49 protein-coding genes and 2 rRNA genes (1 of these 51 only partly in view) are annotated in these 54,590 nt (G+C 59.7%); 10 read left to right on the top strand and 41 right to left on the bottom strand.

Translation table 11 applies throughout. From position 1 onward, the window contains the following. The 4 genes in view from HYX42_RS15150 to HYX42_RS15165 are tightly spaced (at most 39 nt apart) and all read right to left on the bottom strand, a layout consistent with a single transcriptional unit that may run on beyond the window. Positions 1-397, bottom strand: the 5' portion of a protein-coding gene (locus HYX42_RS15150; protein ID WP_293404454.1) for a DUF4126 domain-containing protein. 275 nt of this gene lie to the left of the window's left edge; the window shows 397 of its 672 coding nt (coding positions 1-397); its start codon is at positions 395-397; its stop codon lies off the left edge, out of view. 6 nt (positions 398-403) lie between these two features. Continuing rightward, a complete protein-coding gene (locus HYX42_RS15155) occupies positions 404-1,189 on the bottom strand; it encodes an enoyl-CoA hydratase/isomerase family protein (protein WP_293404456.1) in 786 nt (261 codons plus the stop codon). Between the two features lie 17 nt (positions 1,190-1,206). Next, positions 1,207-2,340 (bottom strand): acyl-CoA dehydrogenase family protein, encoded by a 1,134-nt coding sequence (locus tag HYX42_RS15160; protein WP_293404458.1) that lies wholly within the window; start codon positions 2,338-2,340, stop codon positions 1,207-1,209. A 39-nt stretch (positions 2,341-2,379) separates the two neighbouring features. Next, positions 2,380-4,002, bottom strand: coding sequence for a carboxyl transferase domain-containing protein (locus HYX42_RS15165; RefSeq protein WP_293404460.1), 1,623 nt, complete (start codon positions 4,000-4,002; stop codon positions 2,380-2,382). 260 nt (positions 4,003-4,262) lie between these two features. On the opposite strand from HYX42_RS15165, the gene HYX42_RS15170 reads away from it, so the two are divergent. Both HYX42_RS15170 and HYX42_RS15175 read left to right on the top strand, forming a co-directional pair. Then, positions 4,263-5,294: an AraC family transcriptional regulator gene (locus HYX42_RS15170; RefSeq protein ID WP_293404462.1), complete on the top strand. Its 1,032-nt coding sequence runs from the start codon at positions 4,263-4,265 to the stop codon at positions 5,292-5,294. A 189-nt stretch (positions 5,295-5,483) separates the two neighbouring features. Then, a complete protein-coding gene (locus HYX42_RS15175; protein WP_293404464.1) occupies positions 5,484-5,942 on the top strand; it encodes a PA2169 family four-helix-bundle protein in 459 nt (152 codons plus the stop codon). A gap of 257 nt (positions 5,943-6,199) precedes the next feature. Here the strand turns inward: HYX42_RS15175 and HYX42_RS15180 are convergent, their stop codons facing one another. The 4 genes from HYX42_RS15180 to HYX42_RS15195 all read right to left on the bottom strand — a co-directional run bounded on the left by HYX42_RS15180 (position 6,200) and on the right by HYX42_RS15195 (position 9,729). Next, complete coding sequence (locus HYX42_RS15180) at positions 6,200-6,754, bottom strand: RES family NAD+ phosphorylase (protein ID WP_293404466.1); 555 nt, start codon at positions 6,752-6,754, stop codon at positions 6,200-6,202. Between the two features lie 14 nt (positions 6,755-6,768). Further along, positions 6,769-7,110 carry a hypothetical protein gene (locus HYX42_RS15185; RefSeq protein WP_293404468.1) on the bottom strand — a complete coding sequence of 114 codons (342 nt, stop codon included), beginning with the start codon at positions 7,108-7,110 and terminating at the stop codon, positions 6,769-6,771. Between the two features lie 19 nt (positions 7,111-7,129). After that, positions 7,130-8,416: a hypothetical protein gene (locus tag HYX42_RS15190; RefSeq protein ID WP_293404470.1), complete on the bottom strand. Its 1,287-nt coding sequence runs from the start codon at positions 8,414-8,416 to the stop codon at positions 7,130-7,132. A gap of 152 nt (positions 8,417-8,568) precedes the next feature. Then, a complete protein-coding gene (locus tag HYX42_RS15195) occupies positions 8,569-9,729 on the bottom strand; it encodes an aminotransferase class V-fold PLP-dependent enzyme (protein ID WP_293404472.1) in 1,161 nt (386 codons plus the stop codon). A gap of 200 nt (positions 9,730-9,929) precedes the next feature. Here HYX42_RS15195 and HYX42_RS15200 point away from each other — a divergent pair, with 200 nt between their 5' ends. After that, positions 9,930-10,703: a TerC family protein gene (locus tag HYX42_RS15200; RefSeq protein WP_293404474.1), complete on the top strand. Its 774-nt coding sequence runs from the start codon at positions 9,930-9,932 to the stop codon at positions 10,701-10,703. A 3-nt stretch (positions 10,704-10,706) separates the two neighbouring features. On the opposite strand, the gene HYX42_RS15205 is transcribed toward HYX42_RS15200, so the two are convergent. From HYX42_RS15205 to HYX42_RS15220, 4 genes are all read right to left on the bottom strand, one after another. Next, on the bottom strand, positions 10,707-12,152 hold the full coding sequence (locus HYX42_RS15205; protein ID WP_293404476.1) for a DHA2 family efflux MFS transporter permease subunit: 1,446 nt from the start codon (positions 12,150-12,152) through the stop codon (positions 10,707-10,709). Then, complete coding sequence (locus HYX42_RS15210; RefSeq protein ID WP_293404478.1) at positions 12,149-12,553, bottom strand: YciI family protein; 405 nt, start codon at positions 12,551-12,553, stop codon at positions 12,149-12,151. Before HYX42_RS15210 ends, HYX42_RS15205 begins: the two co-directional genes overlap by 4 nt. A gap of 191 nt (positions 12,554-12,744) precedes the next feature. After that, on the bottom strand, positions 12,745-13,029 hold the full coding sequence (locus HYX42_RS15215; RefSeq protein ID WP_293404480.1) for a GIY-YIG nuclease family protein: 285 nt from the start codon (positions 13,027-13,029) through the stop codon (positions 12,745-12,747). A 186-nt stretch (positions 13,030-13,215) separates the two neighbouring features. Further along, the gene (locus HYX42_RS15220; protein ID WP_293404482.1) at positions 13,216-13,887 is read right to left on the bottom strand and encodes an HAD family phosphatase; all 672 of its coding nucleotides are present in this window, start codon (positions 13,885-13,887) and stop codon (positions 13,216-13,218) included. On the opposite strand from HYX42_RS15220, the gene HYX42_RS15225 reads away from it, so the two are divergent. After that, the gene (locus HYX42_RS15225; RefSeq protein WP_293404484.1) at positions 13,886-14,026 is read left to right on the top strand and encodes a hypothetical protein; all 141 of its coding nucleotides are present in this window, start codon (positions 13,886-13,888) and stop codon (positions 14,024-14,026) included. The genes HYX42_RS15220 and HYX42_RS15225 overlap by 2 nt on opposite strands. Positions 14,027-14,064: 38 nt before the next feature. Here HYX42_RS15225 and HYX42_RS15230 read toward each other — a convergent pair whose 3' ends face one another. The 9 genes from HYX42_RS15230 to HYX42_RS15270 form a co-directional block, all read right to left on the bottom strand. Then, positions 14,065-14,499, bottom strand: a complete 435-nt coding sequence (locus tag HYX42_RS15230) for a YchJ family metal-binding protein (RefSeq protein ID WP_293404486.1) — start codon at positions 14,497-14,499, stop codon at positions 14,065-14,067. A gap of 5 nt (positions 14,500-14,504) precedes the next feature. Then, positions 14,505-14,918: a rhodanese-like domain-containing protein gene (locus HYX42_RS15235; RefSeq protein WP_293404487.1), complete on the bottom strand. Its 414-nt coding sequence runs from the start codon at positions 14,916-14,918 to the stop codon at positions 14,505-14,507. 668 nt (positions 14,919-15,586) lie between these two features. After that, positions 15,587-16,717, bottom strand: a complete 1,131-nt coding sequence (locus HYX42_RS15240) for an acyl-CoA dehydrogenase family protein (RefSeq protein ID WP_293404488.1) — start codon at positions 16,715-16,717, stop codon at positions 15,587-15,589. A 15-nt stretch (positions 16,718-16,732) separates the two neighbouring features. Beyond that, the gene (locus HYX42_RS15245; RefSeq protein WP_293404489.1) at positions 16,733-17,410 is read right to left on the bottom strand and encodes an SDR family oxidoreductase; all 678 of its coding nucleotides are present in this window, start codon (positions 17,408-17,410) and stop codon (positions 16,733-16,735) included. Between the two features lie 2 nt (positions 17,411-17,412). Next, a complete protein-coding gene (locus tag HYX42_RS15250; protein WP_293404491.1) occupies positions 17,413-18,594 on the bottom strand; it encodes an acetyl-CoA C-acyltransferase in 1,182 nt (393 codons plus the stop codon). A gap of 39 nt (positions 18,595-18,633) precedes the next feature. Further along, positions 18,634-19,290: a carbonate dehydratase gene (can, locus tag HYX42_RS15255; RefSeq protein WP_293404493.1), complete on the bottom strand. Its 657-nt coding sequence runs from the start codon at positions 19,288-19,290 to the stop codon at positions 18,634-18,636. 22 nt (positions 19,291-19,312) lie between these two features. Continuing rightward, entirely contained in the window at positions 19,313-20,494 is a 1,182-nt protein-coding gene (locus tag HYX42_RS15260; RefSeq protein WP_293404495.1) for an isovaleryl-CoA dehydrogenase, read from the bottom strand. Positions 20,495-20,536: 42 nt separating this feature from the next. Continuing rightward, complete coding sequence (locus tag HYX42_RS15265; RefSeq protein ID WP_293404497.1) at positions 20,537-20,980, bottom strand: PaaI family thioesterase; 444 nt, start codon at positions 20,978-20,980, stop codon at positions 20,537-20,539. A gap of 109 nt (positions 20,981-21,089) precedes the next feature. Next, positions 21,090-21,491 carry a MerR family DNA-binding transcriptional regulator gene (locus tag HYX42_RS15270; RefSeq protein WP_293404498.1) on the bottom strand — a complete coding sequence of 134 codons (402 nt, stop codon included), beginning with the start codon at positions 21,489-21,491 and terminating at the stop codon, positions 21,090-21,092. A 105-nt stretch (positions 21,492-21,596) separates the two neighbouring features. Here HYX42_RS15270 and HYX42_RS15275 point away from each other — a divergent pair, with 105 nt between their 5' ends. Next, the gene (locus HYX42_RS15275; RefSeq protein WP_293404499.1) at positions 21,597-22,688 is read left to right on the top strand and encodes an MBL fold metallo-hydrolase; all 1,092 of its coding nucleotides are present in this window, start codon (positions 21,597-21,599) and stop codon (positions 22,686-22,688) included. 46 nt (positions 22,689-22,734) lie between these two features. On the opposite strand, the gene HYX42_RS15280 is transcribed toward HYX42_RS15275, so the two are convergent. The 13 genes from HYX42_RS15280 to HYX42_RS15340 form a co-directional block, all read right to left on the bottom strand. Further along, entirely contained in the window at positions 22,735-24,282 is a 1,548-nt protein-coding gene (locus HYX42_RS15280) for an ATP-binding protein (RefSeq protein ID WP_293404501.1), read from the bottom strand. Next, on the bottom strand, positions 24,279-25,013 hold the full coding sequence (locus tag HYX42_RS15285; RefSeq protein ID WP_293404503.1) for a response regulator: 735 nt from the start codon (positions 25,011-25,013) through the stop codon (positions 24,279-24,281). The genes HYX42_RS15280 and HYX42_RS15285 overlap by 4 nt, the downstream gene beginning before the upstream one ends. A gap of 109 nt (positions 25,014-25,122) precedes the next feature. After that, positions 25,123-29,382 (bottom strand): PAS domain S-box protein, encoded by a 4,260-nt coding sequence (locus HYX42_RS15290; RefSeq protein ID WP_293404505.1) that lies wholly within the window; start codon positions 29,380-29,382, stop codon positions 25,123-25,125. Positions 29,383-29,437: 55 nt separating this feature from the next. Then, positions 29,438-29,875 carry a response regulator gene (locus HYX42_RS15295; protein WP_293404557.1) on the bottom strand — a complete coding sequence of 146 codons (438 nt, stop codon included), beginning with the start codon at positions 29,873-29,875 and terminating at the stop codon, positions 29,438-29,440. 109 nt (positions 29,876-29,984) lie between these two features. After that, a complete protein-coding gene (locus HYX42_RS15300) occupies positions 29,985-30,959 on the bottom strand; it encodes a SprT family zinc-dependent metalloprotease (protein WP_293404508.1) in 975 nt (324 codons plus the stop codon). 6 nt (positions 30,960-30,965) lie between these two features. After that, positions 30,966-31,724: a 1-acyl-sn-glycerol-3-phosphate acyltransferase gene (locus HYX42_RS15305; RefSeq protein ID WP_293404510.1), complete on the bottom strand. Its 759-nt coding sequence runs from the start codon at positions 31,722-31,724 to the stop codon at positions 30,966-30,968. A gap of 46 nt (positions 31,725-31,770) precedes the next feature. Then, positions 31,771-32,343 (bottom strand): D-glycero-beta-D-manno-heptose 1,7-bisphosphate 7-phosphatase, encoded by a 573-nt coding sequence (gene gmhB, locus HYX42_RS15310; protein WP_293404512.1) that lies wholly within the window; start codon positions 32,341-32,343, stop codon positions 31,771-31,773. A 111-nt stretch (positions 32,344-32,454) separates the two neighbouring features. Next, positions 32,455-34,557: a glycine--tRNA ligase subunit beta gene (gene glyS / locus HYX42_RS15315; protein WP_293404514.1), complete on the bottom strand. Its 2,103-nt coding sequence runs from the start codon at positions 34,555-34,557 to the stop codon at positions 32,455-32,457. 3 nt (positions 34,558-34,560) lie between these two features. Next, the gene (gene glyQ, locus HYX42_RS15320) at positions 34,561-35,475 is read right to left on the bottom strand and encodes a glycine--tRNA ligase subunit alpha (protein ID WP_293404516.1); all 915 of its coding nucleotides are present in this window, start codon (positions 35,473-35,475) and stop codon (positions 34,561-34,563) included. A gap of 108 nt (positions 35,476-35,583) precedes the next feature. Next, on the bottom strand, positions 35,584-37,185 hold the full coding sequence (lnt, locus tag HYX42_RS15325) for an apolipoprotein N-acyltransferase (RefSeq protein WP_293404558.1): 1,602 nt from the start codon (positions 37,183-37,185) through the stop codon (positions 35,584-35,586). A 126-nt stretch (positions 37,186-37,311) separates the two neighbouring features. Beyond that, positions 37,312-38,166 carry a transporter associated domain-containing protein gene (locus tag HYX42_RS15330; protein WP_293404518.1) on the bottom strand — a complete coding sequence of 285 codons (855 nt, stop codon included), beginning with the start codon at positions 38,164-38,166 and terminating at the stop codon, positions 37,312-37,314. Between the two features lie 296 nt (positions 38,167-38,462). Beyond that, positions 38,463-39,209 (bottom strand): GNAT family N-acetyltransferase, encoded by a 747-nt coding sequence (locus tag HYX42_RS15335; protein WP_293404520.1) that lies wholly within the window; start codon positions 39,207-39,209, stop codon positions 38,463-38,465. Between the two features lie 465 nt (positions 39,210-39,674). Next, positions 39,675-40,148 carry an Lrp/AsnC family transcriptional regulator gene (locus tag HYX42_RS15340; protein ID WP_293404522.1) on the bottom strand — a complete coding sequence of 158 codons (474 nt, stop codon included), beginning with the start codon at positions 40,146-40,148 and terminating at the stop codon, positions 39,675-39,677. 109 nt (positions 40,149-40,257) lie between these two features. Here HYX42_RS15340 and hppD point away from each other — a divergent pair, with 109 nt between their 5' ends. Next, complete coding sequence (gene hppD / locus HYX42_RS15345) at positions 40,258-41,385, top strand: 4-hydroxyphenylpyruvate dioxygenase (RefSeq protein ID WP_293404525.1); 1,128 nt, start codon at positions 40,258-40,260, stop codon at positions 41,383-41,385. Positions 41,386-41,499: 114 nt separating this feature from the next. Next, positions 41,500-42,366: a phenylalanine 4-monooxygenase gene (gene phhA / locus HYX42_RS15350; RefSeq protein ID WP_293404527.1), complete on the top strand. Its 867-nt coding sequence runs from the start codon at positions 41,500-41,502 to the stop codon at positions 42,364-42,366. 6 nt (positions 42,367-42,372) lie between these two features. On the opposite strand, the gene HYX42_RS15355 is transcribed toward phhA, so the two are convergent. From HYX42_RS15355 to HYX42_RS15375, 5 genes are read right to left on the bottom strand one after another with little or no spacing between them, the layout of a single operon-like run. After that, positions 42,373-45,804: a response regulator gene (locus HYX42_RS15355; protein ID WP_293404528.1), complete on the bottom strand. Its 3,432-nt coding sequence runs from the start codon at positions 45,802-45,804 to the stop codon at positions 42,373-42,375. Positions 45,805-45,824: 20 nt separating this feature from the next. Beyond that, complete coding sequence (locus HYX42_RS15360; protein WP_293404529.1) at positions 45,825-46,940, bottom strand: response regulator; 1,116 nt, start codon at positions 46,938-46,940, stop codon at positions 45,825-45,827. Positions 46,941-46,997: 57 nt separating this feature from the next. Then, positions 46,998-47,906, bottom strand: a complete 909-nt coding sequence (locus HYX42_RS15365; protein ID WP_293404531.1) for an alpha/beta fold hydrolase — start codon at positions 47,904-47,906, stop codon at positions 46,998-47,000. Between the two features lie 49 nt (positions 47,907-47,955). Then, positions 47,956-49,572 (bottom strand): GMC family oxidoreductase, encoded by a 1,617-nt coding sequence (locus tag HYX42_RS15370; protein WP_293404532.1) that lies wholly within the window; start codon positions 49,570-49,572, stop codon positions 47,956-47,958. 13 nt (positions 49,573-49,585) lie between these two features. Next, complete coding sequence (locus HYX42_RS15375; protein WP_293404533.1) at positions 49,586-50,092, bottom strand: hypothetical protein; 507 nt, start codon at positions 50,090-50,092, stop codon at positions 49,586-49,588. A 68-nt stretch (positions 50,093-50,160) separates the two neighbouring features. Here HYX42_RS15375 and HYX42_RS15380 point away from each other — a divergent pair, with 68 nt between their 5' ends. The 3 genes from HYX42_RS15380 (at position 50,161) to HYX42_RS15390 (ending at position 53,615) form a co-directional block, all read left to right on the top strand. Then, a complete protein-coding gene (locus HYX42_RS15380; protein ID WP_293404534.1) occupies positions 50,161-50,907 on the top strand; it encodes a hypothetical protein in 747 nt (248 codons plus the stop codon). Between the two features lie 69 nt (positions 50,908-50,976). Further along, entirely contained in the window at positions 50,977-52,662 is a 1,686-nt protein-coding gene (locus tag HYX42_RS15385; RefSeq protein ID WP_293404535.1) for an AMP-binding protein, read from the top strand. A 32-nt stretch (positions 52,663-52,694) separates the two neighbouring features. Continuing rightward, complete coding sequence (locus tag HYX42_RS15390; RefSeq protein WP_293404536.1) at positions 52,695-53,615, top strand: MBL fold metallo-hydrolase; 921 nt, start codon at positions 52,695-52,697, stop codon at positions 53,613-53,615. Positions 53,616-53,908: 293 nt separating this feature from the next. Here the strand turns inward: HYX42_RS15390 and rrf are convergent. Together rrf and HYX42_RS15400 are read right to left on the bottom strand one after the other, a co-directional pair. Further along, a 5S ribosomal RNA gene (rrf, locus tag HYX42_RS15395) occupies positions 53,909-54,021 on the bottom strand. Between the two features lie 157 nt (positions 54,022-54,178). Next, a 23S ribosomal RNA gene (locus HYX42_RS15400) occupies positions 54,179-54,590 on the bottom strand; the annotation flags it as partial.

Raw genomic sequence — 54,590 nt, forward strand, 5'->3', positions numbered from 1 at the left:
TGTTGATGGCCGCACGCGTCGTGGCCTTGGCTGCAAAGCTGGTGGCTGCCAGCGTGCCGCCCAGCAGCGCGGCGACCAGCCCCATGACGCCGTTGTCGGCGCCAAACACGCCTGCTGCCAGCGCTGCGCCAGCAGGGATGCGGATCACGCCATGCACCACATCCCACAATGAATCCAGCCCCGGAATCTTGTCTGCAAAAAACTCGATGAACACCATGAAGCCGCTGACACCCAGCACCACAGGGTTAGCCAGCAGGTGCAGGCCTTGCGGCAACTGCACCCAGCCCATAAAACCTGCGAGCCCGGTCAACATGACGACCAGATACAGGCGAATCCCGCTTGCCCAGCCCAGCGCGCCTGCGAGTGCAATCAGTTGAGCGGTATCAAGGTTGTTCATGAAGGTCTAGCTGTTCAGCAACCAGTTGGGTTTGCGCTTGTTGAGGAAGGATTGCAGGCCTTCCCTGCCTTCAGGACTCACACGCACGTCGGCAATGCTTTCAACCGTCATGACAATCAGCTCGGGCGTGATGTCATACCCGGCCACGTCCTGCACCAGCTTTTTGCAGGCCTTGACCGCAGCAGGCCCGGCGTTGACCAGCGCTTGTGCCAGCTCGGCCACCTTGCCATCGAGCTGGTCCGCCGCCACCACTTCATGCACAAAACCAATGCGCAAGGCCTCTGTGGCACTGAATCGCTCGGCCGTCAAAAAGTAGCGGTGCGCCGCACGCGCGCCCATGGCGCGAATCACATAGGGGCTGATGGTCGATGGCAGCAAACCCAGCTTGACCTCGCTCAGGCAAAAACCTGCGGTATCTACCGCAACAGCAATATCGCAGGCCGCAGCCAGCCCTGTGCCGCCCGCATACACATCACCCTGTATACGCGCAATCGTTGGCTTGGGGCATTCGTAAACCGTGCGCATCATCTCTGCCAGGCGGGCTGCGTCTGCCAGGTTCTGCTCGCGTGTGTAGTCGGCCATGCTGCGCATCCAGTTCAGGTCTGCGCCTGCGCAAAAGGCCGTGCCGTTGGCGGCCAGCACGATGCAGCGCACATCGTCACGCGCGCCCAGGTCTTTAAATGCCGCCGTTACTTCAAGAATGACTTCATCATTAAAGGCGTTGCGTACATCGGGACGGTTGAGCGTGACGGTAGCGACTGCGCCTGTCACATTGATTTGCAAATGGCTCATTTCAATATTCCGTGGTCTCAATAACGCTTGGCAACTTCTTCCAGCATGACTTCCGTCGCGCCGCCGCCAATACCCAGCACGCGCGCGTCGCGCCACAGCCGTTCAATCGGTGTCTCGCGGATAAAGCCCATGCCGCCGTGAAATTGCTGGCAGGTCAGCAGCACCTCGTTGACCAGCTCGCCGGTCAGGGCCTTGAGCATGGACACCTCCTGCACGATGTCGCGCTTTTGCGTGACGGCCCAGGCGCAGTGGTACATGAACTGGCGCGCCGCACGAGTTTTGGCGTCCAGCATGGAAAGGCGCTGGCGAATCGTCTGCTGCTCCCACAGCGTGGCGCCAAAAGCCTGGCGCTGGCGGACATAGTCCAGCGTCAGTTCCAGCGCGCGGGTGCAGTGGCCGACCGCCATCGCGCCGAGAGCAATGCGTTCGGTCTGGAAGTTCTTCATCACCGAATAAAAGCCCTTGCCCTCTTCGCCCAGCAGGTTGCCAGCCGGTATGCGCACATTGTCAAAAATCAGCTCGGCCGTGTCTGACGACAGCCAACCGGTTTTCTTCAGCGCGCGGCCCACGGTGAAACCGGGCGTGCCTTTTTCAACAATGAACATCGACATGTCGCGTTTGCCCGGGCCCGTCTTGGCCGCCACAAAGTACAGGTCGGCATGTACACCGTTGGTGATGAACATCTTGGTGCCGTTGATGACCCATTCATCACCTTCGCGTTTGGCGGAGGTGCGTATACCCGCCACATCAGAGCCTGCACCCGGCTCTGTGATGCCAACCGCAGTGATCTTCTTGCCGGCAATCACATCTGGCAGGTATTTGGCCTTCTGTTCGGCATTGCCTGCATGAAACAGGTGTGGGCTGGCCATGTCGGTGTGTACCAGCACGGTGATGATGAAGCCGCCAAAGGTTGATTGCGACAGCGCCTCGGCAAACACCAGGTTGGTCAGCGCATCGGCCTCGCCGCCGCCATGTTCCGAGTCATACATCAACCCGAAGAAGCCCGCCTCGCCCATGCGGCGCAGCACATCACGGGGCACGCAGCCGTCTTCTTCCCACTGGGCGGCAAAGGGTTCCACCTCTTTGGCAATAAAACGCGCAATCTGATCGCGCAGCAACTCATGCTCGGGCGTGATGAAGATGTTGTCCATATGTCTCTTTTTATAAGTTGTTGTGATGGCCGCGCAGATTTACATGCGGAAGACGCCGAAGCGGGGTTCGCCGATGGACTGATTCATGCTGGCCGACAAACCCAGCGCCAGCACGCGCCGCGTGTCCGCCGGGTCGATCACGCCGTCGTCCCAGATGCGGGCACTTGAGTAGTAGGGGTGCGACTGGTGGGCAAACTGGTCCAGCACAGGCTGCTTGAAAGCCGCCTCTTCTTCGGCACTCCAGGTACCGCCTTTAGCTTCAATGCCGTCGCGCTTCACGGTCGCCAGCACGCTCGCGGCCTGTTCGCCGCCCATCACGCAGATGCGCGCGTTCGGCCACATCCACAAAAAGCGCGGTGAATAGGCCCTGCCGCACATGCCGTAATTGCCCGCGCCGTAGCTACCGCCGATGATGACGGTGAACTTGGGCACGCTGGCTGTGGCCACGGCCGTCACCAGCTTGGCGCCGTGGCGCGCGATGCCTTCAGCCTCGTATTTGCGGCCAACCATGAAGCCGGTGATGTTCTGCAAAAAGATCAACGGTATCTTGCGCTGGCAGCACAACTCGATGAAGTGCGCGCCCTTCTGTGCGCTTTCTGAAAACAGAATGCCGTTGTTGGCAATGATGCCGACCGGCATGCCTTCAATATGCGCAAAGCCGCAGACCAGCGTGGTGCCATAGCGCGCCTTGAAGTCATGAAACTCGCTGCCATCCACAATGCGGGCAATTACCTCATGCACGTCATAAGGCTTGCGCACATCGATGGGAATCACGCCGCCCAGCTCTTGAGGGCTGTGCAGCGGCGGTACCGGCTCGCGCAGCACCTGCTGCACGTTCTTCTTGCGGTTCAGGCTCGCCACGGCCTGCCGGGCCAGTGCCAGCGCATGCGCGTCGTTTTGCGCCAGGTGGTCGGCCACGCCCGACAGCCGCGTGTGTACATCGCCACCGCCCAGGTCTTCAGCCGAGACGATTTCACCAATCGCAGCTTTGACCAGTGGCGGCCCGGCCAGAAAAATCGTGCCCTGGTTTTTGACGATGATGGTTTCGTCGCTCATGGCCGGCATGTAGGCGCCGCCTGCCGTGCAGCTGCCCATCACCACGGCGATCTGCGCAATGCCCAGCGAGCTCATCTGCGCCTGGTTGTAGAAGATGCGGCCGAAGTGGTCACGGTCGGGGAAGACGTCGTCCTGGTTGGGCAGGTTGGCACCCCCTGAATCAACCAGGTAAACGCAGGGCAGGTTGTTCTGCTGCGCGATCTCCTGTGCGCGCGTGTGCTTCTTCACCGTCATGGGGTAGTAGGTGCCGCCCTTCACCGTCGCGTCGTTGCACACCACCAGGCAGTCAATGCCGCTGATGCGGCCAATGCCGGTGATGACACCGGCGCCCGGGGCGCTGTCGCTGCCGTCACGGTCGGGGTACATGGCGTAGGCAGCCAGCGGCGAGAGTTCGAGAAAAGGCGTGCCCGGGTCGAGCAGCATCTGCACACGTTCACGCGGCAGCAGCTTGCCCCGCGCCACATGCTTGGCGCGTGCAGCCTCACCGCCACCGGCGGCAGATTTGGCAACTTTTTCAGCAAGGTCATCGACCAGCGTGCGCATGGCAGCCGCGTTGGCCTGGAAGTCGGCCGAACGGGCATTGAGTTTGGTTTCCAGAACGGACATGAAATTCCTCTTAACAAACAGGGCGCAACATGTGCGGCTTACTCATGGCGTGAAGGGCTGTCATCCCGGACTCGATCCGGGATCCATGCCCCCGCTCTCCGCCTTTATCGCCTCGCCACGTCAACCATGGATTGCGGATCAAGTCCGCAATGACAGACATGGACACACCTTAACGCGAATCCACAAGATTAGCGAAAACTCGCCCCACGGTTGCAGTCAATCAAGTTGCAAATCGTGCCAATCTGGATGAAACTCCGGGTATGCCCGCACCCGATACCAAAAACCAGACCAGTGCGCCGGCTGCGGCCACCCCCATGGCCTTTGCCAGAAGCATAGTTGCTGCCTACAAACGCTATGGCCAAAACCCGGCTGAAGCGCTGAAGGTGGCACAGATCACGCCAGCCCAACTGGCCAAACCCACAGGCCATATCACAGCCCGGCAGATGGAAGTACTTTCAGGCACCGCCATGCAGGCGCTGGGCGATGAGGCACTGGGCGCTTTCTCACGCAAGTTGCCCTGGGGCAGCTACGGCATGCTGGCCCGGGCTTCGATCACCTCACCGAACCTGGGCATGGCCGTCAAACGCTGGTGCCGCCACCATGCGCTGCTGGCCGACGACATTGTTTTGCGCGTCAGCACCTCGGGCGACAGTGCAGCCATCATGGTCGAGGAGAAGGTGCCCGGCCAGGTCGGCGAGTTTGGGCTGGTGCATGTGCTGCGCAACATTCACGGCCTGGCCTGCTGGTATGTCGACTCGCGCATTCCGCTGCAGGGCGCACGCTTTCCGTTTGATGCGCCGCTGCATGCCGATGCTTACCCGCTGCTGTTTCAGGGCCCGCTGCAGTTCAATGCCCCACAGGCCGAGATCAGGTTTGACGCGCGTTACCTCGCCCTGCCCCTGCGCCGGGATGAAAAGGCATTGCAGCAAATGCTGCAGCGCGCCCTGCCCCTTACGGTGCTGCAGTACCGGCGTGACCGCCTGCTGGTGCAACAGGTACGCCAGGCCCTGGCCAACCCTGCAGTGGCTTCACACAATGCAGAGACCCTGGCAGCGGCGCTGAACATGTCACCCCGCTCATTGCATCGTCAGCTTCAGGAAGAAGGCGCTTCGCTGCAGCAGCTCAAGGACGAGGTGCGGTTTGAACGCGCGAAAGATTTGTTGCTGCGGACTTCAAAGCCCATCAAGCAGGTGGCTGCGACTTCGGGGTTTCGTAATGAGAAGAGCTTCACCCGCGCATTCCACCAATGGTCAGGTGAGACGCCGGTCGGCTTTCGCAAGCGCAGCGCGTGAGCAGCGGCTTATCGTCCAAACCAAACCTGCAGAGATCACAACACGTTCTGGGCATTGCCAAGGGCATTCGCCTACAGCGGCAGGCCAACTGAGCCGACATCCGGCGCTTTATGGCTTGCATAAGGTTGATTTCAGTTCCAAACGGAGCGATTTATCAACCATGCCCTTGGGGCAAAAAAGGAAAAACATATGTCTGACAACAAAGAAGTCGTAAGCGTTCTGAATGATTTGCTGGAAAACAGTCGCGACGGCGAATACGGTTTCAAGACCTGCGCCGAGCAGGTTGAAACTGCAAGCGCAAAAACTTTGTTCGCAACCCGTGCTGCTGGCTGTGCCCAGGCCGCCCGTGAACTCGAAGCGATGATCGTCCAGTACGGTGGCGAGCCTGCCGAAGGCGGGACCACAGCAGGCGCGCTGCACCGCGGCTGGGTAAAAGCCAAGGGTGCTGTGGGTTTTGACAGCGAACTGTCTATCCTCGAGTCCTGCGAAAAAGGCGAAGACTCTGCCATCGCGCGTTACCGCAAGGCCATGAAGGAAGAAGGCCTGCCCGCGGACGTCCGCGCCCTGATCGAGCGCCAGGCTGCCGGTGCCCAGAAGAACCATGACCAGATTCGTGATCTTCGGGATGTGGCGCGCGCGCAGAAGTAAATTCTGCGTTGACCGACAAAGCCCCTTCGGGGGCTTTTTTCGTCCCCCCCGAGCGACCAATTGCTACTGCACAAGGTACCCCGAGTTAAGAACGAAGTACGGTTTGAATCGGCGAAGGATTTGTTGCTTAGAACTTCCAAGCTCACTAAGCAGGTGGCTAAGGTTTCGGGGTTCCGGATTGAAAAGAGCTTTATAGGAGTTTCGAGAGTTGGCAGGAGTTTCTTCAGCACAGTTCAGGAGCGCTGAAATCTATTGAATCAACCCAATTCATTGTCTTGCAACAAACCTTTTTTCTCTGCCCACTGAATCCAATCCACCTCTTCGGAAGAAACCGGTTGCAAACTCCCGCCAAAATTTGCACTATCGGCAAACAAGATTAGATTGTCGCAATCCCAGCGTGCTGACGGAGCAATTAAGCCGTCACACCCTAAAAACTCAATTGCGGCACCAATTTGCTGAGTTCGATGGGGGTTGACTTTTTGATAGTTGGCATCTGAAACACCTAGGGCATGCAAATCCGTCCTCACAAGTTTCAAAGTACGGTCCGTCACAACCTCCAGTGTGTGAAGAGCCGCAGTTTTTGAAGGGCGCGGATTCCATTGGGACCAATGAAAGGATATCTCGGCCAAGGCTCCTTCACGTTGCAGACTGGTGTAAAGGACTGCAGCAGCACCCGAAGGCATCCAACGACCACCACTCCTAGAAGTAAGCAAAGGATCTAGGCTTCTACGGGTCGCCCGAAACACCTTGCCGCTGTAGTGTTCTTTAGGAAGACCATCCAGCTTATCCAGCAAATCTGATTCGTGAATCATTTGTAGCTAGATTTTTATAGATACACGCCATCTCTTAGCTGATGAACTACAGATAGAACTTCATCAACGCGCCCCTTTTGAATCAGCTCAGCTGGAGTTTCTCCATTTAGCAACCTCTGGCGAGAAAAAATCCAAAGTCGAGCTTCATTTGGCTCATAAAAATCAGACAGCTGATCTACGATGAACTCCAACTCTAGAAGCTGTTTTTCAGTATTCGGATGAGGAAATGCTTTTCCTTGATTCCACCGAGAAACCGTTTCCGGACGAACCTCCAAAACATTGGCGATATCAGAGGAACGCATCGCACCCTTTGTCTGGATAGCATCCAATCGACGGGCAATAGCATTGCTATTCATGGCTAAGCTCCTTTCAAAATTAACTTCTACGGGCTTCTCGAGAGGCACGTGTTTTAGGATGTTGCGCAAACGTGGCATCCTCTTTTCGTTTTTGAGCATATGCACCCAACGCCACTCGCAAATCATTCAATCGTTTACTTTGAGAGGCCATCTTTTTCTTAAGTGCTTCAGGCAAGGAAAGACCAGTTGCCACGAGTGCGCGATCACTCGCCGGCCGAAGGTGATCTTCGAGAAACTGAGCGGGTCTTAGTGACTCAGGAATTTGACTAAGTCCAGCTACTTCGCGCGTCCGCTGATACAAGAAATGGCGTGCAGGTGCCTGCAACATATCGGGAATGCCCCGGCCACAGCACAAAGTGTTCCTGCAGCCAAAAGCGGTTCGCGCTTTAGAACCAGTCTCAAACACTATTTCGGCATCTACTCTAGCGAGCAGCAAATCCAGGGTCGGCAAGTAAACGCGAAGTCCTTGCGCAAATGGAGGCGTTGTGGGAACCTTTTTCCAATGCCCACAGTTAAATCGCTCTCCCGAAGTTATCCCATGTGAGATGCCGCCAACAAGGCCAAAGGCCAATAAAGAGAGTCCAACTAGTCCACCCATGTGATCTGCGATCACCGGAACACCCAAGCTGTGAAATGCTGCAGCAGCATCGCCATATCGAGTTACAGCCGTGGGGCTACTGTCAGAACCGCATCCATCAACGTGTAGCCAAAGGCTATCGATATTCAGATTCCGCAGCCGCTCCAAAATCAAAAATCGCTTCGACTCGGTTCGAAATGCTTCATAGCTAATTGCTAGGGAGTAGTTAATCTGAATAGAACTTGAATTTTTGCGTTGCAGAGCGGAACGAAGGGCTTTGGTAGTCGCAATATCGATCTCAAGCCAAGGATCATTTGGGCTCGAAATCAAATGCGTTGGGGCAAGTATTTGTGTGAATCCATGCGTGATGGCAAATTGCGCAATCTCGTCCGCAAATTTTCGAATAGCCAATTCCGTCGAAAAATCATGCAGCGTGTGCATCCGTTTAGCCGACCAAGGCAAACTATCCATGGCCTTCGTGTACCCACCAACCGTGCCCATAGCCTGAGTTTGAGGGTCTAAAACCGCATCAATGCGATGTTCCAAGACGAGCGATAGAAGTTCTTTTTGTTTCTCTACTCGCTTGGCCTCAAACACTACCCCGCTAAAGGAAGCATCCCCAGCAGTAATGAAGGTCTGCAAGTCTTTTTGGCCTGCCTGCCCCACCCGTAAAAACAAGCCTAACGGATCGGGGGCCGAACGAACTAGACGAATTACTGGAGGCGCCATTTCCTTCTCCTTTGAACGAACAGACTTTATTATAGTCTTTTAAATTGACATTTTGGTAGTCTTTTTTGATTTTGAAGTCTTACAAAGTCGAAATGAGCAGTTTTAGACGAAAAAAAAGCTCCTGCGCAGAGCTTTTTTCAGGCTTTAAAACCCTAACCAGCGACAACCTCAGCCACCCGCTCCATCACCCCAATCCGGTCCAGCGCCCCAGCCAGGTTGGCCACTGTCTTGTCGACGTTGTGCCACTTCTCCAGCCCGAACAGCCCCACGCGGAAGGTCTTGAAGTCGGCGCCTTCGTCGCACTGCAGCGGCACACCGGCTGCGGTCTGCAAACCCTGATCAAGAAACTTCTTGCCTGACTGGATGTCGGGGTCTGTGGTGTAGCTGACCACGACGCCGGGGGCCTTGAAGCCTTCTGCTGCGACGCTGGGCAGGCCTCTTGATTCGAACAGTTTGCGGACCTTGCTGCCCAATGCTTCCTGCTCGGCTTTTACTTTTGCAAAACCGTAGGCCTGGGTTTCTTTCATGGCGGCGCGCAGGCGTGTGAGGGCGTCTGTGGGCAGCGTCGCGTGATAAGCGTGACCGCCTTTTTCGTACGTTTCCATGATCTGCAGCCACTTCTTCAAATCACATGCAAAGCTGGAGCTGGTGGTGCCGTCGATGGCGGTGCGGGCTCGCTCGCTGAGCATGACCATGGCGCAGCAGGGTGAGCTGCTCCAGCCTTTTTGCGGGGCCGAGATGAGCACGTCAACGCCAACCGCTTTCATATCGACCCACATGGCGCCAGAGGCGATGCAGTCGAGCACGAACAAACCACCTGCGGCATGCACGGCATCGGCCACGGCCTTCATATAGCTGTCAGGCAGGATCATGCCGGAGGCGGTTTCAACGTGCGGGGCAAAGACCAGGGCGGGCTTTTCTTTGGCAATCGTTGCGACGACTTCATCAATCGGTGCGGGTGCCCAGGGGGCCTGTGCGCCCTTGCTGGTCTGGCGGGCTTTCATGACGGTGGACGACGCGGGGATGTTGCCCATGTCAAAGATCTGCGTCCAGCGGTAGCTGAACCAGCCGTTGCGGATCACCATGACGTGCTTATCGGCGGCGAACTGGCGGGCGACGGCTTCCATGCCGTAGGTGCCGCTTCCGGGCACCAGCACGGCCGAGTGGGCGCCGTACACCTCTTTCAGGATGCTGGAGATATCAGTCATCACACCCTGGAAGTTTTTCGACATGTGGTTGAGCGCGCGGTCGGTGTACACCACCGAAAACTCAAGCAGGCCGTCAGGGTCAACGTTGGGAAGAAGTCCGGGCATGTGTGTCTCGCAGTCTTTATAAAAGTCGGGCTGGCAGCTTAGCATGGTGAGCGATTTTGGGGGTGCCCTTTGCCGGGCCGGGGTTTTATTGCCCGGGCTCTGCGGCTATCCTGCAGAATGACCCGACCGCGAGCCAAAAAATACACCAACAGGCTTGACCCCTTCACACCAACCGAGGCGCAGCCCGACTGCGACAGCCCATGGATTTTTTACTCGACCCGAATGTCTGGATAGCGTTTGCGATGTTGACCGCGCTCGAAATCGTGCTGGGTATAGACAACATCATCTTTATCTCCATCCTGGTGGGGCGGCTGCCGCCCGAGCGGCGCGACAAGGCGCGACGGCTGGGCCTGGGCTTTGCCATGGTGTCGCGCCTGTTGCTGCTGTTCTCGCTGAGCTGGGTGATGGGCCTGACGGCAGACCTTTTTACGGTGGCGCGCCAGGGCATCAGCGGGCGTGACCTGGTGCTGCTGCTGGGCGGCCTCTTTCTTTTGTACAAGGCTTCGCATGAGATCTTTGTGGAGGTGGAAGCTCGCGAGCAGGCCGGCCCGCCCGTGAGCGACCAGGCACAGCTGAAGGCGGCGGGCAACAAATTGTTCTGGGGAATCATCGGCCAGATCGCCATCATCGACATCGTGTTTTCACTCGACTCGGTCATTACCGCGGTCGGCATGGTGGACGAGATCTGGGTGATGGTGGCAGCGGTCATCACCTCTGTGGGCGTGATGCTGGTGGCGGCCAAACCGATTGGTGATTTTGTGGACGCCCACCCGTCCGTCAAGGTGCTGGCGCTGGCCTTTCTGGTGATGGTGGGCATGGCGCTGACGGCCGAGGCCTTTGACCAGCATGTGCCCAAGGGCTACATCTATGCAGCCATGGCTTTCTCGCTCGGTGTTGAAGCGCTGAATATCCGTGCGCGGAGCAAGCGCGCCAGGCTGGCAGCCGAAGCTGCCGCAGACAGACCCGCAAGCTGATGGTCAGTGGGCCGGCTGCGGCTGACCGCTGACGGCGGCGTTGCGCATGAAGTAAGCGCCCAGGGCAGCCGCCGTCAGCGCAAACAGTGCGCCGACGGCAAACGCGATCTGGTAACCGCCGTTCAGCGCCACGGCAGGCGACGCACCTGCGGCCTGCAGCGCGGCAGACTTGCCCGCCGCCAGGCTGGCCAGCACGGCCAGGCCCAGCGAGCCGCCCATCATGAAAGCCGTGTTGACCACGCCCGATGCAAGGCCCGAGTCCTCAGGTTTCACATCACTCATGGCGGCCAGCAGCATGGGGTTGAAGGCGATGCCTGCGCCCACACCCAGCAACAACATGCCGGGCAGCACATGCAGCACAAAACTGCCGCCCACGGGCGCGCGCGCAAACAGCGTCAGCCCTGCGGCCGCAATGGCCAGGCCCACAGCCAGCGGGCCGCGGAAGCCCCAGCGCATGACGATCTTTGCCGAGACGCCCAGCGACATCGCCGCCATGATGAGGTTGGCGGGCAGGAAGGCGAGGCCGACCTGCAGCGGCGTGAACTCAAGCACCAGTTGCATGTAGAGCGCCGAGATAAAGAACCAGGCAAACATGGCAGCCGCCCACAGCACGCCGGCCACATTGGCGGTGGCGACATTGCGCAGCCTGAACAGGCCGAGCGGCATCAGCGGCGAGGAGACGCGAGACTCTATGAAGATGAACACGGCCAGCAGCACGATGGCCGCACCCATCAGGCCCAGCGTCTGCGCGGAGCCCCAACCGGCTTCGTTGCCATTGACCACCGCGTACACCGCCAGCATGAGCGCGCCGGTGACAGTGACGGCGCCGCCCACGTCCAGCTTGTGCCCGGTCTGGCCGCTGCCTGCCGGGATCAGCGCCATGCACAGCGCAAACACACCCACGCCTATCGGCAGATTGACCAGAAAGATCCAGTGCCAGTTGAGCTGGCTGGTGAGCAGGCCGCCCAGCAACACGCCTATGCTGCCGCCGCCGGCGCAGACAAAACCGTAGACGCCCATGGCTTTGGCGCGGGCGGCGGGCTCGGTGAACAGGTTCATGATGAGCGACAGCGACACGGCCGACACCACCGCGCCGCCCAGGCCCTGCACGGCACGCGCGACGATGAGCATGGCCTGCGACTGCGCCATGCCGCAGGCCAGCGAGGCAATGGTGAAGAGCACGATGCCGGCGAGGAAAAGCCTGCGGTGGCCGTACAAATCACCCAGCCTGCCGCCCAGCAGCAGAAAGCCGCCGAAGGTCAGCATGTAGGCATTGACGACCCAGACCAGCGAGGTTTCAGAAAAGCCGAGATCGGTGCGTATGGACGGCAGCGCGACGTTGACGATGGTGGTGTCGAGCACGATCATCAGCACGCCCAGGCACAGCACCATCAGCGCCCACCAGCGTTTGCGGCTGTCGGGTGCGGTGGTTGTGGGGGTGGCGTTCATGCCTTCGTCTCCTGCCCCGCATCCTTTTCAAAATACTGCTCAAAGAAACCGACAGGGTGCATCTCTATGCGCCAGCCGGCCTGCTCGCCCAGCGTGGCGGCAGGATGCAGTGATGCCAGGCGGATGGCCTCTTCACGACTGGCCGCCTCGATCATGAAAAAGCCGCCGACCAGCTCTTTCGTCTCTACAAAAGGGCCGTCGGTCACCTGCGTCCTGCCGCCGCGCGGCTCCAGGCGAATGACGTCCTTGTCGCTACCCAAAGAGGCACTGAGCCGCAACTGGCCGGTGGCCTTGAGCTCGGCATCCCTGGCGGGGCACTGGCTGACCAGCGCCTGCCGGTCGGCGGGCGACATGGCCGCCATGTCTGCGGGGCGGTAGTTGGCGAGGCAAAGGTATTTCACACTGCTGTCCTTTCGTTTTGGGCTGATACCTGTACGACGAACGGTCGGGGCCGGAATCGACATGATCAGGAATTTTAGGTTTGGGCAAGGAGTGGAGATGGATTGCGGATCGAGTCCGCAATGACAAGCGCCGGCTGTCATCCCGGGCTTGACCCGGGATCCATGACCCCGTGCCCGAATGCCCTGCCGTTTCAGAGCAGCGACTCATACAAATCATCCCACCCGGGATTGTTCTCCTCGATCAGCGCAATCTTCCATTCGCGCTTCCAGTTTTTGATCTGTTTTTCCCGGTCGATCGCGGCTTCGATGGAAGATGTCGACTCAAACCAGACCAGGCTCTGGACTGCATAGCGACTGGTAAAGCCCTCCGTCAAGCCGTTTTTGTGCTCGTACACGCGGCGCACCAGATTGCTGGTGACGCCGACATAGAGGGTGCCGTTCTTGCCACTGGCGAGGAGGTAGACGAAATAGTCCATGAAGTGGTGTCATTTTCGCGCTCACTGCGCTTCGTTGCCGATGGATTGCGGATCAAGTCCGCAATGACAGACGAAGGCAAGAACCGAAATCGCGTCATCCCGGGCCTGACCCGGGATCCATGACTTCCCTCCCGTCCAGGAACGCAGGGGATGGATTGCGGGTCTAGCCCGCAATGACAGGCAATGTCAGGCCAGCAGGCCGGTCAGTTCAGCCATGTCGGTAAAGATGGTCACCGCGCCGGCCTTGCGCAGGGCGCCCGGTGCGTCATGCCCTGCCTCCGCCGGGCTGTAGCCGAACACGGTGGCGCCGGCGGCCACGCCCGCTGCCACGCCGGTCACGGTGTCTTCAATCACGGCGCAGCGTCTGGCGTCTACACCCAGCGCCGCGGCGGCGGCCAGGTACACGTCGGGGAAGGGTTTGGAGCGGGGCATCTCGTGACCGCTGAAGATGCGGCCCCTGAAGTACGGCATGAGGCCGCACTTGTCCATCTGCAGCTCGACCTTGAAACGGTCGGCGCCCGACGCGCAGGCGATGCGGCCATTGAACAGCGCGTGGATGGCGGCGGACATCCCGACCGCGCCACGAATCGGCTTGACGCGCGACACCAGGCCCTCGTTGCGGCGCTCGCGAAAGCGCACCATCCATTCTTCCGTCAGCGGTTTGCCGGTGTTGGCCTCGATCAGGCCAGCCTGGTCTTTCACAGCCTTGCCGATAAAGAGTGCCATGCACTCCTCCGGGGTCAGCGTCCAGCCGGACTCCTCCAGCATGTCGCGCAGGATGCCGTTGGTGATGGGTTCGCTGTCCACCAGCACGCCATCGCAGTCAAAGAGGACGGCATCGAACCTGGGCTTTATCATGGAAATTGCTATATTTTCAGTAGCGGCTCACGCACGTATTCAAAGGGCTGCAGCCGATTTAATGTCTCAAAATGGCACTTTTTTGGCCTTTTTTGACCGTTTTGGAGCCATCCAAGGTATCAAAAACCCAAAATGTTAATACCCATATTAACATTTGACCACTTTTTAACGTATACGTTAAATTTTGCTGTTTTGGGGCAGTTCCAACTCGCCATCCAGATAGTACCAACGCCCCTGCTCGCGCACGAAGCGGCTGAGCTCGTGGATGCGCACGGCCCGCCCGTTGATGCGGTAGCGGGCGACGAATTCGACTGTGGCGTGGTCGGTGTCCTGAAGTTGGTGACCGCGCACTTCCAGCCCCAGCCACTGCGTGGAAACATCGGCCGCCACATCAGGCGGGCAGGTGCTGGCGTGCCAGCTGGCGCGCAGATAGTCGTCACGGCCCAGCACGAAGGCGCTGTAGCGTGAGCGCATCAGGCTTTCGGCATCAGGCGCCGGGGTGTTGGCGAAGTCATCAAGGTAGCGGCCGCAGCAGTTGCCATAGCCCAGCAGCTTTTTGGCGGCTGTACGGCCGCAGGGGCACGGCGCTGACGCCTGAAGCTGGGTTGCCACGTTTGTCAGCCCTTTTTTGCCTTGCGCTCTTCCAGCGTCTCGGTCGGCGCGCCCTGCTTGACCCATTCGGCGTAACCGCCGTCGATGTGGGCGACATTGGTCATGCCCATGTCCTGCAGCGTTTTGGCAGCCAGTGCGCTGCGCCAGCCTGCTCCGCAGAACAGCACAAACTCTTTGGACTCGTCGGCGAACAGGGCCTTGTGGTACGGCGAAGCCGGGTCAACCCAGAACTCGAGCATGCCGCGCGGCGCGTGGAAGGCGCCTGTCACCGTGCCGGCTGACAGTTCGCGGATGTCTCTTATGTCGACGATCTGGACATTGGGGTCGTTGAGTTTGGCTTTGGCTTCTTCGACGCTGTAGGTCTTGACCTGGGACATGGCTTCGGCTACGAGGGCTTGGTAACCTTTGGTGATTGGCATGGTTGTCTCCTTTTGTTTGTATTGTCTGCAATTCGGGAGGGTTGTCAGTGTTTGGTTGCCTTGCCCTTCACTACCAGGCCGGGTCTCGCCCCGGCGGGCGAGTTACTTTTCTTTGCTTCGCCAAAGAAACCTAACGAAAAGAAAGGCGACCCGCCGTCTGGGTCCCTTCACTTCGTTACGGGCAACCTGCGGTGCTCGATTACGTCGGCGGGAAAAACAACTCGCTTCGCTCAAACAAGTTTTTCCCCTTTATGCCGTCTCCATCTCCGCTCCTCGGCCCAGCCTCAACGGGGTGGGGGAAATGAACTCGGGAGCGGATTCGGGGAGCCCCAAGCGCGTCGCGCTTGGGGCGAGTCTTTAGACTGCGTCCCCCAAACCCTTGGAGAGGAGCCGAGAAGGGCAGGACCAGACGGATCAGGGCTGAAACTTGTTTGAGGCGATAGCCGAGTTGTTTCAGACCCCGGCTGGACCGAGCATCGCAGGGTGCCCGTAGCGAAGCGTAGGGACGACGAACAGGGTCGCCTTTCTTTTGGGTACTTTTCTTTGGCGAAGCAAAGAAAAGTGCCTCGCCCGCCGGGGCGAGACCCGGCTTCTGCGTGAAGGGCACCAACACCAGCCAACGCGCGACTTCAGGCGGTGAAGGGCACAAACCTCAACCCAACCAAATCCTAAGCCAGCCCTCGCTGAATAATGATCTTCTGCACATCAGAAGTCCCCTCATAAATCTGGCAAACCCGCACATCCCGGTAAATGCGTTCCACCGGGAAGTCACTCACATACCCATACCCACCCAGCGTCTGGATGGCAGCGCTGCAAACCTTTTCAGCCATCTCGCTGGCAAAGAGTTTGGCCATCGCGGCTTCTTTCAAACACGGCAGACCAGCGTCGCGCAAGGCTGCGGCGTGCCAGATGAGCTGACGTGCGGCTTCAAGCTGCGTCGCGCAATCAGCCAGACGAAAGCCCACCGCCTGGTGGTTGAAGATCGCCGTGCCAAAGCTCTGGCGCTCTTTTGAATATGCCAGCGCAAAGTCGAATGCGCTGCGGGCCATGCCCAGGCTTTGCGCGGCAATGCCTATGCGGCCGCCTTCGAGTGCGCCCAAAGCGATCTTGTAGCCCTCGCCTTCGTTGCCGATCAGGTTCTCTGCCGGGATGCGGCAGTTGTCAAAATTGATCTGTGCGGTGTCGCTCGAATGCTGGCCGAGTTTGTCTTCAAGCCTTGCGACGACATAACCCGGCGCGTCGGTCGGCACGATGAAGGCGCTCATGCCCTTTTTGCCGGCGCCCTTGTCAGTCACCGCAATAACGATGGCGGCATGGCCATTTTTGCCGCTGGTGATGAATTGCTTCACGCCGTTGATCAGATACTCATCGCCGTCTTTCACCGCTGTGGTCTTGAGGCCGGACGCATCGCTGCCGACGTGCGGCTCGGTCAGGCAGAACACGCCCAGCATCTGTCCCTGTGCCAGCGGCGTGAGCCAGTCCTTCTTCTGCTGTACATTCCCGTAGCGCATGAGGATGGCGTTGACGGGGCAGTTGGTGACGCTGATCGCCGTGCTGGTGCCGCCGTCGCCGGCGGCGATTTCTTCAAGCACCAGCGCGAGCGTGAGGTAATCAAGGTTGGCGCCGCCAAACTCTTCGGGCACACAGATGCCGTAAGCGCCGAGTTCTGCCAGGCCCTTGTGCACGTCTTTGGGAAAGTGATGCTCCTTGTCCCACTTCGCGGCGTTGGGCCAGAGCTGCTCCTGGGCAAAGGCTCGTACCGCGTCGCGGATCATTTCCTGGTCCTGGGTCAATATCATCAGAAACTCTCCGGTTTACCAGCCTGCAAAAGGGCTGCCTTCGTAGTTGAGATACGCACCCTTTTGCCTGGCGGTAAGTTTTGCAATCGCGCCGCGCATGCCAGTCACGCTTTCTTCCACCGTCAGGTTGGCACCCGCGCCACCCATGTCGGTCTGGACCCAGCCGGGCGACATCGCCACCATGATGGCCTTGGGATAGTCGTGCTGTGCCGAGGCGACGGCCATGTTGAGGGCGGCCTTGCTGACGCGGTAAGTCCATGCGCGGCTGGATTCCACACCTTCTATGCGGCCCATGGCGCTGGTGATGAACACAAAACTTCCGCCCTTGCCTTTAGCCGCCGCTTCAACCAGCGGGGCCACCTGCGGGATGGTTTGCATCGCGCCCAGCACATTGGTGTGCATGGTGCGGTCGAACTCAACCTGCGTGGGCGGCGACAGTGCATCGCCCTGCGGAAACACACCGGCGACATATACCGCAATGTCAATCTGCTCACCATCAAGCTGCCAGGCAAGCCCGCTGATACTGGCCGGGTCAGCCACATCGACTCGCAGGGCCGTAGCACCCATGGCCTTCAGCTTCGCCAGGCCCGCATCGTCACGCGCCGTGGCAATCACGGTGGCGCCGCCCACCAGGTACTGGCGCACAAACTCTTCGCCTATGCCGCGAGATGCGCCAATGACCAGGACTTTCATGCTCAGAGCAACTCGATAGCCAGGGCCGTGCCTTCGCCGCCACCAATGCACAAGGTGGCAACACCCTTCTTGAGGCCGCGCGCCTGCAAGGCATGAATCAGCGTGACGATGATGCGCGCACCGCTGGCGCCAATCGGGTGACCCAGTGCGCAGGCACCGCCGTTGACGTTGACGATGTCATGGCTGATGTTCAGCTCTTTCATGAGCGCCATGGGCACGACGGCGAAGGCCTCGTTGACTTCCCAGAGGTCAACATCATTGACCGTCCAGCCTATCTTTTTGAACAGCTTCTGCACGGCGCCTACTGGGGCAGTAGAGAACCACTCGGGTGCCTGCGAGAAAGTGGCGTGGCCGACAATGCGGGCGATGGGTTTGGCGCCCAGCTCTTTAGCCGTGGATTCGCGCGCCAGCACCAGCGCAGCAGCGCCGTCGTTGATGGATGAAGAAGACGCGGCGGTGATGGTGCCGTCTTTTTTGAACGCAGGCTTTAGGGCAGGAATCTTGTCGAGCTTGATCTTGCCGGGGCCTTCATCGACGGCGATGACGGTGTCGCCGCTGCGGCCCTTGACGGTGACAGGTGTGATCTCGGCCTTGAAGGCGCCTGACTCGGTGGCGGCCTTGGCGCGCTGCACGCTGGCGGTGGCGAAGGCGTCTTGTGCCTCGCGCGTGAAGCTGTATTTGGCGGCGCAGTCTTCGCCAAAGGTGCCCATGGAACGGCCAGGCTCGTAAGCGTCTTCAAGGCCGTCAAGCATCATGTGGTCCATCACGCGGTCATGGCCTATGCGTATGCCGCTGCGGCCCTTGAGCAACAGGTGTGGTGCGTTGGTCATGCTCTCCATGCCGCCTGAGACCATCACATCACGGCTGCCGGCCAGCAGTTGATCATGCGCAAGCATGGTGGCCTCCATCCCGGAGCCGCACATTTTCGACAGCGTCACAGCGCCGGTGCTGGCTGGCAGGCCGCCCTTGAAACCGGCCTGGCGTGCAGGCGCCTGGCCCTGGCCGGCCATCAGGCAGTTGCCGAAGAGCACTTCATCAACCTTTGCAGGCGCAATACCTGAACGTTCAATGGCGGCCTTGATGGCTGCGCCGCCGAGGTCATGTGCTGCGAGCGAGGAAAAGTCGCCCTGAAAGCCGCCCATGGGGGTGCGGGCGGCGCCGAGGATAACGATGGAATCAGGCATGGAATGATCTTTCAGTCAGACGGGAACGAGATGGATTGCCTAGCGGGCAGAACGCTCGGCCACCACGCCGGCGATGGCGGCGCGGTACAGGGGCTCGATAGACGCGGTGCTGGTCACCGTCATGTGCAGGTCCTGCAGCAGGCCGTCATGCACGCCAAAGGCCCAGCCGTGCACGCTGGTCTTCTGGCCCTTGGCCCAGGCGTCCATCATCACCGTGCTGACACAGACATTCACAACCTGCTCGATCACGTTCAGGTCTACCAATGCATCGCCGCGCTGTGCTTCGGGCAGCGCAGCCAGCAGATCGCTGTGGCGGTCACGCACTGACTGGATATGCCGTATCCAGTTGTCGGCCAGGCCCACGCGGACATTGTTCAGGGCAGCCATGACGCCACCACAGCCGTAATGGCCGACAACCATGACGTGCTCGACCTGGAGCATGTCCACGGCGTACTGGATGGCAGACAGGGCATTCAGGTCCGAATGCACCACCAGATTGGCCACATTGCGGTGGACGAAAACCTCACCCGGCTCCAGCCCGGTGATCTGGTTGGCGGGCACACGGCTGTCGGAGCAACCTATCCACATGTATTTGGGAGTCTGCTGCTTGATCAGGCCGGTGAAAAAACCGGGCCGGTCACGTTCCATCTGCGCTGCCCAGGCGCGGTTATGGGCAAAGAGGTCTTGTATAGGCATGGGTGGATTTTCGCTTACAGGTCTACATGGTTTCGGCAAACAGTTCGCGCCCGATCAGCATGCGGCGGATCTCGCTGGTACCTGCGCCTATTTCATAGAGCTTTGCATCACGCCAGAGGCGGCCCAGCGGGTATTCATTGATGTAACCGTTGCCGCCGAAGATCTGCACGCCTTCACCAGCCATCCAGGTCGCCTTTTCGGCGCACCAGAGGATGACGGAAGCGCAGTCCTTGCGGACCTGGCGCACATGGTCCGTGCCCAGCATGTCGAGGTTTTTGGCGACGGTGTAGGCAAATGAACGGCCAGCCTGCAGCACGGTGTACATGTCGGCCACCTTGCCCTGGATGAGCTGGAATTCGCCGATGCTCTGGCCGAACTGCTTGCGGTCGTGGATGTAGGGCACGACGTTGTCCATCACCGACTGCATGATGCCCAGCGGGCCGCCGGTGAGCACGGCGCGTTCGTAATCAAGGCCGCTCATCAGCACCTTGGCGCCGCTGTTGAGGCCGCCCAGAATATTCTGCGCCGGCACCTCCACGTTGTTGAAAACCAGCTCGCCGGTGTGGCTACCGCGCATGCCGAGCTTGTCGAGTTTTTGCGCAATTGAAAAACCCTTCATGCCTTTTTCAATCAGGAAGGCGGTGACGCCGCGCGCACCGAGTTCGGGCTCGGTCTTCGCATAGACGACCAGCGTGTCGGCATCGGGGCCATTGGTGATCCAGAACTTGCTGCCGTTGAGCAGGTAATAGCCGCCCTTGTCTTCTGCTTTCAGCTTCATGCTGATGACGTCGCTGCCCGCGCCGGGCTCGCTCATGGCCAGTGCACCCACATGCTCGCCGCTGATGAGTTTGGGCAGGTATTTTTTGCGCTGCTCTTCAGTGCCGTTGCGCTTGATCTGGTTGACGCAGAGGTTGCTGTGCGCACCATATGACAGCCCCACCGAGGCGCTGGCGCGGCTGATTTCTTCCATCGCGATCATGTGGGCGAGGTAGCCCATATTGGCGCCACCGTACTCTTCGCCGACGGTGATGCCGAGCACACCGAGTGAGCCCATTTTTTGCCACAGGTCCATGGGGAACTGGTCGTTGCGGTCGATTTCCGCCGCACGAGGGGCAATCTCGGCCTGTGCAAAATCGCGTACCGTGTCGCGCAGGGCGTCAATGTCTTCGCCGAGCTGGAAGTTGAGTCCGGGCAGGTTGTTCATGGCTTGTCTCTTTTCCTTGGTGCAATATCTGTCGGGCAGGTCTCAGTAACTTTTGGCGACCGGAACTATGGTCTGCTGCATCACGGCGCAGGTGGTCTGTTTGCCTTTGCCATCATCATGCACAACCTCGGCGCTGGTGACGATGATGCGGCGGCCGGCCTTGATGACGCGACCCGTGGCTGTCAGTTCACCGCCCTGGAAGGCGGCCAGGAAGTTGACCTTGTATTCGGCCGTGGTGACTTCGGAGTCTTCAGGCACAGTCGTCATGGCTGCATAACCGCCGGCGATGTCGGCCAGCGCGCCCATGGCGCCACCGTGGAAGCCGCCCTGCTGCTGCGTCACGCGATCTGAATATGGCAACGCGATCACACAGACGCCAGGTTCGACGCTGACAAGGCGGGCGCCGAGCTGCAGCATCATGCCCTGGCGCAAAAAACTCGCTTCGACGCGCTTGAACAGCTCCGGGTGTGCAGAAGTTGCAGTCATGGTCGGTCTCATTTTTGTCGCCGGGTGTGCGCCGCGGCGGCGGAAGTTCTGGTTGACACCAGGCAATTGACGTTTACGTAAACGTCAATTATCCACAAAACTCCGGGGTTCAGCTGGCTTTGGCTTTTTCCGTCTTGGCCAGCAGGGCTTTGGCTTCTTTTTCGTGCGTGCGGATTTCGTCGAGGTTGGCCTGCAGGTCGAGCATTTGCGCTTCAAGCTTCTTGCGGTGGTCGGTCAGGATGGCGAGGAACTTGCGCAACTGGGGCGCGGTGTCGCGCGGACTGTCATATGAATCGATGATTTCCTTGGCCTCGACCAGTGACAGCCCCAGGCGCTTGGCACGCAGTGTGAGCTTGAGGCGGGTGCGGTCACGTGCGGTGTACACCCGGTTGCGGCCGCCTGCGCCTTCACGCTGCGGTTGCAGCAGGCCCATGTCTTCGTAAAAGCGCATGGCCCGCGTGGTGAGGTCGAACTCTTTGGCCAGGTCGCTGATGGTGTAGGTGGTTGCCATGGTCTTCACAGGTAATGCCGGTCAGTCAGCGCATCGGGCGCCGTGTCCCTACAATGAATGGGATATGACGTTTACGTAAACGTCATGTGAACCCGCGAATATTACATGAACCTTCTCGAACAGCAACTTGATTACCCCCTTGGCGACAGCCTGCCCACAGGCGGCTCCGTCGTGGAGGTGGCGCCCGGCATCAAGTGGGTACGCATGGCACTGCCCTTTGTGCTGGACCACATCAACCTCTGGCTGATGCGCGACGAGATGCAGGACCCCCAGCGCCCCGGCCACATGCTGCAGGGCTGGACGATTGTTGATTGCTGCGTGAGCCGGGATGAATCAAAAGCGCAGTGGGAAAGCATTTTTGCGAACGAGATGGAAGGTCTGCCGGTGCTGCGCGTCATCGTGACGCACATGCACCCTGACCATATCGGACTGGCTGGCTGGCTTTGCGAACGCTGGACTACTGCCGACCATGTTTGCCGCCTGTGGATAAGCGCCACCGACTACAACGTCGCCAAACTTTCAAGCCAGACGACGATAGAGTTTGGCGGTGAAAGTGCTGCGCGGTTTTTTGCGTCGCACGGCCTGAACGATGCAGACACCTTTGAGGCGATCAAGACCCGCAAGGGCTATTACGCCAACCTTGTGCCGTCAATCCCCGCAAATTTCCGCAGGTTGATGGACGGGCTTGAAATCCGTATCGGCGGCAGGAACTGGCGCTGCATCAGCGGTTATGGGCATGCGCCCGAGCACATGGCGCTGTACTGCGAAGATCTAAAGGTACTGATCAGCGGTGACATGGTGCTGCCCCGCATCTCTACCAATGTCAGCGTGTATGAGCAGGAGCCTGAAGCCGACTCGCTCAGGCTGTTCCTCGACTCCATCGCCAGGTTTCTGCCGCTGGATGACAGCACGCTGACCCTGCCCTCACACGGCAGGCCCTTCAAGGGGCTGCACACACGCATAGCCCAGTTGCAGGACCATCACCGCGACCGGCTGGCAGAGGTCATGCAGGCCTGCACGGAAAAGCCCTGCAGCGGCGCCGACATCCTGCCCATCATGTTCAAACGCAAGCTGGACCTGCACCAGACCACCTTTGCCATGGGCGAGGCCATCGCCCACCTTCACCTGCTGTGGCATGAAGGCCGACTGAGGCGTGAGCGGGGTCCGGACGGCGTCTACCGATTCAGCAGGGCCTGAGTCCAGCCCGGCACCAGCCAGCCGCAGCGCCATTCCCGAACGGGAGCTACTTCGCAGCCGGCGCAACGTCCTGCGGGAACACCATGTAAAAGCTGGCGCCTGTCGGGCTGGTTTCTGCCCAGACCCGTCCGCCATGCCGCTCGGCCACGCCTTCGACAATCGCCAGCCCCAGGCCGTTGCCCGCAAAATCAGCTGACGAATGCAGCCGCTGGAATGGGGTGAAGAGCTTGTCCGTGTAGGCAGCATCGAAACCCACCCCGTTGTCAGACACCTGCAGCACTTTTTCAGCAGGCACCCTGCCCGGCAGAAGTGCGACACGAATCCAGCCTTCGGCTTTTCTGGAGGTGAACTTCCACGCGTTGTCGAGCAGGCAGGTCATCGCCCTGGTGACCAGGACCTTGTCGGCGACCAGTGGCAGGGAGACATCCAGCTCCATCGTCACCACACGGTCCGGGTCACGCTTTTTCAGGTCCGTGACGAGCAGCTCGCACAGGGCTGCGACATCAACGACCTGCATCTCGCCTGGCGGGGGCAGTTGCACCAGCACACGCAGGTCGTCAACCAGTTTTGCAAGCTGGCGCATGCTGGCCCGGATGCGGTCAACGTAGTGCTTGCCGGCATCGTCCAGCACGGCCGAGTATTTGTCCGACAGCATGGCCGCAAAACCGTTGGCCGCGTGAAGGGGCCCCTGGAGGTCGTTGGAAAGGGCATAGGTGAAGGCCTCCAGGTCCCGGCTGGACTTTTTCAGGTCCGCCTGCACCCTCTCCAGTTCCTCTTCCATTTCGGCGTTCTCGCGACGCAGCGCCCTGTCGGCCAGGTGGCGCTCGGTGACGTCGGCCAGGCTGACAAGTATGGCCATGTGGTCCTGCCAGCGGAGCCGGCCACAGGCAAGCTCGACCAGCACCAGCTGGCCGTCCATCTTCTTTTGCTTGCAGACCTGCACGCTGAGTTCACCATCAGCGGCGCCCTTGCGCAGGTCCATGGAACTGAGCAGGGCCGCACCTTCGCCATCAGGGAAAAGCGCCCCCATCTTGAGCTTTAAGAACATCTTTCGGGGAATACCGTAAAACACCACTGCCGCCTGGTTGGCGGCGATGATGCGCAAGGACACCGCATCAAAAACCCACATCGCATTGGGATTGGCGTCAAAGATGAGCTGATTTCGCCGCTCGCTCTCCTTGAGCAGCGCCGCCGTGTTCCTGGCAGCGCTGACATCCCGCAGGCTGACGGTGCACCCGCCCTCATGACCTATGAAGGCATATTCGATCCAGTCGCCCTCGAACTCGCGGTGGACGGTGAAATGATGCTGCGCCGACGCAGCCAGCGCCTGGCGGGTGGCGGCCTGCTGCTGCTCGGCCAGCCACTCCGGCACCACATCCCAGAAATCACGACCGGCAACGTCGGGCAGCAGGCAATGCAGCATGTGCCGGGCTTCTGCGTTGATGTCGACAATGCAGCCCCGCCTGTCCAGGAAAACCAGCCCCGCCAGGGCCGAAACCGGTACGGCCTCCAGCGGGCCAGGCAATGTCTCGTCCTGGCGGGCAGCGGCGGTACCCGTCCCGGAGGACCGGCGGTCGCCGCGCGACCCTGTCATTCCGCCACGCCGGAATCGTCCCGCGGCGGAGGCATGCTGCGTTCTGGGGAAACGCCGGGGCCGTCGTTCCGGGCAGGCTGGGCATCTCGCGTGCGCCATTTTGCATTGGCGGGCATGAGTGCAGCCATAAACCCCTGAAGCCAGTCGAAGTTGATGGGCTTGCCCTGGAGATGGGCATAGGACGGAAACCCGCCCCTCGCCTCTATGGCCTGCGGTGGCAACCCGCTGACAACCACAATCTGCATCTCCGCCAGATGCGCATTGCGCTTCAGCGTCTTGAGCATTTCCAGGCCGTCCACGCCGGGCATCGAGAGGTCGGTGATCAGCAGGTCGGGGCGTACGCTGGCAATGTCCATCATGGCCTCCAGCGCCGAAGGCATCCAGGTGCAGTCTATGGGCAGGTCCCAGTCCTCGAACTGGTAACGATAAAGTTCACGCGCGCTTTCGTCATCCTCCACCACCATGACTCGCAGGCGGGGGCCGGGGTTGGACTGCATCCGGACAATTTTCTTGCTGTTTTTTTCCAGATAGGTGTTGATCGAGCGTAAAGCGATGCGGCGATGCCCGCCCAGAGTCTTCCACGCGTCAATTTCACCTTTTTCAACCAGCGCCTGAACCGTGGCTACCGACAAGCCCAACAATTTGGCCGCATAGCTGGTGCCGCAGTAGTCTTCAATGGAGAAGTCTGCCGCGGTGATCGCGTCTTCAAATGTTTTGGGTTTGTTGGACATATGGCGAAAGCAATCTGCAGTGTGAATTTGTCACTTTTGTTATTTTAGTTAGTATTGGTAAATAAAGGGGTCTTCAGTTGTTCGAAACCGCGCATAACAGCGATGATCATCAGGTCATCGGACCCTTGGGTAATGTGAAGAAGAAGGTGGCGCCCTTTCCTGGCGCTGCTTCCGTCCACAACTGGCCGCCATGGCGTCCTATGACCCGGCTGACCGTTGCCAGGCCCACGCCGGTGCCTGGAAATTCCGAAGCAGGGTGCAGACGCTGGAACGCCACAAACAGCTTGTCCACGTAGGCCATGTCAAATCCGACGCCATCGTCCCTGACAAAAAAGACCGGCAGGCCCGCGGCATCTGTTTGCTGGCCGACGGTGATGTTGGCACTGTCCTGCCGGGAGGTGAATTTCCAGGCATTGGCAAGCAGGTTCTCCATCAGCACACGTACCAGCCGCGCATCGCCCTGGGCAATCAGGCCGGGTTGAATATGGACCTGCACCTGGCGCTCCGGATGCCTGCCCCGCCAGTCGTCAAGAATACGGTGGCTCAGCGCCGACAGATCCACGGCTTCGATCTTCAGCTGCATGCGCGAGACCTGCGCCAGCGACAGCAGGTCTTCTATCAGCTTGCCCATCTGTGCCACGCCCGCCTGGATGCGCGACAGGTAATGAAGGCCTTTGGCGCCGACCTCAGTGGTGATCTGTTTTGACAACAAACGGCTGAAACCGTCTATGGTATTCAGCGGCGCACGCAGGTCATGTGAGACGGAGTATAAAAATGCTTCCAGCTCCTGGTTGGACAGGCGCAGGGCAGCCTCGATGTTCTTGATCTCGGTAATGTCCGCATCAATCCCTATCCAGAAGCTCACCTTGCCGTCCTCATCAAGCACAGGCGATGCGCGATAGGACATCACGTGGTAGCTGCCGTCGCGACCGCATAGCCGGCGAATACCTGTGTAGGAGGACTGTGTGGCCACAGCCCGCTCCCAGTTCTGAGTGACTTCACGCAAGTCTTCAGGATGAATGACGGATACCCACTGACGCCCCGTCCAGTCCTGGAGCTGGCCACCCACAAGCTCAAACCATGCGCGATTGAAGTAGGTCGCATCGCCATTGGTGTCAACCGTCCAGATCACTTGCGGCGCCTGCTCTGCAAGGGCGCGAAATAGCGCTTCCTGGCGGGCCAGTGCAAGGGTGCGCTCTGCCACTTTCTGCTCAAGCCCGGTGTTGAGCTGGTTCACCTGCTCCAGCAACCTGGCGTTTTCTATGGCGATGGAAGCCAGCTGCGCGAGCTCTATCGCCACATATTCATCCTGCAGCGTGAAGTCCCCTTCATATTTGTCAGACAGCTGCAACAGCCCCATGTTCTGGCCCTGGCGTCCCGTCAGCGGTACGGCGAGCCAACCGCGCATGACGGGGTGTTTGCCGGCATAACTGCCGAAATTCCCCCAGCGCGGATGGGCTTCGAGTTCCGACTGTGTCATGCGGACTACCCGGTTGTTCTCGCAGACCATGGCATAAATGCCCGAACCGTCCGGGGGGTCGCGCAGGTCCCTGTACCTGGCGTACTTTTCCGACAGCGACAGTGCATTGATGGACTGGGCCCAGTCGTTATCAAGCGTCAGGCTGACGACCGACTGGTGTGCGCCGATCACGCCACGCGCCTGCTCGGCGACCTCCTGCAACATGCCGTCCAGTGTCTGGTGCCAGGTGATGGCCTGGGCGGCGTCAGCGGCACGCTGAAGGGTAAAAAGGTACTCCTGCACATCGCGCTCTGCCCTGACCTGCGCCGTCATGTCAAGGGCCACGACGAAGCGCGCACTGCGGCCACCGTACTCGATAGGTGTGGACACCACATTGACTTGCAAGGCTGAACCGTCCTTGCGGTGATGCTCCCACGAGCTGCGTGGCGGTGCGCCTGACAGCTGGTTTTCCAGCGCCTCATGCTCGGCATCGCTGCGAATGTCAAAAATCGTCATCGACATGAACTCTTCGACAGAGTAGCCGTAGCCCTCAACGGCAGCGCGGTTGACTGTCAGGAATTGCAGTGTGGCCACGTCGTACACCCACATCGGCACCGGCGCCATTTCAAACAGCGCGGCATAACGCTGCTCGCTGTCCATCAATGCCTTCTCAGCCTGTTTGCGCTCCGTGATGTCGCGCTCCACCGCTACCCAGTGCGTGAACCACCCCTTCGCATCTGCGATGGGGACGATGTCCAGCTCTATCCAGAACTCCTCGCCTGCTTTCGTGTAATTGATGAGCTCTGCACGCACCGGCTTCCATGATTTGAGTGCGCTGGAAATGCGGCCCAGTTCTGCATTCTGCGTGTTGGGACCTTGCAGAAAGCGCGGCGACCGACCCAGGACCTCTTCCCTGGTGTAGCCCGTACGCCTCTCAAAGGCATCATTGACAAAAACAATGCGCGGGCCGGGCTCATCCACCGGTTCGGCTTCGGTGATGAGCACAATGTCGTTCAGGCGTGAGATCGCACTCTCCAGCAGTCGCAGGTGCTCGCGCGACTCGTGTTGCGCAGTAATGTCCTGCAGGGCTCCGGCCAGGGCCAGCGTTCTGCCGTTTTCCCTGAAGGCCTGGCCCTGGGTACGCACCCAGATACGGCGGCCTTTGGCGGTTATGAGCGGGAGCTCCATGTCCCAGGGCGTTCCGTTCCGGATCGCTGCACGCACGGCGGCATGCATGGCGGGTTGCGCCTCGGGGGCATAAAAGCTGACCGCTTCCATCGGCTCCAGCGTCTGTCCAGGATCCAGCTCATAGATACGGTAAAGCTCCTCGGACCACTCGACTTCCACGGGGGCCAGCCGGACTTCCCATCCACCGATACGGGCCATTTCGCCCGTGCGTCTGAGCTGGCTGGAGCTGTGGGCAAGTGCCAGTTCAAACTGTTTGCGGGAGGTGATGTCCTGCACCACGCCGCTGCGTGAAACGGGGTGGCCCTCTTCGTTGTCCAGCGTCTGGTCGCGCTGGTGCATCCAGCGCACTTCCCCTGCCGGGGTGATGATGCGGTACTCGACATCAAGCCGGACGCCGTCCCGGTGGGCACGAGCGCGCAGTTTTTCGTAATGATCCCTGTCATCGGGATGGATCATCTGAACGAAGGTGGCATGGCTGCCATCAAATTCACCGGGCTTCAGCCCGAAAATATCCTGAAGCTCATCCGACCATGCGAGCCGATTCCGGCCCATGTCGAGTTCCCAGTGACCAATGCGTCCCAGCTTTTGGGCGGCGATGAGCCGGCTCTGGGTCTGGCGCAGTTCGGCATAACTCTTCGCCTGCTCGGCCTCCCGATGCTGTAGTGACTCAGCCATGCTGTTGAACCCGCTGGCAATGCGGGTGAGCTCATTTCCAGGATCGTTGGGGAGCATCGGAATGCGCACGTCCAGCTGCCCCTCCTGGAGACGGCCTGTCGCCTCAAGAATTTCTGCCGCAGGTTTCACAATGGCCTTGCCGCCCAGCAGCCAGGCTATCCAGCCGCCCAGCAGCGCGACCAGGGTCAGCGCGACAAAATTCCGCGCCAGGCGCTTCCGGGACGGCTCAAGAACCTCGGACCTGTCCGCACTTACGACGACAAAAAATGGCGCTTCACGCGATGGCGTGCTGGGCATGAAGGCGTATATCTGCTCCGCACCGCTGGCATCACGGTCTTCAACGATGCCGGCTACACCCGCCTTGACGGCATTGCGCAGCGATTCGACGGCCAAAGGCTTGCCGACCACAGCTGCCCCCTCGGGGTTGGCCGCGAGCACCACGCCATCACGGTCCATGACGATGACACGCCCGCTGGCAGGCAATGAGCTTGCCCCGATGGCCCGGCCTATTTCGGACAGGTACATGGCTGCAAATGCCACGGCGGTGACTTCCCCGTCAGAACCCTTCACCGGCAGGGCAAAAGTCATGATGGGCCGGCCGCTGATACGCCCCAGCAGGTAACCGCCGGCTACAAAATTCCGGCTCGTCATGGCGGCCTTGAAATAGGGACGGTCACCAGCAAACGCCGGGGGGTTGTTGGGTACGCTGTGGCAACGAATTTGACCGTCAGTGCCGATCACCCCGACATTGGCATACACCAGCAGTTCATTGGTCAGGGACTTGAAGTAGCGCTGGCAATAAGGCTCCTTGCCCTCGACCATGTCAGGCACATGGGAGACGGCCACCAGCACCTGCCGCACGGAATCCGCCACCCGCTGCTGGTTGGCTGCCACCAGCGAGGCAGAGAACTCCAGGTTCGTCGTTGTCTGCGTGACAGCGTCATTCGCCGTGAGGACAGCCCCAACCAGGGAGAGTCCGAACAGCGGCACAGTCGCCGCGATCACCAGTATGACGAGGCGGGCACGCAGCGTAATGTCGGATTTCATCGCATCCCACAGGGCCTGTGATGGTGCACCAGAGGGGTACGTACCGGTACAAAAATCAAACCGGGAGCGCCTCGTTCACGCCCAGCCAGTAGGCCTGCAGGCAATCAAGTTTTTTGGTGAATTCTCCGAAATCGACAGGCTTGCGTATGAAGCTGTTGGCGCCGGCACGATAGCAGGCCACGATATCGGACTCCTCGCTCGATGAGGTCAACATCACCACCGGCACCATGGCCGTCAGCGGATTGGCGCGCACGCTGCGCAGCACATCAAGACCGGACAACTTTGGCAGCTTCATGTCGAGAAGTACGAAGGAAGGCTGCTTTTGCGTGTCACGCCCGGCATGCGCCCCCTGGCCAAACAGGAAGTCAAGTGCCTGCGCACCATCACGGGCGACCACAATCTCGGCATCGACGCCCTGCTCCTCCAGCGTCAGTACCGTCAGCTCAAGATGGTCCGGATTGTCTTCGACGACGAGTATCAGCTTGTTATTCATGGACATGCCTTGCACGCATTGTTGTCAGTTTTAAATATGAAATTCTCATTTTCATCATATTACAACTTCTCACAAAGCCCCTCACCAGAGGAGGGGCCAACTCACCCGCCTACCAGCGGGGAATCGCGTCGTCCTTCAGCTGGCCGCGCAGCTCGGCGTAATCGGGCACGACCGCACGTACAGTGTCCCAAAAACGCGGGCTGTGGTCCATCACACGAAGGTGGCTGAGCTCATGCACCACCACATAGTCGATCACCGACTGCCTGAAGTGGATCAGCCGCCAGTTCAGGCGGATGGAGCCGTCTGCACTGGCGCTGCCCCAGCGCGTGCCGGCACTTGAGAGGCTGAGCTTGCGCCACTGCACATTCAGCGTCGGGGCGAAATGGTTGAGCCGCTCGGTGAAGATGCGCTTGGCCTGCCGCATCAGCCAGGCCTGCACCGCATCGCGAATCTGCTCGGGGGTGGCGCTGTGCGGCAAGCCCACATGCAGGGTCAGGTGGGTGACACCAGGAAGTGTGTCGGCGTCATTGCTTTTAAGCTCGGCACCCACACCGCCAAAGGCATGGCGCGGGTCGAGCACGACAATCACCTGCTCGCCGAGGAAGGGCAGCGTGGCGCCATCTTTCCATTCGATGCGGGCCGACTCCAGCCGTTCATGGCGGGCCCGGGTTTCCTGCAGTTTGGTCAATATCCAGGCCGATTTCTCGAGCACGGCCTTGTCGATTTCATACAGCGGCACCCACTTGGGCGCGCTCACCGTCAGGCCTTCCGCACCCACCGAAAAACCTATGGTGCGGCGTTTGCCGCGCCTGAACTCATAACCAATGGCAATGCCCTCCAGCAGCGTCTCACGCGTGGCGCGCGGATGGCGGAATGTGGCCGGCGCCAGGGCCTGTTGCAGGGTTTGCGCGGGCAGCGACGGCCCTACAAATTCAGCAATGAAGGGCTCGGCTTTTTCGATCCGCGGTGGCACAGGCCGGGCAGTTTTTTTACCGCTGCTGCGCCTGGGCGGGGTCGGCGCTGCCGGAAGTTCAGGCCTTGTGTCAAAGAGATCAAGGGTGAACTGGAGCAGCCTTTGCATCATGGAAGTTTAGCGCGCAGCCGTTGCTTCTGCAGTGGCGTAGGCCTCAGGGTCCAGCCTGTGCATCTCGGCCTCGATCCAGGCCTCTACCTCACGCATCAGTTCTTCCGGCTGGCGTCCGGCACTGGGGATGGGCTTGCCAATCGAAAAATCCACAATACCCGGGTACTTGATGAACGCCTTGCGCGGCCAGCATTTGGCCGAGGTCACCGCGACGGGGATCACCGGTGCGCCGGTTTCAATCGCCAGCCGGGTGCCGCCGCTTTTGTAAACGCCTTTTTGGCCACGCGGAATGCGCGTGCCCTCAGGAAACATGATGACCCAGGTGCCCTGCGCCATCAGGCGCTTGCCCTGCGCCACAACCTTGCTGAAAGCCTGCGCACGCTGGCTGCGGTCAATATGGATCATGTCCATGCGGCTCATGGCCCAACCGAAAAACGGCACATACAACAGTTCTTTTTTGAACACGAATGCCAGCGGGTGCGGCATCAATGTCACCATTGAAAAGGTCTCCCAGGTGCTCTGGTGTTTGACCAGAAGCACACAGGCGCCCCGCTCTTCGGTGGGCAGGTTTTCCATGCCGGTCACCCTGTTCTGTATGCCCAGAATGACCGTGCCCCCGGTCACCGCCAGTCGCAGCCAGCCCGCGCACATCCAGTAAACCTGGGTGCTGCTGCCAAACAGCGAAAAGACCAGCACGGCAAGCGCCCATGGAATGACGGTAATCGTCATCCAGAGCAGGTGGAGGATTGAGCGAATCAGGGGCATGTGTGTGTTCTCGGCAATAGGCAGTGTGATGACAGCGCGCGGCTTTTCAGAGCGCCACCTGCAATGGCTGGGCGCTGCGCTCGAGGATGAAATCGACAAACGCGCCCAGGTCGGGGTGCAGGCGCGTACCCTCGGGCAAGCCATCGGGCTGTCCGCCATTGCGGTACTGTGCCGACTTGCCGGTCAATATAAGGTGGGGTTCACAGCCCGCAGCGGCACCGGCCTGCAGATCGCGCAGCGAATCACCGGCTGTCGGCACGCCCTTGAGCGGCACGCCAAAGCGCATGCCGATCTGCTCAAAGAGACCAGGCAGAGGCTTGCGGCAGTTGCAGCTTTCCTCGGGGCTGTGCGGGCAATAAAACACCGCATCAATACGGCCGCCAACGGCCGACAGCATCTTGTGCATCTTGGCATGCATGGCATTGAGCGATGCGACATCAAACAGGCCGCGGCCCAGGCCCGACTGGTTGGAAGCAATCACCACATGCCAGCCGGCATGGTTGAGGCGGGCAATCGCCTCCAGCGAGCCGGGCAATGGCATCCACTCATCAGGCGTCTTGACGAAATCGTCGCTGTCGCTGTTGATGGTGCCGTCGCGGTCGAGGATGACGAGTTTCATTCAGTGCCCTTATGCAGTGCGGTCAGACGGCCAGCCGCCGGGCCGCCCCAAGGCAGGCCAGCCCCTCGGGGGGCAGCGACGACACGGAGTGCGGAGCGTGGGGGCACATAGTCAAACCAGCTTTGACAGGTCAGCGACGCGATTCATTGCGTTGTGCAGAGTTGCCAGCAGGCCCAGGCGATTCAGGCGCAGGTCGAGTTGCTCAGCATTGACCATGACGCCTTCGAAGAAAGCGTCTACCGGCGCACGCAGGGCTGCAAGACTTTGCAGGGAAGCTGTGTAGTCACCGGATTCAAACTGCGCATCAGCTCCGTTAGCGACGTTTTTCATTGCCGCATACAGCGCGATTTCGCCGGGTTCGGTCAACAATACCTCGCTGACGTGTGCATCAACAGCATCCGTCTTTTTAAGTATGTTGCCGATGCGTTTGTTGGCGGCCGCAAGCGCGGGCGCTTCCGGAAGTGCGGCAAATGCCTTCACCGCTGCAAGGCGTTTGGCCACGTCACCGAGACGCGGTGGCTTGAGCGCAAGCACCGCCTCGACTTCCTGCGCGCTGTAGCCCTGCTCACGCAGTGAGCCGGCAAAGCGGTCATACACAAAATCGGCCAAGGGGGCCGCAGCGTCCTGTATCTTCTCGCCAAACACGGGCTGCGCACCGGCTATCAGGTCAGACACACCCAAGTGCAGGTCTTTTTCGACCAGCATACGAATCACACCCAGCGCGTGGCGGCGCAGGGCAAACGGGTCCTTGTCGCCCGTGGGCAGGTTACCGATGCCAAACATGCCGACCAAAGTTTCGAGCTTGTCGGCCAGCGCAACGACCATGCCCACATCATTGCGCGGCAGCTCATCGCCTGCAAAACGCGGCTTATAGTGGTCTTCAACAGCATCGGCCACATCGGCAGGCAGGCCATCGTTGAGCGCGTAATAACGACCCATGATGCCTTGCAGTTCAGGAAACTCGCCCACCATGTCTGTGACCAGGTCTGTCTTGGCAAGCTGTGCAGCCTGGTCGGCTTTTTGCGCCAGCGCATCACCACCGAGTTGCTGGCCAATCGCCCGGGCAATCGCACGCACACGCTCGACCCGCTCACCCTGCGTGCCCAGCTTGTTGTGATACACCACCTTGCCCAGAGCCTCGACGCGCGAAGCCAGCGACTTCTTGCGGTCCTGGTCATAGAAGAACTTGGCATCGGCCAGGCGGGGGCGCACCACACGCTCATTGCCGCCAATCACGGCGCTGGCGTCCACCGGGCTGATGTTGCTGACCACCAGGAATTTATTGGTGAGCTTGCCAGCCGTATCAAGCAGCGGAAAGTATTTCTGGTTGGCCTTCATCGTGAGGATGAGGCACTCCTGCGGTACATCGAGAAATTCCTTCTCGAATTCGCAGACCAGCACATTGGGGCGTTCGACCAACGCAGTGACTTCATCGAGCAGCGCGTCGTCGTCAATGGCCTTCACGCCACCGCCGACCTTTGCTGCGGCAGCGGCAAGCTGTCTGGCTATCTCTGCCTTGCGCCCTGCGAAGCTGGCAATCACGGCGCCATCCTTTTGCAAGGTGGCTGCGTAGCTGTCGGCGTCTTTCAGGACAACCGGATCAATATTTGCTTCGAAACGGTGACCATGCGTGGCGTTGCCAGCCTTCAGGCCCAGCGCCTCGATGGCCACGACATCACTGCCGTGCAACGCGACAAGGCCATGTGCGGGGCGCACAAACTTCACATCACTCCAGCCATCGGCCAGCTGGTAGGTCATGACTTTGGGGATAGGCAGTTTGGCAATCGCCTCAAGCAGGGCTTTTTGCAGGCCTTCAACCAGCGTTGCACCCTTGACATTGCTGTCGTAAAACAAGACTTCGGCCTTACCGTCTGGTGCGCGCTTCAGGCTTGCGACCGCCGATGCATCAGCACCAAGCGCCTGAAGTTTTTTGAGCAACGCGGGAGTGGCATTGCCAGAAGCATCAAGTCCCACCGTGACGGGCATGAGTTTTTGCGATACAGCCTTGTCAGTTGCCTGTGCCGCTACAGAAGTGATGTGAGCAGCCAATCGGCGCGGGGATGCAAAAGAGGTCAGCATCGCATCGGCACCGGCCAGGCCCTGCGCCTTGAGTTGTTCCAGCAACACACCGGCAAACGCATCGCCGAGTTTTTTAAGTGCCTTGGGCGGCAGCTCTTCAACAAACAGTTCGACCAGAAGGTTCTTCATCGTCATTTCTTATGCAGCCTTCTTGATCGTCGGGGTCATCTGTGCGACCCATTCGCGCGGCGCCATGGGGAAGCCCAGGCGCTCGCGGCTTTCAAAATAACTTTGCGCGACGGCGCGCGCCAGGTTGCGGATGCGGCCGATATAGGCAGCGCGCTCGGTCACGGAAATCGCGCCGCGCGCATCCAGCAAATTGAAACTGTGCGCCGCTTTCAACACCTGCTCGTAAGCCGGCAATGCCAGTTGCGCTTCAATCAGGTGTTTGGCCTGTTTCTCATGCGCAGTGAAAGCGGTAAACAGGAAGTCCGCGTCGCTGTGCTCGAAGTTATAGGTCGATTGCTCGACCTCATTCTGTTTGTAGACATCGCCGTAGCTCAGGCCTTCGGTCCATGTCAGGTTGTAGACGTTGTCCACGCCCTGCAGATACATGGCCAGGCGCTCGAGGCCGTAGGTGATCTCGCCAGTGATCGGCTTGCAGTCGATGCCGCCGACCTGCTGGAAGTAGGTGAACTGCGTGACTTCCATGCCGTTGAGCCAGACTTCCCAGCCCAGGCCCCAGGCGCCCAGTGTCGGGTTCTCCCAGTCGTCTTCAACAAAACGGATGTCGTTTTTCTTCAAATCGAAACCCAGGGCTTCGAGCGAGCCGAGGTACAGCTCAAGAATGTTGGCCGGTGCGGGTTTGAGCACGACCTGGTACTGGTAGTAGTGCTGCAGGCGATTGGGGTTCTCACCGTAGCGGCCATCCTTGGGGCGGCGGCTGGGCTGCACATAGGCAGCCTTCCAGGGTTCCGGACCGAGCGCGCGCAGGAAGGTGGCGGTGTGCGAGGTGCCGGCGCCGACCTCCATGTCGTAAGGCTGCAAAAGAGCGCAGCCCTGGTCAGCCCAGTAGGACTGCAGCTTCAGGATGATTTGCTGGAAAGTGAGCATAAGTTTTGATGGGTCGCGCAGGAGGTCTGCGGTGGCTTCATGACGGGGCAAGCCGCCGCACCGCGAAACCCTTGATTTTACGGGGCAAACCGGTGCCCGCAGGCCTGTTCAGGCTTTGCGGCGTTTATGTCCGGTCAGGGCTGAACCAAGCAGCACCAGCACGATCAGGCCCCACCATGGCCACAGACCCAGCCGGGAGGCCCACCAGGCATAAGGGGTGATCCCGCTGCGGCCCTCAACTTCAGCCACCAGCGCACCTCGGGTATGGCGCGGCAGCAGGTGGATGACCCGGCCCCGGTAGTCGATGACAGCCGTCGCGCCGGTATTGGTGGCGCGCAGCATGGGGCGCTCGAACTCCAGCGCCCGCATGCGCGAGATGTTGAGGTGCTGGTCAATCGCAATGGTGTTGCCGAACCAGGCGATGTTGCTGATGTTCACAAACATCGTCGGGCTGGCGGCCGGGTCGCGAAAGCGCGCCGCCAGTTCTTCGCCGAACAGGTCTTCGTAACAGATGTTGGGCGCCAGCCGCTGGCCCCGCCAGTCGAACGAGGGCTGGGTGACTGCACCGCTGTTGAAATCGGCCAGTGGAATGTTGACGATGGCCAGGAACCACTTGAACAGGGGGTGCACAAACTCGCCGAAGGGCACCAGGTGGTGCTTGTCGTAGCGGTAAACATCGTCGGCGAGGCCTTTGCCTTCAACCGTTTGCGGCTTGAGCGCGATGGCCGAATTGCTGTAGCCGGCCTGACTGTTGCCCAGCGGGATGCCGATGATGGCTGCGGTTGCGGGTGCCCCGGCTTGCGGCCTGACGAACCTGCGCAGCAGGGTGTCCAGATAATCAGGTCGCAATTGTGCAGGCAGCAGCGGAATGGCGGTTTCGGGCGTGACGACCAGCGAACTGGTCGCCGCCATCAACTGCTGGCCATACCAGTTGAGTGCATCGGGAATGCCTTTGCCGCCCTGGAATTTTTCGTCCTGCGCGATATTGCCCTGCAGCAGGGTGACGGTGAAGGGTTTGTTGCCCGTGGCGGCCACCGGGTAGGCGGTGGTAAAGCGGGAAACGGTATCTGCATCCACCCGCACGGCAAAACCCGTCGCGGCCGCGACGGCAAGCCCGGCAATCACAACACCCGCATTGCGCAAACGCGGCCTGAGAACCAGCCCCGCAATGGCAGCAGCGACAAACGCTGCACCAAGCGTCAGGCCATGCACGCCAACCAGTTTGGCAAGATTGGCAAAAGGCCCTTCAAGGTGGGCGTAACCGCCTTCACCCCATGGGAAGCCTGTAAAAAATTCGACCCGGCCCAATTCCGCCATCAGCCATAGCGCGGCAAACAGCAGCGCCCGTTGCGCCCGGTTGACAGGCGCAATGGCCACAAACAGGCCACAGACAACAGCGTAATAAAGCGCCAGGAAGGCCGCCAGCCCGACGATGGCGATCACCGCCAGCGGCGACGCAAGGCCGCCATAGGTGTGCAGCGAGATAAACAGCCACCACCAGGTGGCGCACTGCATCGCTGTGGCAAACAGCCAGCCCAGAAAAGCGCCGCGCTTCCATGTGCGGCAGTTGTCCAGATACAGGGCAAGCACCACCAGCGACAGCAACTGCAGCCACCACACCGGCTGGCCCCGCATCAAGCCGAAAGAGAACGGCCAGGCAATGCTCAGCGCATGGGCGCACCCGGCGAGAACAACGATGGCGATCTGCATCAATGACGCACCGCTGCGCGGCGCAGGCTGGGCTGCGTGCTCAAGCAGGGCCGGCAGGGTGGGCAGTGAGCCCGCCATGCTGTTGATCACATCACGTGCCAATTTTGCCGCGCCCGTCCTGCTGGCTCAGGCCGCAGGCGCGACCGGTGAGACCTTGAACCAGCGCACCGCACCACCCTTGGTGTGCAGCACGGTGAACTGCAGGCCGGAGAGCGCATAGTGCTCACCGCGCTTGGGCACATGGCCCATCTCGTGCGCGACCAGGCCGCCTATGGTGTCGAAGTCGCTTTCCATCAGGCTGACGCCGAAGGCTTCGCTGACCCGCTCTATCGATGTGTCGCCGCTGACGCGGTAGGTACGGTCAGAAAGGCCGAAGATGTCGCCCTCGTCTTCGGCGATGTCGAACTCGTCTTCAATCTCGCCGACGATCTGCTCCAGCACGTCTTCAATCGTGATGAGGCCGGCGACGCGGCCAAATTCGTCGATGACGATGGCCAGGTGGTTGCGGTTGCCACGGAATTCACGCAGCAGGTCGTTGAGGCCCTTGCTTTCGGGCACAAACACCGCCGGGCGCAGCAGGGCCTTGATGTTGAGTTCCGGTGCGCGCTGCAGCTTGAGCAGATCCTTGGCCATCAGGATGCCGAGGATGTTTTCCTTTTCGCCCTCATAGACGGGGAAGCGCGAGTGGGCGGTGTCGATGACGAGGTGCAGAAGTTCGTCAAACGGTGCATCGATGTTGATGAGGTCCATGCGCGGGGCGGCGACCATCACGTCACCGGCCGTCATGTCGGCCATGCGGATGACGCCTTCAAGCATCTCGCGGCTCTGGGCGCCTATGACTTCGTTGTCCTGGGCTTCCACCAGGGTTTCGATCAGTTCGTCTTTCGAGTCCGGACCGGGGTGGAGCATTTCAGCCAGCTTCTGCAGGAAGCCGCGCTTGTCTTCATGCTTTGAAGACCTACTGGGGGGAATATCGGACACGGGCGGTGTTCGGTAGTTAGGGAAAGGCTAGTGTAGTGTCTTGAGATGACAGCTGCGGGGGCGATTCCGGCAGGCTCGGAATCCGGGTTCAAGGTCTGAACGCAGCGAGGACTTCGCAAGCAGGGGCCGCGGAACCGGCTCAGCCGGGCCGCAGGCGCAGCGCCCCCCTCGGGGGGCAGCTGGTTATTGGGGTCAGACGCCAATTTCGCTGAGGTGCCTTGCACCGCATTCTCCGGACAAGCCAAAGGCTTGGCGAATTTGGACTCTGACCCCAAAAACCAGCGTGGGGGCTCTATTCAGGGACTTGAGCGTTCCCTGGAATCGCGCACGCCGCTCCTGACCTCTTGCACCATGGCCAGCAAATCCCAGAACTGCTTGGCCTGCACCTTGAGGCGGTAGTCGGTCTGGGCGATCTGTTCTTCGACCATCTCGGTCACGCGTGAGTCCATGTCGGCGGGCGGGAGCTTGAGGTAGGCCTCGCTCTCGGAGCCGTCGCGCTCAATGATGGCGCCGGCCTTGCGGGCGATGTTGAGCATGGCGGTGTTTTCGCTCAGCGCGTGGATGAACATCATGTCCACCCCTTCATTGCGGGCATGCATCACGGCGCGGTCAAACAGGCGTGCGCCATAGCCCCGACCACGCGCACGCGCCAACACGGAGACGCCGAACTCGGCGCAGCTTTTGAGGTTGGGATCGGTTGAGAAAGCCAGATGCGCCATGGCAATGAGCTCAAGGCGGCGGTTGTAGATGCCGAAGATCTCATCACGCTCGAAATCCAGCCCGCTGACATAACGGCGAATCTGCTCGTCGTTGGCGGCATAGCCAAAGCGCAGGTAACGGTCATGCGCATCAAGCGACAGCAAATGCGCGGCGATGCGTTCGCCGTGGCTGGGGCCGATGGAGCGGATAGGCACCATCACCGGGGCATCGCCCGGGCGGGGACGGGTGATGACACGGTCGCGCTCAGGCGTCTCCACCGGCGGGCGGAAAAATTCCCTGCTGGCGTGGAAAGAGGCTTTAAGAAAGGCACCGGGTGTGACCATGCGTCGAATATAAGGGTTATCCCTAGTTTTTTACAGCCAGGGGCTTTTGGCTGCCAGCAGCGGTTGCGCACAACTCCACACCCAAAGACACAGTCGAGAATCAATATACACAACGTTTTATTGCTACATAAAATATAGCAATCGGCTTTTTTCGAGCATGGGAGGCGTTACCAATTGGCATCAAAACCGGGAGCCCCGCCTAAATCTCTTCCATCTTGGCCCCGGCTGCGGCGCCTGACAATCCCTTTTTGCCCGGCCGTGGTCGTGGATTCGTCTGCACTGGCGTTCGGATTTGCTACTAAATTAATAGCTGCTCACGCACGTATTTATTGACCTGGAGGCCGATTTGATGCCTAAAAATGGCCTTTTGAAGAGCTTTTTTTGCTGTTTTCGTCGCTGAGCGCGTCATCAAAGTCATTTTTTAACGTACACGTTAAATTTTTAACATATACAGCAAAATGATGGCTAGACGGGCACTGCCGTCGTCGCCTTGACCCGGTCCAGCACAAAACTGGTCTTGCAATCCTGCACGCTGGGGTGCTTGAGCAGGGTGTCCATCACAAAGCGGCTGTAGTGGGCCATGTCCTCCACCACCACGCGCAGAAAGTAGTCCATTTCGCCAGTCAGGGCAGCGCACTCGACCACCTCGGGCCAGGCCTGCACACTGGCGCGGAAGAGGTCCATGGGATTGCGTTTGTGGCTTTCGGTGTGCTTTTCAAGCCGCACATTGAGGTAAGCGGTCAGGCCCAGGCCCACCTTTTCGGGTTTGACCAGAGCGACGTACCGGTCAATCACGCCGCTTTCTTCCAGCCGCTTCACGCGGCGCAACACGGCGCTGGGCGACAGGCTGACCTGTTCGGCCAGCTGGTCATAGGTGGCGCGGCCATCAGCCTGCAAACTGCGCAAAATCTGCCTGTCAAGCTTGTCGAGTGTTTCCATTCTTAATATTTTGCAGGATTCCTGCATATTCACCAAGCCTGCGCCTGAATACGCAGAAAAACTGATGGTCGTCGCTTCTAAAGTCTATAAATACCTTTTGGAGACAGACATGAACGCACCCGAATCCCTCTCGTTTGAAACCGGCCAGGCTTGGGACAACCCCATGGGCACCGCAGGCTTTGAATTTATCGAATACGCGGCACCGGACCCAAAAGCCATGGGCGAAGTCTTCAAGCAGATGGGTTTCACGCCAATTGCGCGGCATCGCCACAAGGACGTGACGCTGTACCGCCAGGGCGGCATCAACTTCATCATCAATGCCGAACCTGACTCGTTCGCCCAGCGATTTGCGCGCCAGCACGGTCCCAGCGTCTGCGCAATCGCCTTTCGCGTGCAGGACGCCAAGGCAGCCTACGAACGCGCCATCTCCCTGGGTGCATGGGGTTACGCTGATACCGCCGGCCCGGGCGAGCTGAACATTCCGGCCATCAAGGGCATTGGCGACTCCATCATTTATTTCATCGACCAGTGGCGCGGCAAGAACGGCGCACAGCCGGGCGATATCGGCAACATCGGTTTTTACGATGTCGACTTCAAGCCCCTGCCCGGCGTGACGGCGGACGCACTGAACCCGGTCGGCAACGGCCTGACCTACATAGACCACCTGACGCACAACGTGCACCGCGGCCGCATGGACGAGTGGGCTGGTTTTTACGAGCGCCTGTTCAACTTCCGCGAGATCCGCTATTTCGACATTGAAGGCCAGGTCACCGGCGTCAAGAGCAAGGCCATGACCAGCCCCTGCGGCAAGATCCGCATCCCCATCAACGAGGAAGGCAATGAAAAAGCCGGCCAGATCCAGGAGTACCTGGACAGATACCACGGAGAGGGCATACAGCACATCGCCATGGGCAGCAACGATTTGCTGAAGACGGTAGACCAGATGCGCGCCAACGGTGTCACGCTGCTGGACACCATAGACACCTATTACGAGCTCATCGACAAGCGCATTCCCGGCCATGGCGAGGATGTCGCCGCGCTGCAAAAACGCAAGGTGCTGGTCGATGGCAAAAAAGGCGCGCTGCTGCTGCAGATCTTCAGCGAGAACCAGTTGGGCCCGATCTTCTTTGAATTCATACAGCGCAAAGGCGATGACGGGTTTGGTGAAGGCAATTTCAAGGCGTTGTTTGAAAGCATAGAGCTAGACCAGATGCGCCGCGGCGTCCTGGCCAAATGACCTCCGACAAAAGGCTCATGGCGTCGTTGCACACGCTTGCCGTAGCGTTGCTACTGTCTGCGCGTGCGCGCCTCGCCCTGAACCTTTTTCGAAGGTCTGGCGAAAGGGTTTCATATGGCAGTTAAACCTGCGGTTTACGGGAACAGCGAGCGCCCACCGCGAGGTGACTATTCACGCGGAGGCGAGGTAGCAGCCGACTACACCTGCCCACAAAACTACGCCGCATACACAGCCGCAGATCACGACACCTACAGCCGCCTGTATAAACGCCAGTCAGCGCTGCTGCCTGGCCTGGCGTGTGACGAGTTCATCGCTGCGCTGCCATCACTGGGTGTGTCAGAACGCATTCCGCGTTTTGAAGACATCAACAACAAGCTGTTCAAGGCCACGGGCTGGGAAGTGGTGGCGGTGCCGGGGCTGATTCCGGAAGTGCCCTTCTTCACCCTGCTGGCCAACCGCAAGTTCCCGGTGACGGACTGGATACGCAAGCCTGAAGAGTTCGACTACATCGTAGAGCCAGACATCTTTCACGACCTGTTCGGCCATGTGCCACTGTTGTTCGACCCGGTGTTTGCCGACCACATGCAGGCCTATGGCGCAGGCGGGCTGAAGGCGCACCGGCTGGGCGCCTGCGAGCAGTTGTCGCGCCTTTACTGGTACACGATTGAATTTGGCCTCATGCGCCAGCGCGGCGAGATCAGGGCTTATGGCGCGGGCATTTTGAGTTCAGCGGGCGAGCTGGCTTACGCTGTCAAAAACGCAGAGCCGCAACGCATCATGCTGGATGTGCTGCGCGCCATGCGCACGCGCTACAAGATAGACAGCTACCAGCAAACCTACTTCGTGATTGACAGCTTCCAGCAGCTGTTTGACATGACGGCGCCTGACTTTACGCCGCTGTACCAGCAGCTTCGCCGCATGAAAGAACTTGCTGCAGATGAGTCCCTGCCTGAAGACGCACCTGCAGGCACAAGCGCCTGAACCGGACTACAGCCAGTTGTCGAGAACGGCGCGCGTCTTGTCCCAGTAGGCGCGCAGCCGATCCAGCTCCTGCACGGCATTGACCGGGACAATGCCGTTCTTGGCATGCCCCTCCAGACCCATGGCCACCGACTGCATGGCCACCGCGCCGACATTGCCGGCTGCACCCACCATGGCATGGCTGGCCCATGACAGCGCCTGTGCATCGTCAGCCCTGATGGCATCACCAATCGCATCGAGCTTGGCGACTGCGTCGGTCCTGAACAGTGCGAGGACTTCGCGCGTCATGGTGAGCTCCTCGTCGTCAAACTCCTTGAATTGCGCCAGCCGCTCGAAATCCATGAGGGCAGGTTCAACGTCGCTGCCGGGACTCTCGGGCTGGGGAGCCGTCTCAACCGCGCTGACCATTGAGCCAACACCCGGCTGGTCCATCCAGCGCTCCAATGCCTGCGTGAGTGAGGCCACATAGAGCGGCTTGGTCAGGTAGTCGTTCATGCCCGCTTCCATGCAGCGGCCACGGTCTTCAGACGACGCACCAGCTGTCAGGCCTATGACCGAGGGAGATGCCTCACCCAGCAGGGACTGGATCTCCTGTGTGGCCTGCAGGCCGTTCATGCGCGGCATGTTCACATCCATCAGCACCGTACCGAATTGCCGCCCGGCCGCATGGGCCCGGGCGACAGCCTCAACTGCCTCCTGGCCATCCAGCGCCGTCTCCGAGGGGTATCCGAGACGCTGCAGCATCGCGCACGCCACCTTGAGGTTGACGGCGTTGTCATCAACCACCAGCACGGTGCTTTTTACTGCTACTGCCTCACTTGCAGCGGCAGGAGCCTCTGCCGCGGTTTTGATACCGCCCTGGGTGGCGATGCAGCGAGCCATGGTGTCAAAGAGCTGCTTTTGCCTCGTTGGTTTGAGCAGGCGCGCAGCAAACAGCTGGGCCGCTTCGTGGCCCGGTGGCATGAAGCCGGATGTCAGCAGCACCAGCGGTACGCCCGCCCAGGCAGGCCGCGCCTTGAGGGTTTCAGCCAGCGTGACGCCATCCATCTCTGGCATGTGCATGTCGGTGATGATCACATCGGGCAAACGCCCTTCACCCTGCGCGATCGCCATCAGCTGCAGGGCTTTTTCGCCCGACTCGGCACCGCTGACGCGCATGCCCCACAGTTCCAGCTGGCGGGTCAGTACACGGATATTGGTTTCGTGATCGTCCACCACCAGTGCGTGGCGCCCCTGCAGTATGGTGGCATCAACCGCGCCCAGCATGGGCGGCAACTGCGCCAGCGGCGCCTCGACAGTGAACCAGAACGAAGATCCCTTGCCCTGCACGCTGTCAACACCGATCTGCCCACCCATCAGTTCCACCAGGCGCTTGCAGATCGCAAGGCCCAGGCCGGTGCCGCCGTACTTGCGGGTGGTGGATGTATCGACCTGCACAAAGGCTTCAAACAGCGCACCAACGCGGTCTGCGGGAATGCCGATACCGGTGTCGTTGACGCGGAATTCCAGTGATGCGTAGCCTGGCCGACTAGCAGGCGAAGACTCCAGCCGCCGCACGTGAACCGACACCTCGCCTTTTTCGGTGAACTTGATGGCGTTGTTGATCAGGTTGATCAGCACCTGGCGCAGGCGCGTGATGTCGCCCAGCACTGCATCAGGCACGGCAGGCTGGCCGTTAATGGCCGTCTCGGGCACATCGATGATGAGTTCCAGGCCCTTCTCTCTCGCGCGCGAGGCGGCGATGTCGCAGGCTTCCTCGACGGCGCTGCGCGGGCTCAGGGGCTCGGATTCAAGCTCCAGCTTGCCGGATTCGATCTTGGAAAAATCAAGAATGTCATTGATCACACCCAGCAACTGGTCGCTCGACAGCCGTATGGTCTGCAGGTAATCCGCCTGCTCTTCATCCAGCCGCGTCTCGGCCAGCAGTGTGCTCATGCCCAGCACACCATTGAGCGGCGTGCGTATCTCGTGGCTCATGGTCGCAAGGAAGGAGGCCTTGGCCCTGGCCGCCTGCAGGGCCTCTTCACGCGAAGCTTCAAGCTGCTCGGTGCGTTGGGCAACGCGGGTTTCGAGTTGCTGGTTGGCCTCTTCAATCGCCTCGGTCTTGGCCTGCACTTCACGGCGATAGCTTTCAAGCTGTTCTGCGCTGTCATGCAGCACATGCGAAAGGTCACGCACTTCCGCGATCCAGGTGGTTTTGTCGATATCAGGAACTTCTCCGGCGCCTATGCGTTGCGCGGCCTCGCCCAGCAGCGCCAGCCGGCGCCCCAGGCGCTGCGCCACAAACAGCGCAAGCAGTCCGCCCAGCAGCAGCACAGCGGCAATCACACCCATGGAAAACAAGAGCGCGCGGTGCGTGGCGGCCGTAAAGTCACTCTCGGGCGCCGCGACCACAAGCGTCCAGCGCAGGCCCAGCTCATCACCAAAGGGCCTGCGCACGGCGATCAATGCATCGCCGCCATCCATGGGCAGGCGGTCAAGGGACACGGAACGGTCTACAAAGCCTTCAGCCATCACGGCGTCAGGGGACTTTTTGCGCAGGCCTTCACGCAGCGCCAGGTAGCTCGTGCGAATGACCGCATTGCGGCTGTCGTCGGGCCGTACGCGCTCAGGGTTGCCAGCCTGTTCCCTGTAAAGCGCATCACCGGCCGACGTTGCGACCAGCAGGCCGCGCTCGTCCACCAGGTAGGCCGCGCCGTGGGAGCTGATGCGCTGCGTGCGCAAAAAATCTGCGAGCCGCTGCAGGTGCAGGTCTGTGGCAAATACGCCGGCGGCTCCTGAAAAATCGTCGTAAATCGGCTGGGACAGCGTGATCACCAGCTGCTTTTGTGTGGCAGAGATATAAGCAGGTGAAAACACCCGGCCGCCGGCACGAAGAGCCTCCTGGTACCACGCACGCGTACGGGGTTCGTAGCTGCCGGGTTCATCGGGCAGTGGCACGGAACGGTCCCCTGGCTGGCTCGCAAGAAAGAACTTCCGGGGATTGACCGCGCTACCGCCAACCTCCCGCACACTGACCTCTGCACCACGCGCGGTCTGCTCAACTCCAAAAAAATTACCCTTGACAGTGGCCAGGTAGAGAAAAGGTACAGCGGGGGCCTGACGGGTCAAGGCGAAGGCCATGGGTTCAAACAGCGCCGGCCTTTCAAGCCACGTTCTAGCCTGGCGGATCTGCTGGGCATTCAGCACAGGCGGAAACAGCCCGTTCATGATGACGTGGGCCTGCTGCAGGTGGTTCTCTGTCTCAGTCTGCACCCTGAGTGCGACACTGCCCATCACCTGGTTGGCCAATTCACCGACAGCCTGCGTGCTGCCACGCGCCAGCAGCCAGGTCACCACCGCTGCCGGCAGCAATGCAAACAGCAACAGGCTGACCACCAGAATGCTGCGAAGTGAGAATGAAGGCCGGCGGCTCTGCCTGGGCTGCGGATTCAGCATTGTGCGACTCTGCTGATGCGTCAGGTAGCGAGCGCGAGCAGTTCCGCCGCATCCATTGGCATGCTGCGGCCGGGCAGGCTTACCAGGGCCCGCCCGCCAGTGCGCACAGCGCCCGTGACGCCGCGCAGCATGGGAACGCTTGCGATGATGGTCCAGCCCATGCGGGCTGCCTGTTTTTGGAGCAGCAGGGTCAGGTTCACGGCGTCACCCACGGGTAAAAGCCTGGTCTCACCATGCAACGGGTCCTGCAGTTTGGCCAGCGTCACCGGGCCGCTGTGCAGGGCAACACTGACCGTGAACGGCGGTAAATGGCGATGCGGGAAATTGCCTTCAAGATATTTGTGTACGCGTCTGCCTGCATCGACCAGCCCGAGTGCGGCACGCGCAGCACGCAGCCCATGGTTGACAGACAGGGTATCTGCGCTGTCCACAAAAACAGCCAGCAAGGCCTCACCGACAAACTGCATATGCCTTGCACCGAAGAGGTGGACGGTGTCTCCGGCATTGTTGTAGAACCGCCTGACGGTATCGCTCAGTTCCTCCGTCGTCATTGCCTCGGCCAGGGCTGCGTAAGTCAGCACATCCACAAACAGCAGCGTGGCGCTTTCAAATTTTTCATCTGCACTTTCGCCGTCTCCCGACGGCCACTTTTCGCTGAGTTCCGCCGCCAGCTTGCGCTCGTAGAGCCGGGCGAGCTGATGCCGCTGCTCTTCGAGCGCCCAGGTCACGGCAGAGTCAACCGCGTTGGCGGTTGCAGCGGCGCGCATCTCTCGCCGGTTGAGCTGCGCAGAGGCGGCCTCGCGCAACTCGCCAGGCCGGAAAGGCTTGGTGATGTAGTCATCTGCGCCGCTGGTCATGCCTATGCGCATATGGGCACGCTCCTGCAGGGAGGTCAGCAGGATGACGGGGATCTCGGCGATGGCGGCATCGGCACGCAGTGCCTGCAGCATGGCAAAACCATCCATCACGGGCATCTGGATGTCGCTGATCACCAGGTCGGGTTTGTGCTCGCGCACCAGCGACAGTCCGTCAGCGCCGTTATCGGACGACAGGACGTCGTAACCGTCTTTTTTAAGGACCGAGGCCACCAGCATGCGGGTGGCCGCGTCGTCCTCCATCAGCACTATCAGCGGCATGTTGGGGTATATGTTCCGTAAAAGTCGCAAGCTTACACAAGTTGCCAGCCAGCAGGTTCAGTTCTCCTTCCCGTCAAGCAGTGCCAGCGTCCCTGCCATCACCTCGGGCAGAAATGCCATCTGCACGTGCGCGGCACCACGAACAAGCCGGTTGTCGGCGCCGGGCAGCGTCGCGGTTGATGTGGGAAACACAATGTTGTCGGTGTTGGAGTACCAGCAGGTGAAACGGGTATGGCGCTCCGGATGCATGCCGTGGTCCAGTTGCCCCAGCCAGTCCGACCGCAAGCGCATCTGCAGCCCGTTGTGCCCGTGGCCGAAGCGGGCCAGCCAGGTCCCACTGTGCGGCGTGCCTATGGTCACAACGTGCCGCACCCGCGCCTCACTGCTGTGCGCCTTGAGCCAGGCCCGTGCGGCCAGGCCGCCCATGCTGTGGCAGACCAGCATTGGCGGCACGCCGGTGGCCTCCGTCACCTGCCGCACGGCCACATCGATCTGGGGCGCATAGTCGTCAATCGAGCCGAATATGGGCTCCAGGCTGACCGCAGCGAACACGCGGCCCTGGGCCTGAAGGCGCTCAAGCCAGGGCGTCCACAGCCCCCGGTTGCAGAAAAACCCATGGATGAAGACCACGCCTGGTTGCCCACACATGGAACTTGAGGCGACAAGGTTGTCGCGTACGGCAAAGGTGCGAAAGGGCTGGCGCCAGCAGAACACGCGAGGTGCGGTGAGCGTTTCGCCCAGCCATGCCGATGCCAGCTCTGCCCAGGTCGCCTGTGGCGCGGGGTCGCTCTTGTTGATGAAGTGCAGCAATAAGAACTCAAGCGCCAGGAAAACCGCGTAGCCGAGCACCATCACCAGAAAACCCGCGACAGCCAGCAGCGGCGAATTGTCAAACCAGTAAAACAGCCAGCCCAAAGCGAGGGCAGCCAGGGACAGCGTGATGAATCTTTGTAGATTGGCCAGCATGAAAATTTACAGACGCACGCCCGATGCGCACGGAGCATAAAACTATAGATCAGCCCAGCGTAACATCCTGCCCCGTCAGGCGTTTGGCCAGACCCTGCGCCAGCCGGTTGACGGCACCATAGACTGAAAGCTGGGGATTGGCGCCTATGCTGGTCGGGAAGATAGACCCGTCGTGCACGGAGAGATTGTCTATCTGCCAGTGCACGCCGTCGGGGCGCACCACACCCTGGCGCTCGGTGGCCGCCAGGCCGCAGCCGCCCATCACGTGCGCACTGACAACCTTGGTCAGCATGGGTTTCATGGGCAGGGCGTTGACCGCATCACGTGCCTCATTCCATGTCGTGTAAGAGCGAGCCATCTCATGCAGGGGCAACACCTGCCTGGCGCCTGCCGCAAACTGTATTTCCATCATGGACAGCAAAGCCCTGCGACCGCCCTCCATCACAAAATCGGTCAACGGGTAGTCCAGCACTGCAGACCCGTCACCCCGCAACTTCACCTTCCCGCCAGGTGCCTCATCATGAAAGCCATCGCGCAGCAGCGCCAGCAGGGTGTGGTTGTGCGGGAACGATTTAAGGAGATCATGCTGCCCCTGGCCCATGCCCGGAACAGTGGAGGCAAAAATGACAGGATGCAGCGGTGGAGCTTCCAGCTTGTAGCCTATGGGTCCATCCACCGGCTGGGTTTCCAGGAAGTGATCGGTGTAGACCGATTGGGGTGCGCCGTTCCAGGCCTCCACTTTTTGATCGAATATGGCGGACGACATCACCACGGGGTGCAGGAATGTCCTCTCACCCAAACGGCCGTGCGGGTCAGGCGCACCGGAGCGCAGCAACACCCCCGGCGAGTTGATGGCGCCCCCGGCCAGCACAAAATGTTTTGCCTTGATCCTGATGGTCTGCGCAGCAGAACTACCTGACTTGCCTGCTGTCAGTGGCTTGCAGATCAGCGAAATTACGCGGCCATTTGACAGTTCAAAACGCTGCGCGCTGGTTTCGGTCAGAAGCTGAGCGCCCTGGTCAAGTGCAGCCGGAATGGTGGTCACCAGCATGGACTGCTTGGCATTGGTCGGGCACCCCAGGCCGCAGGAGCCGAGGTTCCAGCAGGCCTTGACGTTGCGCGAAATGGCTGATGATGCGATGCCCAGCTTTGCCGCACCACGCCGCAATAGGTCGTTGTTTTCATTGGGCGTGACCAGCCATGGCTGTATGTTCAGGCGACGCTCGGCCTGCGCGAAATAGGGGGCAAGGCTTTCAACACTGTAGTCCTTGAGTCCATACTTTTCCTGCCAGAACTTCAGCGTGGCGGCCGGCGTACGGAAGGAACTGGTCCAGTTGACGGTGGTGGAACCACCCACACAGCGGCCCTGCAGGATGTTGATGGCCTTGTCCGCAGTCTTGCGTGCAGCGCTTTCCTGGTAGAGCGATGGATAGGCTTCCGATTCTTTCTGGTTGAAGTCACTGCTGCTCTTGAGTGGGCCTTCCTCGACCAGCACGACCTTCAGACCTGCTTTTGCCAGAAGTTCGGCGGTGACACCCGCGCCCGCACCTGTGCCGATGATGGCAACGTCGCAAGTGATGTTGTCGGGCGCGGCAGGCAGCGGGCCGCCGTATACCTTCCAGCCGCGCTTGATGCCGTCCTTGATCGGGTCCTGCAATTGGCTCATGTTCTCAGGCGCATCAGATCTTGGTGGGGCCGGGATAGCCGAGCAAAGCCCAACTGGCTGGCTCCGAGAAATAGGCGCCGGCCGTGATGTCATGCAATGCAGCATAGGCTTGTTGCCGCAAGGCCAGCGATGAGAGCCGCATGCCCTGCAGGGCCGCCTGCACCTCCGCCACACTCGCGTCAGCCCAGGGCGTACCCAGGCCAGCCAGTGCCCGGCGTCCGGCGGCACTTGCAAGTACCGACAACAGCTGGGACAACTCGTCCTGCGCGTGCGAAGGCAATGCGCTTACCAGTACATCAATGCGCGCCAGCAGACCTGCAATTGCCGCCTTCCGCGCGACCAGCTCTGAAGGCAGCGTTTTGTCGAGGACTGCAGAGCTGACGGCGGAAAACACCTTACGGCCGGATGCACTGAGAAGGCCTTGCGTCAGGCCCGGCTGGATCAAGGCGGCTGTACCACCTGCAATCAGAAGGACGGCGCTGGCGGTAATGCCCAGCTTGAGGAGGGTTCTTCTCTGCATGATTTGAGTTTCGCACGGGGCCGACCGGTTTCTATAGACCTTCATACCTAGATAAACTCGGGGTTTGTATGGACTCAACGGCCACCCGGATTCACGAAGCCCTGCAGGCAGTTGCATTGCTTCGTGCGCAGCATGTCGCTGATGCGGAATTGTTGCGGGCAAGCGCGTCTATCAAGCGGTTTCAGGCCAGGCGTTTTCGCGCAACCTATGCTGACGTTCTGGTCAACTCCCGCTACAAAACGGCAGCTGCTTTTTTTCTGCACGAGCTCTACAGCGACAAGGACTATGCGGAGCGTGACCAGCAATTCGCACGCATCGCAAATACCATTGCAAAGCTGTTTCCCCAGGCAGTGGTCAATACGGCTTTGGCTCTGGTGGAAGTGCATGCGCTCACCGAAAAGCTTGATGACCTGATGGCCAGGCAGTGGCTTGCATCGTTGGACGCCTTGCCAGAGCTCGATGAAATCGCGCGCTACATTGCCTGCTGGCGGCAGGTAGGTGACATTCGGGCGCGGCACAAGCAGCTTGAGGTGGTGCTGCTGCTTGGCAAGGAATTGAACCGCCTGACACGAATGCCGGGCCTGCGCACCCTGCTCAAAATGATGCGGCATCCTGCGTCTGTTGCAGGGCTGAGCTCGCTGCAGGGGTTTCTTGAAGCGGGGTTTGATGCATTCGCCGGCATGCGCGGCGCGGATGATTTTCTCCAGCTCATCGAACAGCGCGAAACGGAATGGCTCACAACGCTTTTTGCAGACGACACTGTCACCTGCGAGACCAAATTGGGCAATTTGCTCGACTCAAGCCCGCCATCCTGAAGGTTCATCAGGGCAAGCCCCATACAGTTTCCAGTGCATGAACTCCACAATGCCCTGAAGGAGTTTTGTATGAACAGGCATTGGCTCAAGAGTTACCCCGAAGGCGTCGCGCACGACATTGACCCCGAGAAGTTCCAGTCCCTCAACCAGATGCTGGAGGAATCTTTCAAGAAGAACGCCGCCAAGCCATTTTCGGTCTGCATGGACCGCTGGATGTCCTACGGACAGCTCGATGAGTTGTCATCAGCACTTGGGGCCTGGCTGCAGAGTCTCGGACTTGAACCGGGTTCACGGGTCGCGATCATGTTGCCCAACATCCCGCAGTTCGCCGTAACCATGTCCGCGATACTTCGCGCGGGTTACACCTGCGTCAACGTCAATCCGCTCTACACGGCACGCGAACTGGAGCATCAGCTCAAGGACTCGGGCGCGACGTCCATTGTGATTCTTGAAAACTTTGCATCTACGCTGGCCGAGGTCATTGAGCGCACGCCCGTCAGGAACGTGGTGATGACGTCCATGGGCGACCTTCTTGGGTTCTGGTATGGCCACTGGATTACTTTTGCCGTGCGCCACCTGGCCAAACTCGTGCCTGCATACAGGCTCCCACTGGGCGATGGCCGTGTCGTGACGGCATTTAATACAGCGATCAGCGAAGGTTCACGCATGGCGCTCAAGCCTGCCCGCACCACTCTTGATTCGATTGCCTTCCTGCAATACACGGGGGGTACTACGGGGCTGTCGAAGGGCGCCGTACTGACGCACCGCAACATTGTTGCTGCGGTATTGCAGGCTGAGGAATGGTTCACGCCCGCACTCAAGCGGATAGGCGACGTCAGCAACACCAACAATATTGCTGCACTGCCGCTGTATCACATCTTTGCGCTGACGCTGTGCCTGCTCAATATGCGCTGGGGGGCGCACCTGACACTGATTCCTAACCCGCGCGAGTTCGGCAAGTTCATTGAAGTGCTCAAGAAACGTCCCTTTCACATGTTGCCGGCGGTCAACACGCTGTTCAATGCGTTGCTGCAACATCCACAGTTCAAGACCATTGATTTTTCAAGCCTGTGCGTCTCGCAGGCCGGCGGCATGGCGGCATCGGAAGGTACCGCCAGACATTGGGCACAGGCCACCGGAAGCACCATGATCGAGGGCTGGGGCATGAGTGAAACCTGCGCGATCGGCACGAACAACCCGGTGACCAACAAACAGTTCACAGGAAACATCGGCCTGCCCTTACCCGGAATTGACATCGCGATCAAGGACGATGAAGGCAATTCACTGCCTGTTGGTGCATCCGGCGAGATCTGCATCAAGGGCCCGCAGGTCATGACTGGTTACTACAGGCAGCCCGAGGAAAATTTAAAAGCATTCACTCCAGATGGTTTCATGCGTACGGGTGACATCGGCATCATGGACGAGGCCGGATACACCAAAATCATCGATCGCAAAAAGGACATGATCATCGTGTCTGGCTTTAATGTGTTTCCCAACGAGCTTGAAAACATCATTTCACTCTGCCCGGGTGTTGTTGAATGCGCAGCTGTCGGCGTTGCAGACCAGAGTCAGGGCGAGGCGATCAAGATTTTTATTGTCAAAAATGACCCCACCCTGACCGAAGATGACGTGAACGCTTATTGCAAGCAGCATTTCACCGGCTACAAGAGGCCCAAATACATTGAGTTTCGCGACGATTTACCTAAAACAAATGTTGGAAAGATCCTGCGGCGCGAGTTGCGCACCTCGGCCTGACTCTCATACGGGCGTCTTTTCCTGAAATTGTGATGAATTCGCTGAATTTTCCGGCCGGCATGCATGTGTTTGAGCGTGGCTGGCTCTCCTCAAACAATATTTTGTTTACAAACGGGGATCAAACCCTGTTGGTAGACAGCGGCTACGACGCCCATTCTTCGCAGACGGTTACACTGGTGGAGTCTGTTTTAGGTCAACAGCCCCTCGACATCCTGGTCAACACACATTTGCACAGTGATCACTGTGGCGGAAATTCTGCACTTCAGGATCGCTACCCGAATCTGCAGACATTAATACCACCCGGCCAGGCAGCCCATGTCGACAGTTGGGATCCGATCGCTCTGACTTATCAACCCACCGGCCAGAACTGCCGACAATTTTCATTCACCAGCACCCTGAAGCCGGGTACTGAAATGAATTTCGGCTCGTCAAGTTGGCAAATCCATTCTGCACCTGGGCATGATCCAAACTCCCTGATTTTTTTTGAACCCTTGAAGAGGCTTTTGATATCGGCAGATGCACTTTGGGAAAACGGTTTTGGTGTTGTGTTTCCGGAGCTTGAGGGTGAAAGAGCTTTCGATGAAGTGGGCGCAACACTCGATCTTATTGGACAGCTCGATCCGCTGATGGTTATTCCGGGCCATGGTTCGGTGTTTAATTACAGCGCTGGCGTTCTGGAAACTGCGCGTCGCCGGCTTGATTCGTTTGTCGGCAACCCAATAAAGCACGCTCGCCACGCATCAAAGGTGCTTCTCAAATTCAAACTGCTTGAAACCCAGCATCAATCCTTCGATGAATTTGCAATCTGGGCGACGGAGACACCCTACCTCATGCAGATCAGGCAGCGGTTTTTCGCATCGATTCCGATGGATGTCTGGATAGAGCAACTTTGCGATGAGTTGTGCAAAGCGGGAGTCGCGACGCGCGATGATGTTTACATCGACAACCTGTGATCATTCGAGGTCGTTGCCATGCAGGCTCATGACTTGCGAACTCCTCTCAAACCCAGGAGCCTGAATCAGTAGTTTTCCGATCAGTGCGAACCGCTCGAAATACGCTCCCGGCGTAACTGCCATGGATCTGTAACAGGTAAGTGATGGAGTAGAAATACAAAAGCCCGCAAGAAGAAAATTCCTGCGGGCTTTTTCCACGTCTATGGCCCCGACATCTGAGCCGGTCAAAAACGAAGACACAAAAGAAAACGCCCAGTCGATCAAAAATCAACTGGGCGTTCCTTGCTGTAAGAGCCTGACGATGTCCTACTTTCACACGGGAATCCGCACTATCATCGGCGCTAAGTCGTTTCACTGTCCTGTTCGGGATGGGAAGGAGTGGTACCAACTTGCTATGGTCATCAGGCATAACTGGTTGATAGATTGTCCAAAGAACAATCCATCGAATTCATAGAGTAAATCAGCTTTTATCAGTAACGCACATCTCGCTGGAGATGCGTCTTTTTGAATGCGTCAACTTGGCATAACAACCCTGACTAATCTTTTAAGACTGCCAAAGTTATAGGGTCAAGCCGCACGAGCAATTAGTATCAGTTAGCTTAACGCATTACTGCGCTTCCACACCTGACCTATCAACGTCCTGGTCTTGAACGACTCTTTAGGGGGCTCAAGGCCCCGGCAGATCTAATCTTGAAACGAGTTTCCCGCTTAGATGCTTTCAGCGGTTATCTCTTCCGAACTTAGCTACCCGGCAATGCCACTGGCGTGACAACCGGTACACCAGAGGTTCGTCCACTCCGGTCCTCTCGTACTAGGAGCAGGCTTCCTCAAATCTGCAGCGCCCACGGAAGATAGGGACCAAACTGTCTCACGACGTTTTAAACCCAGCTCACGTACCTCTTTAAATGGCGAACAGCCATACCCTTGGGACCGGCTACAGCCCCAGGATGAGATGAGCCGACATCGAGGTGCCAA

Source organism: Polaromonas sp., from assembly GCF_016185115.1.
In the GTDB taxonomy this organism is placed as follows: Bacteria; Pseudomonadota; Gammaproteobacteria; order Burkholderiales; family Burkholderiaceae_C; genus Polaromonas.

Bases quoted from the DNA above. Each gene is read 5' to 3' on its own strand.
- HYX42_RS15155 (WP_293404456.1), bottom strand. From the start codon at position 1,189: ATGAGCCATTTGCAAATCAATGTGACAGGCGCAGTCGCTACCGTCACG.
- HYX42_RS15160 (WP_293404458.1), bottom strand. From the start codon at position 2,340: ATGGACAACATCTTCATCACGCCCGAGCATGAGTTGCTGCGCGATCAG.
- HYX42_RS15165 (WP_293404460.1), bottom strand. From the start codon at position 4,002: ATGTCCGTTCTGGAAACCAAACTCAATGCCCGTTCGGCCGACTTCCAG.
- HYX42_RS15170 (WP_293404462.1), top strand. From the start codon at position 4,263: ATGCCCGCACCCGATACCAAAAACCAGACCAGTGCGCCGGCTGCGGCC.
- HYX42_RS15175 (WP_293404464.1), top strand. From the start codon at position 5,484: ATGTCTGACAACAAAGAAGTCGTAAGCGTTCTGAATGATTTGCTGGAA.
- HYX42_RS15180 (WP_293404466.1), bottom strand. From the start codon at position 6,754: ATGATTCACGAATCAGATTTGCTGGATAAGCTGGATGGTCTTCCTAAA.
- HYX42_RS15185 (WP_293404468.1), bottom strand. From the start codon at position 7,110: ATGAATAGCAATGCTATTGCCCGTCGATTGGATGCTATCCAGACAAAG.
- HYX42_RS15190 (WP_293404470.1), bottom strand. From the start codon at position 8,416: ATGGCGCCTCCAGTAATTCGTCTAGTTCGTTCGGCCCCCGATCCGTTA.
- HYX42_RS15195 (WP_293404472.1), bottom strand. From the start codon at position 9,729: ATGCCCGGACTTCTTCCCAACGTTGACCCTGACGGCCTGCTTGAGTTT.
- HYX42_RS15200 (WP_293404474.1), top strand. From the start codon at position 9,930: ATGGATTTTTTACTCGACCCGAATGTCTGGATAGCGTTTGCGATGTTG.
- HYX42_RS15205 (WP_293404476.1), bottom strand. From the start codon at position 12,152: ATGAACGCCACCCCCACAACCACCGCACCCGACAGCCGCAAACGCTGG.
- HYX42_RS15215 (WP_293404480.1), bottom strand. From the start codon at position 13,029: ATGGACTATTTCGTCTACCTCCTCGCCAGTGGCAAGAACGGCACCCTC.
- HYX42_RS15225 (WP_293404484.1), top strand. From the start codon at position 13,886: ATGGAAATTGCTATATTTTCAGTAGCGGCTCACGCACGTATTCAAAGG.
- HYX42_RS15220 (WP_293404482.1), bottom strand. From the start codon at position 13,887: ATGATAAAGCCCAGGTTCGATGCCGTCCTCTTTGACTGCGATGGCGTG.
- HYX42_RS15235 (WP_293404487.1), bottom strand. From the start codon at position 14,918: ATGCCAATCACCAAAGGTTACCAAGCCCTCGTAGCCGAAGCCATGTCC.
- HYX42_RS15240 (WP_293404488.1), bottom strand. From the start codon at position 16,717: ATGATATTGACCCAGGACCAGGAAATGATCCGCGACGCGGTACGAGCC.
- HYX42_RS15245 (WP_293404489.1), bottom strand. From the start codon at position 17,410: ATGAAAGTCCTGGTCATTGGCGCATCTCGCGGCATAGGCGAAGAGTTT.
- HYX42_RS15250 (WP_293404491.1), bottom strand. From the start codon at position 18,594: ATGCCTGATTCCATCGTTATCCTCGGCGCCGCCCGCACCCCCATGGGC.
- can (WP_293404493.1), bottom strand. From the start codon at position 19,290: ATGCCTATACAAGACCTCTTTGCCCATAACCGCGCCTGGGCAGCGCAG.
- HYX42_RS15260 (WP_293404495.1), bottom strand. From the start codon at position 20,494: ATGAACAACCTGCCCGGACTCAACTTCCAGCTCGGCGAAGACATTGAC.
- HYX42_RS15265 (WP_293404497.1), bottom strand. From the start codon at position 20,980: ATGACTGCAACTTCTGCACACCCGGAGCTGTTCAAGCGCGTCGAAGCG.
- HYX42_RS15270 (WP_293404498.1), bottom strand. From the start codon at position 21,491: ATGGCAACCACCTACACCATCAGCGACCTGGCCAAAGAGTTCGACCTC.
- HYX42_RS15275 (WP_293404499.1), top strand. From the start codon at position 21,597: ATGAACCTTCTCGAACAGCAACTTGATTACCCCCTTGGCGACAGCCTG.
- HYX42_RS15280 (WP_293404501.1), bottom strand. From the start codon at position 24,282: ATGACAGGGTCGCGCGGCGACCGCCGGTCCTCCGGGACGGGTACCGCC.
- HYX42_RS15285 (WP_293404503.1), bottom strand. From the start codon at position 25,013: ATGTCCAACAAACCCAAAACATTTGAAGACGCGATCACCGCGGCAGAC.
- HYX42_RS15290 (WP_293404505.1), bottom strand. From the start codon at position 29,382: ATGAAATCCGACATTACGCTGCGTGCCCGCCTCGTCATACTGGTGATC.
- HYX42_RS15295 (WP_293404557.1), bottom strand. From the start codon at position 29,875: ATGAATAACAAGCTGATACTCGTCGTCGAAGACAATCCGGACCATCTT.
- HYX42_RS15300 (WP_293404508.1), bottom strand. From the start codon at position 30,959: ATGATGCAAAGGCTGCTCCAGTTCACCCTTGATCTCTTTGACACAAGG.
- HYX42_RS15305 (WP_293404510.1), bottom strand. From the start codon at position 31,724: ATGCCCCTGATTCGCTCAATCCTCCACCTGCTCTGGATGACGATTACC.
- gmhB (WP_293404512.1), bottom strand. From the start codon at position 32,343: ATGAAACTCGTCATCCTCGACCGCGACGGCACCATCAACAGCGACAGC.
- glyS (WP_293404514.1), bottom strand. From the start codon at position 34,557: ATGACGATGAAGAACCTTCTGGTCGAACTGTTTGTTGAAGAGCTGCCG.
- glyQ (WP_293404516.1), bottom strand. From the start codon at position 35,475: ATGCTCACTTTCCAGCAAATCATCCTGAAGCTGCAGTCCTACTGGGCT.
- lnt (WP_293404558.1), bottom strand. From the start codon at position 37,185: ATGCAGATCGCCATCGTTGTTCTCGCCGGGTGCGCCCATGCGCTGAGC.
- HYX42_RS15335 (WP_293404520.1), bottom strand. From the start codon at position 39,209: ATGGTCACACCCGGTGCCTTTCTTAAAGCCTCTTTCCACGCCAGCAGG.
- HYX42_RS15340 (WP_293404522.1), bottom strand. From the start codon at position 40,148: ATGGAAACACTCGACAAGCTTGACAGGCAGATTTTGCGCAGTTTGCAG.
- hppD (WP_293404525.1), top strand. From the start codon at position 40,258: ATGAACGCACCCGAATCCCTCTCGTTTGAAACCGGCCAGGCTTGGGAC.
- phhA (WP_293404527.1), top strand. From the start codon at position 41,500: ATGGCAGTTAAACCTGCGGTTTACGGGAACAGCGAGCGCCCACCGCGA.
- HYX42_RS15355 (WP_293404528.1), bottom strand. From the start codon at position 45,804: ATGCTGAATCCGCAGCCCAGGCAGAGCCGCCGGCCTTCATTCTCACTT.
- HYX42_RS15360 (WP_293404529.1), bottom strand. From the start codon at position 46,940: ATGCCGCTGATAGTGCTGATGGAGGACGACGCGGCCACCCGCATGCTG.
- HYX42_RS15365 (WP_293404531.1), bottom strand. From the start codon at position 47,906: ATGCTGGCCAATCTACAAAGATTCATCACGCTGTCCCTGGCTGCCCTC.
- HYX42_RS15370 (WP_293404532.1), bottom strand. From the start codon at position 49,572: ATGAGCCAATTGCAGGACCCGATCAAGGACGGCATCAAGCGCGGCTGG.
- HYX42_RS15375 (WP_293404533.1), bottom strand. From the start codon at position 50,092: ATGCAGAGAAGAACCCTCCTCAAGCTGGGCATTACCGCCAGCGCCGTC.
- HYX42_RS15380 (WP_293404534.1), top strand. From the start codon at position 50,161: ATGGACTCAACGGCCACCCGGATTCACGAAGCCCTGCAGGCAGTTGCA.
- HYX42_RS15385 (WP_293404535.1), top strand. From the start codon at position 50,977: ATGAACAGGCATTGGCTCAAGAGTTACCCCGAAGGCGTCGCGCACGAC.
- HYX42_RS15390 (WP_293404536.1), top strand. From the start codon at position 52,695: ATGAATTCGCTGAATTTTCCGGCCGGCATGCATGTGTTTGAGCGTGGC.